Origin of the sequence: Aeromonas veronii bv. veronii, assembly GCF_000820225.1 — a bacterium.
GTDB classification, from domain to species: Bacteria; Pseudomonadota; Gammaproteobacteria; order Enterobacterales; family Aeromonadaceae; genus Aeromonas; species Aeromonas veronii.
The window spans coordinates 1-57,426 of record NZ_CDDK01000043.1 but is presented as its reverse complement, the minus strand read 5'-3'; the positions used below and the strand labels follow the sequence as shown (position 1 = coordinate 57,426).

The 57,426-nt window shown below is 60.5% G+C and carries 46 protein-coding genes, 4 tRNA genes and 1 pseudogene (1 of these 51 only partly in view); 26 read left to right on the top strand and 25 right to left on the bottom strand.

Annotation, left to right across the window (positions count from 1 at the left end; all coding sequences use genetic code 11):
- The 3 genes from aceF to BN1139_RS18475 form a co-directional block, all read left to right on the top strand.
- A protein-coding gene (gene aceF, locus BN1139_RS18485; RefSeq protein ID WP_005355085.1) for a pyruvate dehydrogenase complex dihydrolipoyllysine-residue acetyltransferase crosses the window boundary here: on the top strand, positions 1 to 910 show its 3' portion. It extends 980 nt beyond the left edge of the window; the window shows 910 of its 1,890 coding nt (coding positions 981-1,890); its start codon lies beyond the left edge, outside the window; it ends in the stop codon at positions 908 to 910.
- Positions 911 to 1,058: 148 nt separating this feature from the next.
- Positions 1,059 to 2,486 carry a dihydrolipoyl dehydrogenase gene (gene lpdA / locus BN1139_RS18480; protein WP_005355084.1) on the top strand — a complete coding sequence of 476 codons (1,428 nt, stop codon included), beginning with the start codon at positions 1,059 to 1,061 and terminating at the stop codon, positions 2,484 to 2,486.
- 124 nt (positions 2,487 to 2,610) lie between these two features.
- A complete protein-coding gene (locus BN1139_RS18475; RefSeq protein ID WP_005355083.1) occupies positions 2,611 to 3,573 on the top strand; it encodes a sensor domain-containing diguanylate cyclase in 963 nt (320 codons plus the stop codon).
- Positions 3,574 to 3,657: 84 nt separating this feature from the next.
- On the opposite strand, the gene BN1139_RS18470 is transcribed toward BN1139_RS18475, so the two are convergent.
- Positions 3,658 to 5,568 carry a methyl-accepting chemotaxis protein gene (locus BN1139_RS18470; protein ID WP_005355082.1) on the bottom strand — a complete coding sequence of 637 codons (1,911 nt, stop codon included), beginning with the start codon at positions 5,566 to 5,568 and terminating at the stop codon, positions 3,658 to 3,660.
- Between the two features lie 234 nt (positions 5,569 to 5,802).
- Between BN1139_RS18470 and BN1139_RS18465 the strand changes: the two genes are divergently transcribed.
- From BN1139_RS18465 to BN1139_RS18445, 5 genes are all read left to right on the top strand, one after another.
- Entirely contained in the window at positions 5,803 to 8,064 is a 2,262-nt protein-coding gene (locus tag BN1139_RS18465; RefSeq protein WP_005355081.1) for a patatin-like phospholipase family protein, read from the top strand.
- Positions 8,065 to 8,293: 229 nt separating this feature from the next.
- Positions 8,294 to 10,891 carry a bifunctional aconitate hydratase 2/2-methylisocitrate dehydratase gene (gene acnB, locus BN1139_RS18460; protein WP_005355080.1) on the top strand — a complete coding sequence of 866 codons (2,598 nt, stop codon included), beginning with the start codon at positions 8,294 to 8,296 and terminating at the stop codon, positions 10,889 to 10,891.
- A gap of 280 nt (positions 10,892 to 11,171) precedes the next feature.
- The gene (locus BN1139_RS18455; protein ID WP_005355079.1) at positions 11,172 to 12,758 is read left to right on the top strand and encodes an EAL domain-containing protein; all 1,587 of its coding nucleotides are present in this window, start codon (positions 11,172 to 11,174) and stop codon (positions 12,756 to 12,758) included.
- Between the two features lie 162 nt (positions 12,759 to 12,920).
- The gene (locus BN1139_RS18450) at positions 12,921 to 14,315 is read left to right on the top strand and encodes a D-arabinono-1,4-lactone oxidase (protein WP_005355078.1); all 1,395 of its coding nucleotides are present in this window, start codon (positions 12,921 to 12,923) and stop codon (positions 14,313 to 14,315) included.
- A 9-nt stretch (positions 14,316 to 14,324) separates the two neighbouring features.
- The gene (locus BN1139_RS18445; protein ID WP_005355076.1) at positions 14,325 to 15,452 is read left to right on the top strand and encodes a CobW family GTP-binding protein; all 1,128 of its coding nucleotides are present in this window, start codon (positions 14,325 to 14,327) and stop codon (positions 15,450 to 15,452) included.
- Here the strand turns inward: BN1139_RS18445 and BN1139_RS18440 are convergent.
- Positions 15,437 to 18,544, bottom strand: a complete 3,108-nt coding sequence (locus tag BN1139_RS18440; RefSeq protein WP_005355074.1) for an efflux RND transporter permease subunit — start codon at positions 18,542 to 18,544, stop codon at positions 15,437 to 15,439. The genes BN1139_RS18445 and BN1139_RS18440 overlap by 16 nt on opposite strands.
- A complete protein-coding gene (locus BN1139_RS18435; RefSeq protein WP_005355072.1) occupies positions 18,541 to 19,641 on the bottom strand; it encodes an efflux RND transporter periplasmic adaptor subunit in 1,101 nt (366 codons plus the stop codon). Before BN1139_RS18435 ends, BN1139_RS18440 begins: the two co-directional genes overlap by 4 nt.
- A gap of 90 nt (positions 19,642 to 19,731) precedes the next feature.
- On the opposite strand from BN1139_RS18435, the gene BN1139_RS18430 reads away from it, so the two are divergent.
- Both BN1139_RS18430 and mdtD read left to right on the top strand, forming a co-directional pair.
- Positions 19,732 to 20,340, top strand: coding sequence for a TetR/AcrR family transcriptional regulator (locus BN1139_RS18430; RefSeq protein WP_005355070.1), 609 nt, complete (start codon positions 19,732 to 19,734; stop codon positions 20,338 to 20,340).
- An 11-nt stretch (positions 20,341 to 20,351) separates the two neighbouring features.
- Positions 20,352 to 21,767: a multidrug transporter subunit MdtD gene (gene mdtD, locus BN1139_RS18425; protein ID WP_005355068.1), complete on the top strand. Its 1,416-nt coding sequence runs from the start codon at positions 20,352 to 20,354 to the stop codon at positions 21,765 to 21,767.
- On the opposite strand, the gene BN1139_RS18420 is transcribed toward mdtD, so the two are convergent.
- From BN1139_RS18420 to folB, 3 genes are all read right to left on the bottom strand, one after another.
- Positions 21,739 to 22,227: a YbaK/EbsC family protein gene (locus BN1139_RS18420; protein ID WP_005355066.1), complete on the bottom strand. Its 489-nt coding sequence runs from the start codon at positions 22,225 to 22,227 to the stop codon at positions 21,739 to 21,741. The two genes, mdtD and BN1139_RS18420, sit on opposite strands and share 29 nt — an antisense overlap.
- Before the next feature lie 126 nt (positions 22,228 to 22,353).
- Entirely contained in the window at positions 22,354 to 22,863 is a 510-nt protein-coding gene (gene folK, locus BN1139_RS18415; protein ID WP_005336107.1) for a 2-amino-4-hydroxy-6-hydroxymethyldihydropteridine diphosphokinase, read from the bottom strand.
- The gene (gene folB, locus BN1139_RS18410) at positions 22,863 to 23,234 is read right to left on the bottom strand and encodes a dihydroneopterin aldolase (RefSeq protein ID WP_005355064.1); all 372 of its coding nucleotides are present in this window, start codon (positions 23,232 to 23,234) and stop codon (positions 22,863 to 22,865) included. Before folB ends, folK begins: the two co-directional genes overlap by 1 nt.
- Before the next feature lie 157 nt (positions 23,235 to 23,391).
- Between folB and plsY the strand changes: the two genes are divergently transcribed.
- From plsY to BN1139_RS18380, 6 genes are all read left to right on the top strand, one after another.
- Positions 23,392 to 24,054 carry a glycerol-3-phosphate 1-O-acyltransferase PlsY gene (gene plsY, locus BN1139_RS18405; RefSeq protein WP_041202815.1) on the top strand — a complete coding sequence of 221 codons (663 nt, stop codon included), beginning with the start codon at positions 23,392 to 23,394 and terminating at the stop codon, positions 24,052 to 24,054.
- A gap of 47 nt (positions 24,055 to 24,101) precedes the next feature.
- Positions 24,102 to 24,177 (top strand) — tRNA-Phe (locus tag BN1139_RS18400).
- 52 nt (positions 24,178 to 24,229) lie between these two features.
- Positions 24,230 to 24,305: transfer RNA gene (locus tag BN1139_RS18395), tRNA-Thr, on the top strand.
- A 3-nt stretch (positions 24,306 to 24,308) separates the two neighbouring features.
- Positions 24,309 to 24,384: transfer RNA gene (locus BN1139_RS18390), tRNA-Phe, on the top strand.
- A gap of 8 nt (positions 24,385 to 24,392) precedes the next feature.
- A tRNA-Asn gene (locus BN1139_RS18385) sits at positions 24,393 to 24,468 on the top strand.
- Between the two features lie 105 nt (positions 24,469 to 24,573).
- Complete coding sequence (locus tag BN1139_RS18380; RefSeq protein WP_005355060.1) at positions 24,574 to 25,746, top strand: CD0519/CD1768 family membrane protein; 1,173 nt, start codon at positions 24,574 to 24,576, stop codon at positions 25,744 to 25,746.
- Between the two features lie 86 nt (positions 25,747 to 25,832).
- Here BN1139_RS18380 and BN1139_RS21825 read toward each other — a convergent pair.
- Positions 25,833 to 26,164: pseudogene (locus tag BN1139_RS21825) on the bottom strand (hypothetical protein).
- 134 nt (positions 26,165 to 26,298) lie between these two features.
- On the opposite strand from BN1139_RS21825, the gene BN1139_RS18375 reads away from it, so the two are divergent.
- Complete coding sequence (locus BN1139_RS18375; RefSeq protein WP_005355058.1) at positions 26,299 to 26,814, top strand: ClbS/DfsB family four-helix bundle protein; 516 nt, start codon at positions 26,299 to 26,301, stop codon at positions 26,812 to 26,814.
- Positions 26,815 to 27,048: 234 nt separating this feature from the next.
- Positions 27,049 to 27,504 (top strand): hypothetical protein, encoded by a 456-nt coding sequence (locus tag BN1139_RS18370; RefSeq protein WP_005355056.1) that lies wholly within the window; start codon positions 27,049 to 27,051, stop codon positions 27,502 to 27,504.
- Positions 27,505 to 27,579: 75 nt separating this feature from the next.
- Here the strand turns inward: BN1139_RS18370 and argH are convergent, their stop codons facing one another.
- The 5 genes from argH to argC form a co-directional block, all read right to left on the bottom strand.
- On the bottom strand, positions 27,580 to 28,965 hold the full coding sequence (argH, locus tag BN1139_RS18365) for an argininosuccinate lyase (RefSeq protein WP_005355054.1): 1,386 nt from the start codon (positions 28,963 to 28,965) through the stop codon (positions 27,580 to 27,582).
- A 211-nt stretch (positions 28,966 to 29,176) separates the two neighbouring features.
- Complete coding sequence (locus tag BN1139_RS18360; RefSeq protein ID WP_005355052.1) at positions 29,177 to 30,412, bottom strand: argininosuccinate synthase; 1,236 nt, start codon at positions 30,410 to 30,412, stop codon at positions 29,177 to 29,179.
- A gap of 55 nt (positions 30,413 to 30,467) precedes the next feature.
- A complete protein-coding gene (locus BN1139_RS18355) occupies positions 30,468 to 31,379 on the bottom strand; it encodes an ornithine carbamoyltransferase (protein ID WP_005355051.1) in 912 nt (303 codons plus the stop codon).
- Positions 31,380 to 31,404: 25 nt separating this feature from the next.
- Entirely contained in the window at positions 31,405 to 32,184 is a 780-nt protein-coding gene (gene argB / locus BN1139_RS18350; RefSeq protein WP_005336097.1) for an acetylglutamate kinase, read from the bottom strand.
- A 22-nt stretch (positions 32,185 to 32,206) separates the two neighbouring features.
- On the bottom strand, positions 32,207 to 33,214 hold the full coding sequence (argC, locus tag BN1139_RS18345) for an N-acetyl-gamma-glutamyl-phosphate reductase (RefSeq protein WP_005355049.1): 1,008 nt from the start codon (positions 33,212 to 33,214) through the stop codon (positions 32,207 to 32,209).
- A 271-nt stretch (positions 33,215 to 33,485) separates the two neighbouring features.
- On the opposite strand from argC, the gene argE reads away from it, so the two are divergent.
- Positions 33,486 to 34,631, top strand: coding sequence for an acetylornithine deacetylase (gene argE, locus BN1139_RS18340; RefSeq protein WP_005355047.1), 1,146 nt, complete (start codon positions 33,486 to 33,488; stop codon positions 34,629 to 34,631).
- A gap of 231 nt (positions 34,632 to 34,862) precedes the next feature.
- Positions 34,863 to 37,496, top strand: coding sequence for a phosphoenolpyruvate carboxylase (ppc, locus tag BN1139_RS18335; protein ID WP_005355044.1), 2,634 nt, complete (start codon positions 34,863 to 34,865; stop codon positions 37,494 to 37,496).
- Between the two features lie 371 nt (positions 37,497 to 37,867).
- Here ppc and BN1139_RS21155 read toward each other — a convergent pair whose 3' ends face one another.
- Positions 37,868 to 38,443, bottom strand: coding sequence for a hypothetical protein (locus BN1139_RS21155; protein ID WP_005355043.1), 576 nt, complete (start codon positions 38,441 to 38,443; stop codon positions 37,868 to 37,870).
- A 224-nt stretch (positions 38,444 to 38,667) separates the two neighbouring features.
- Positions 38,668 to 38,985 carry a DUF6968 family protein gene (locus tag BN1139_RS18330; RefSeq protein WP_005355042.1) on the bottom strand — a complete coding sequence of 106 codons (318 nt, stop codon included), beginning with the start codon at positions 38,983 to 38,985 and terminating at the stop codon, positions 38,668 to 38,670.
- 348 nt (positions 38,986 to 39,333) lie between these two features.
- Here BN1139_RS18330 and BN1139_RS18325 point away from each other — a divergent pair, with 348 nt between their 5' ends.
- Positions 39,334 to 40,224, top strand: coding sequence for a sensor domain-containing diguanylate cyclase (locus BN1139_RS18325; protein ID WP_005355041.1), 891 nt, complete (start codon positions 39,334 to 39,336; stop codon positions 40,222 to 40,224).
- 471 nt (positions 40,225 to 40,695) lie between these two features.
- Entirely contained in the window at positions 40,696 to 41,970 is a 1,275-nt protein-coding gene (locus BN1139_RS18320) for an amino acid permease (RefSeq protein ID WP_005355040.1), read from the top strand.
- Between the two features lie 66 nt (positions 41,971 to 42,036).
- Here BN1139_RS18320 and BN1139_RS18315 read toward each other — a convergent pair whose 3' ends face one another.
- The gene (locus BN1139_RS18315) at positions 42,037 to 42,675 is read right to left on the bottom strand and encodes an exopolysaccharide biosynthesis protein (RefSeq protein ID WP_005355039.1); all 639 of its coding nucleotides are present in this window, start codon (positions 42,673 to 42,675) and stop codon (positions 42,037 to 42,039) included.
- 251 nt (positions 42,676 to 42,926) lie between these two features.
- Between BN1139_RS18315 and BN1139_RS18310 the strand changes: the two genes are divergently transcribed.
- The gene (locus tag BN1139_RS18310; RefSeq protein WP_041202824.1) at positions 42,927 to 43,550 is read left to right on the top strand and encodes an outer membrane beta-barrel protein; all 624 of its coding nucleotides are present in this window, start codon (positions 42,927 to 42,929) and stop codon (positions 43,548 to 43,550) included.
- 90 nt (positions 43,551 to 43,640) lie between these two features.
- Here BN1139_RS18310 and BN1139_RS18305 read toward each other — a convergent pair whose 3' ends face one another.
- Positions 43,641 to 44,564, bottom strand: a complete 924-nt coding sequence (locus BN1139_RS18305; RefSeq protein ID WP_005355037.1) for a GGDEF domain-containing protein — start codon at positions 44,562 to 44,564, stop codon at positions 43,641 to 43,643.
- Between the two features lie 505 nt (positions 44,565 to 45,069).
- Between BN1139_RS18305 and amt the strand changes: the two genes are divergently transcribed.
- Entirely contained in the window at positions 45,070 to 46,497 is a 1,428-nt protein-coding gene (amt, locus tag BN1139_RS18300) for an ammonium transporter (RefSeq protein ID WP_005355035.1), read from the top strand.
- Positions 46,498 to 46,579: 82 nt separating this feature from the next.
- On the opposite strand, the gene BN1139_RS18295 is transcribed toward amt, so the two are convergent.
- From BN1139_RS18295 to BN1139_RS18255, 9 genes are all read right to left on the bottom strand, one after another.
- Positions 46,580 to 47,047, bottom strand: a complete 468-nt coding sequence (locus BN1139_RS18295) for an outer membrane lipoprotein (RefSeq protein WP_005340126.1) — start codon at positions 47,045 to 47,047, stop codon at positions 46,580 to 46,582.
- 97 nt (positions 47,048 to 47,144) lie between these two features.
- Positions 47,145 to 47,642, bottom strand: a complete 498-nt coding sequence (locus BN1139_RS18290; protein WP_005355033.1) for a GNAT family N-acetyltransferase — start codon at positions 47,640 to 47,642, stop codon at positions 47,145 to 47,147.
- 111 nt (positions 47,643 to 47,753) lie between these two features.
- Positions 47,754 to 48,158 carry a nitrous oxide-stimulated promoter family protein gene (locus tag BN1139_RS18285; RefSeq protein WP_005355031.1) on the bottom strand — a complete coding sequence of 135 codons (405 nt, stop codon included), beginning with the start codon at positions 48,156 to 48,158 and terminating at the stop codon, positions 47,754 to 47,756.
- An 88-nt stretch (positions 48,159 to 48,246) separates the two neighbouring features.
- Positions 48,247 to 50,049, bottom strand: a complete 1,803-nt coding sequence (locus BN1139_RS18280) for an aminopeptidase P family protein (protein ID WP_005355029.1) — start codon at positions 50,047 to 50,049, stop codon at positions 48,247 to 48,249.
- Between the two features lie 33 nt (positions 50,050 to 50,082).
- A complete protein-coding gene (locus BN1139_RS18275; protein WP_005340138.1) occupies positions 50,083 to 50,748 on the bottom strand; it encodes a GntR family transcriptional regulator in 666 nt (221 codons plus the stop codon).
- Positions 50,749 to 50,941: 193 nt separating this feature from the next.
- The gene (gene pckA, locus BN1139_RS18270; RefSeq protein ID WP_005340139.1) at positions 50,942 to 52,567 is read right to left on the bottom strand and encodes a phosphoenolpyruvate carboxykinase (ATP); all 1,626 of its coding nucleotides are present in this window, start codon (positions 52,565 to 52,567) and stop codon (positions 50,942 to 50,944) included.
- Positions 52,568 to 52,716: 149 nt separating this feature from the next.
- Positions 52,717 to 53,601 carry an Hsp33 family molecular chaperone HslO gene (hslO, locus tag BN1139_RS18265; RefSeq protein WP_005340140.1) on the bottom strand — a complete coding sequence of 295 codons (885 nt, stop codon included), beginning with the start codon at positions 53,599 to 53,601 and terminating at the stop codon, positions 52,717 to 52,719.
- A gap of 77 nt (positions 53,602 to 53,678) precedes the next feature.
- Positions 53,679 to 54,077, bottom strand: coding sequence for a ribosome-associated heat shock protein Hsp15 (gene hslR / locus BN1139_RS18260; RefSeq protein WP_005340141.1), 399 nt, complete (start codon positions 54,075 to 54,077; stop codon positions 53,679 to 53,681).
- A gap of 256 nt (positions 54,078 to 54,333) precedes the next feature.
- The gene (locus BN1139_RS18255; RefSeq protein ID WP_005355026.1) at positions 54,334 to 54,714 is read right to left on the bottom strand and encodes a hypothetical protein; all 381 of its coding nucleotides are present in this window, start codon (positions 54,712 to 54,714) and stop codon (positions 54,334 to 54,336) included.
- A gap of 185 nt (positions 54,715 to 54,899) precedes the next feature.
- On the opposite strand from BN1139_RS18255, the gene BN1139_RS18250 reads away from it, so the two are divergent.
- Both BN1139_RS18250 and ydiK read left to right on the top strand, forming a co-directional pair.
- The gene (locus BN1139_RS18250; RefSeq protein WP_005355024.1) at positions 54,900 to 56,288 is read left to right on the top strand and encodes a bifunctional NUDIX hydrolase/phosphatase PAP2 family protein; all 1,389 of its coding nucleotides are present in this window, start codon (positions 54,900 to 54,902) and stop codon (positions 56,286 to 56,288) included.
- A complete protein-coding gene (ydiK, locus tag BN1139_RS18245) occupies positions 56,285 to 57,370 on the top strand; it encodes an AI-2E family transporter YdiK (RefSeq protein ID WP_005355022.1) in 1,086 nt (361 codons plus the stop codon). The genes BN1139_RS18250 and ydiK overlap by 4 nt, the downstream gene beginning before the upstream one ends.
- Positions 57,371 to 57,426 lie beyond the last annotated feature (56 nt).

Below are 57,426 nucleotides of genomic sequence, written 5' to 3'. Positions count from 1 at the left end.
GGCAGTACGCCGTCTGGCGCGCGAGTTCGGCGTCAACCTGGCCAAGGTGAAAGCCTCCGGTCGCAAGGGCCGCATCGTCAAAGAAGACGTGCAAGCCTACGTGAAGGATGCCATCAAGCGTGCCGAGTCCGCTCCTGCCTCTGCCGGCGTAGCCGGTGGCAACGGTCTGGGCGTACTGCCGTGGCCGAAAGTAGACTTCAGCAAGTTCGGTGATGTGGAAGAGGTCGAGCTGACCCGCATCCAGAAGATCTCCGGTCCGAACCTGCACCGCAACTGGGTCATGATCCCTCATGTCACCCAGTTCGACGAAGCCGATACCACCGAGCTGGAAGCATTCCGCAAAGAGCAGAATGCGATGCTCGAGAAGCAGAAGGCCGACGTGAAGATCACCCCGCTGGTGTTCATCCTGAAAGCCGCCGCCAAGGCGCTGGAAGCTCACCCGCGCTTCTGCAGCTCCCTGTCCGAAGATGGCAGCAAGCTGATCATGAAGAAGTACATCCACATCGGTGTGGCGGTTGATACCCCCAACGGTCTGGTTGTGCCCGTGGTGCGCGATGTTAACAAGAAGGGCATCATGGAGCTGTCTCGCGATCTGGCCGAGATCTCCAAGAAGGCCCGTGCCGGCAAGCTGACCGCTGCCGATATGCAGGGCGGTTGCTTCACCATCTCCAGCCTGGGTGGCATCGGCGGTACCAGCTTTACCCCGATCGTCAACGCGCCGGAAGTGGCCATCCTCGGTGTCTCCAAGTCCGAGATGAAGCCGAAGTGGAACGGCAAAGAGTTTGCGCCGCGCCTGATGCTGCCGCTGGCTCTGAGCTATGACCACCGTGTGATCGATGGTGCCGATGGGGCTCGCTTCATCACCACCATGAACGGCGTGCTGTCCGACATTCGTCGACTGGTCCTGTAAGTGAGAGGGCGGGCCCAGAGCCTGCCCTTTTTACTTCTCATTTCATTAACATGATCGTAAACTTGCCCCGTTTTTTTCACGGCTGCAGCCACCCGTTTCGGTATAAGACTGCGCTGTCCGGGGATATAAGAACGACAAAGAGGTCATGATGAGTAAAGAAATCAAAACCCAGGTCGTAGTACTGGGTGCTGGCCCTGCCGGTTATTCCGCTGCTTTCCGTGCAGCCGATCTGGGTCTGGATACTATTATCGTCGAGCGTTACTCCACCCTGGGTGGCGTCTGCCTGAACGTGGGCTGCATCCCCTCCAAGGCGCTGCTGCACGTTGCTAAAGTGATTGAAGAAGCCAAGGCACTGGCCGAGCACGGCATCGTCTTCGGTGCACCGCAGACCGACATCGACAAGATTCGTCTGTGGAAAGAGAAGGTTATCAACCAGCTGACCGGCGGTTTGGCTGGCATGGCCAAGATGCGTAAAGTTCAGGTTGTTAACGGCTTGGGTAAATTTACCGGCCCGAACACGCTCGAAGTGACCGGGGAAGACGGCAAGACTACCGTGACCTTCGACAACGCCATCATCGCGGCCGGTTCCCGTCCGGTGAAGCTGCCGTTCATCCCCCACGATGACCCGCGCGTATGGGACTCTACCGATGCGCTGGAGCTGAAAACCGTTCCCGGCAAACTGCTGGTTATCGGTGGCGGCATCATCGGTCTGGAGATGGGTACCGTTTACTCCTCTCTGGGTTCCGAGATCGACGTGGTGGAATTTGCCGACCAGCTGGTTCCGGCTGCCGACAAAGACATCGTCAAGATCTACACCAAGCGCGTCGCCAAGAAATTCAACGTCATGCTGGAGACCAAGGTCACCGCAGTTGAAGCTCGCGAAGACGGCCTGTACGTCTCCTATGAAGGCAAGCACGCTCCGGCCGAACCGGTTCGTTACGACAACGTGCTGGTTGCCGTAGGTCGTGTGCCGAACGGCAAGATGCTGGATGCCGAGAAGGCAGGCGTTGCGGTGACCGAGCGCGGTTTCATCGAGGTGGACAAGCAGCTGCGTACCAACGTGGCGCACATCCACGCCATCGGTGACATCGTTGGCCAACCGATGCTGGCACACAAAGGTGTTCACGAAGGTCACGTTGCCGCCGAAGTTATCGCCGGCAAGAAGCACTACTTCGACCCGAAAGTGATCCCGTCCATCGCCTACACCGAGCCAGAGATGGCATGGGTTGGTCTGACCGAGAAGGAAGCCAAGCAACAAGGCCTGAACTTCGAAGTCGCCACCTTCCCGTGGGCTGCTTCCGGCCGCGCCATCGCGTCCGACTGCTCCGACGGCATGACCAAGCTGATCTTCGACAAGGAGAGCGGCCGCGTCATCGGTGGTGCCATCGTCGGTACCAACGGTGGTGAACTGCTGGGTGAAATCGGTCTGGCCATCGAGATGGGTGCTGACGCCGAAGATATCGCGCTGACCATCCACGCTCACCCGACTCTGCACGAGTCCGTGGGTCTGGCTGCCGAAGTGTTCGAAGGCTCCATCACCGATCTGCCGAACGCCAAGGCCAAGAAGAAAAAGTAATTTTCTTCTCCGCTTGTCTAAAAAGCCGCTCGAATGAGCGGCTTTTTGTTTTCTCCTTGCTGCCCCGACTTCGACAAAGCCCCATATGCTAAAGATAGGTTTTGGCACAGACGAGAGAGGCACAATGCTAGAAGCCCCCATTCCCCCCGATGAGGCATTGCGGTTGGAGACCCTGCGGCGGCTCTCTTTGCTGGATTCCGAGGCCGAGGAGCGGTTTGACCGGCTGACCCGCATGGCCAGACGGCTGTTCAATGTTCCCATCGCGCTGGTGAGTCTGGTGGATGAAGATCGCCAGTGGTTCAAATCCTGTATCGGGCTGGAGGTCAGTGAGACCGCACGTGACATTTCGTTCTGTGGCCACGCCATCATGGGCAATGAGACCTTCATCGTGCCGGATGCTTCGCAGGATCCCCGCTTTGCCGACAATCCGCTGGTGGTGGGTGGGCCCGGCATCCGCTTCTATGCCGGACAGCCACTGCGGATCGCCAACGGTTGCAAACTGGGGACGCTCTGCATCATCGATACGGTGCCGCGGGAATTGAGCGACGAGGATGTGGGGCTGCTCAAGGATCTGGCGGCGATGGTGGTGCGGGAGCTCGAAGCGGTGCAGCTGGCCACCATTGATGAGTTGACCCTGATCTCCAATCGGCGCGGGTTCGTGATGCTGGCGGAGAAGAGCCTCTCGCTGGCCGGTCGCTTGCAGATGCCGCTGGCGCTGCTCTATCTGGATCTCAATGGCTTCAAGGGGATCAACGATCGGTGGGGGCATGCAGAAGGGGATCGGGCCCTGATCGCCTTTGCCACTCTGCTCAAGCAGGCTTTTCGGGGCGCAGACGTGTTTGCCCGCATGGGCGGCGATGAGTTCGCCGTCCTGTTGCCCAATGTGCTAGAGGCGCAGGCACAACTAGCCTATGAGCGTTTCAATGCCATGTTGGCCGAGCACAATCAGCACAGTGGTTGCGGCTATGCGCTGACCTGCAGCACCGGGATTGTCTGCTATGACGGGCGCGGCTGTGTCTCCCTGGCCGAGCTGCTCACCAGCGCGGATGAGCTGATGTATCAGCGCAAACGGGATGGCAAGGGCTGACTGCTATGCCGGATTAGCCGCCACCAAAACAACAGAGAGCGCCACGGCGCTCTCTGTTGTTGAGGACTCAGGTCAAGGTCGGGGTCAGAGCCGGAAGTTGCCGACCAGCTTGTCCAGCTGACCGGAGAGCTGCTGCAGGCTGCGGCTCGATTCGGTCAGCTGGTGGGCGATATCGGCGGTTTCCATGGTGAGCTGGTTGATGTCTTCCACGTTGCGGTTGATCTCGCCGACCACACTCGACTGCTCCTCGGTGGCGGTGGCGACCTGGATGTTCATGTCGTTGATCTGGGTGATATGGGCGGTGATCTGGCCGAGGGCGGCGTTGGCCTCATCGGCCTGGCTCACCACCTCCAGACTCTGGTTGCGCCCCTGCGCCATGGCGCTGACAGCGCGGGCACTTTGCTCCTGCAAGCGGTTGATCATCCCCTGGATCTCGGCGGTCGAGGCGGCGGAGCGGTTGGCCAGATTGCGCACTTCATCTGCCACCACGGCGAAACCGCGACCCTGTTCACCGGCGCGAGCGGCCTCGATGGCGGCGTTCAGTGCCAGCAGGTTGGTCTGCTCCGAGATGCTGCGGATGGTTTCGAGGATGCTGCCGATGGAGTCGGTCTGGCTCGCCAGCGACTCGATAACCCCGGCCACCTGCTCAATCTCGCCTGAGAGGTCGACGATGCCGTGGCGCGCCTGCGCTACCACTACTGCCCCTGCATCGGCCTGATCGTTGGCCTGTCTGGCTACTTCGGCTGCCAGCGAAGCGTTACCGGCGATCTCGCTCACCGTGGCCCCCATTTCGTGGATGGCGGTGGCCACCTGCACGGTGCGGTCACGCTGGGCAGTACAGTTGTGCTGGGTCAGCTGCGCCTTGTTGGCCACCTCGTTGGCGGTGGCCGCGAGCTGGCGGGAGTTCTCCGCCACCTGCTCGATGGAGCCGTGGATCTTGGCGACGAAGTTGTTGAAGCCGGTGGCGACCTGACTCAGTTCGTCACGCCCCTCCACTTTCAGGCGCTGGGTAAGATCCCCATCGCCGCTGCCCAGCTCCTTGAACAGGCGGGCCAGCTCGTTGAGCGGGCGGCTAACCGAGCCTGCCAGCAGCATCCCCATCAGCCCCATGGCGAGCGCAATCACCAGCGAGATCATCAGGATCTCGTTGCGGGTCTGATCCAGCTCGGCATAGATCTCGGCTTCTGGCACCTGGGCCACCAGATACCAGTCGAGCAGCGGGATATAGCTGCTGGCCAGTACCATGGGCTCGCCATTGACTTCGGCGTTGATGACGGCAAAGGGGCGTTTGGCCAGCAGGCTGCCGGTATCACCACTGGCAATGTTGCCAAGTGTGTCACGCTCGATGCGGTTGGCCTCGGGGTGCAGCTTCACCTTGCCGCTGCCATCGACCATAAAGACGATGCCGCTCTCTTCCAGCCGGAAGTTGGAGACCATGGTCACCATGGTGTCGAGGGATTTTGCAAAGCCGGCCAGCCCGCGCCCGTAGAGCTGCTGGAAGTTGACGAACAGCTTCACCTCGCCGTTGCTCTCGCGGAAGATGCTGAGGGTCATCTCCTTCTGGCTCTTGGTGTAGTCATAGAACCAGGCATCTTGCGTGGGGGTCAGGTTGCGCAGAAAGCCATCCTGGTTGTAGTAGGCTGCGGTCTGGCGATCGGCGAAGGAGGCGGTCACCAGACCATACTGGTTGGCCACATCCTTGAGCTGGTTGATGAGGATTGGCTCCTGCTCTTTGGGCATGCCCCGATCCACCCAGTCGAGGATGAAGCGGTCGGTGGCCAGTTGGCGTGCGGCCTGGGCGATGCCGTGGAGATCCTGTTCAATCTCCTTGCTGATCCGCTGGGTCAGGTTGGGGAGCTCCTGCTCAAACATCCGGTTTTCGATCAGTTGCTGGGCCGAGCGTTGGCTGAAGTAGCCTACCAGCAGGCAGGAGACGACCACGGCCAGGGTGACCGTGGCCAGTATTTTCTGTTTAAGAGTGAGGGTTGCCAGCATAAAGGTGCTCAAAAGGTTGAGATTGACGACGCTCATATTAGCGGCAGCGCGGCGCTACCCATGAGGCTTGCAGCCCTTTATTTGCGGATTACGTTTGCGCTCACAGGGGCGGCGGTGTGCCCCTTCGCCATGCAGCACAGGCGGGATGCGGATTGACGGTTGCGCTAACTGCCGGGCCCCTTATAGTAGAGGCCATCCTTGGTGACTGACCCTCTGAATAATATGGAAAATATGATGCGCAGCTTAGGTGCGGGATGGACCCGTCTGCTTTTGGTGATGCTGGCGGCCTGCCCGCTGCTGGCTGTGGCGGCACAGGGGGATCGCCCGAAAATTGCGGTGGTGCTCAGCGGCGGCGGCGCCAAGGGATCGGCCCATATCGGCATCCTCAAGGTGCTGGAGCAGAAACGGATCCCGGTTGACATCATAGTCGGCACCAGCATGGGCTCTTATGTGGCGGGGATGTATGCCATGGGGCTCAGTGCCGAGGAGGTGGAACGCACCACTTTGGCCATCGACTGGAACAAGGGGTATCAGGACAAGGTTGGCCGCGACGAGCTGTCGTTGCGTAAAAAGCAGCAGAACGAACAGTATCAGCTGCGCACCGACATCGGGGTGAATGGCGATACCACCCAGTTGCCGGACGGTTTCTTCCAGGGCCAATCCATGGCCAGCCTGCTGCGGGGGGCCACCTCCAACCTGCCGGTGCAGGAGAGCTTCGATGATCTCCCCATTCCCTACCGCGCCATGGCGACCGACATGGAGACGGTCACCCCCTTTGTGCTGGATCACGGCAGCCTGGCCAAGGCGATGCAGGCCTCTATGTCCATTCCCGGCGCCCTCAAGCCGGTGGAGTGGGAGGGGCACATCCTGGCGGACGGCGGCAGCGTCAACAACATGCCGGTGGATGTCGCCAAGGCGATGGGGGCCGACGTGGTGATCGCGGTGGATATCGGTGCCAAGCTGCGTACCCGGGAGTCCCTCAAGTCAGGGTTGGCGATGATCGACCAGCTCACCACCTACATGACCCAGGTGGGCACCGACAAGCAGAAGGCGCTGATGGGACCGAAGGATATTCTGATCGCCCCCGAGTTTGGCGATATGGGGATCGCCGACTTTGCCCGGATGCCGGAGGGGATCAAGATCGGTGAGACGGCGGCTGACAAGGTGTCGCTGCAACTCGATAAGCTGTCGCTCACCAAGGCGCAGTACAACGCCTATCGCAACCAGAAGCTGAGCCGCCGTGCCGAGCGTAGCGGTCAGCCCGCCTACTTCATCGACAAGGTGGAGATCATCAACAAGTCGCGCCTCTCCGACGAGACGGTGCGCGCCATGCTGAAAGTGCGGCCGGACAAGGTGCAGACCAACGAGAGTCTGGAAGCGGGCATTCGCCGCCTCTATGCCCTTGAGTCGTTCGATCGCATCACCTACGAGGTGGAGGAGCGTGACGGGGAGAACGTGCTGCTGGTGGATGCCAGCGAGAAGAACTGGGGGCCGGGCTACCTCAACTTCCAGTTCGGTTTCACCGATGACTTCGAGAACACCTCCAACTACAACGTCGGCATGTCCTATACCCTCACCAACGTCAACGAGTGGGGGGCGGAGTGGCTGACCGAGGCGTCGCTGGGCACGGCCAAACATATCAAGACCGACTTCTATACCCCGCTCGAACCCTCCCAGACCTTCTATGGTGAGGCGAGTCTGGCCTATGACCAGACCCTGCGCCGCCTGTTTTTCCCCAATCCGGATCCCGAGGCGGTTTCGATAAGCTATCTCGACTCCGAATACTCCTTCTTCAGCGGCGATCTGGCGGTGGGCTGGAACCGCCAGCCCTGGAGCCGGTTGTCGATGGGGCTGGAGGGACAACTGGGTACGATTGATGTGAAGAACTTCAAGGGGCTGGAGATGGATGCCACGGCGTGGGGCCCCTATGTCCGCTTTGAACACGACAATCTGGATAGCCGCTATTTCCCCTATCAGGGGATGAAATGGGACATGAAACTGGGCCACTCACACGTCAGTGTGGATGGACTCGAGTCAGCAGATGGCCGCAGTGAAGGCTGGAATTATCAGCTCTCGATGATCAAGCCCTGGTCATGGGACAGGCACAGCCTCAACCTGATCCTCGAAGGGGGTGGCTCGGGCAGTGAAGAGGTGGTGCCGCTGCATATTCAGGATCTGGGCGGGCTGTTCCGCCTCTCCGGTTTCCAGCGCTACCAGCTGAGCGGTCGCTATAGCCTGTTTGGTGGCCTGCGCTACATCTATCGGGTGGCAGACAATGACTTTGGTGCCCTCAAGATGCCGCTCTATCTGGGTGGATCTCTGGAGCAGGGGGGGGTCTGGAACAAGGGTGAGGATATCAGTCTGGAGAGCTCGTTTACCGCCGGTTCGCTTTATGTCGGGGTGGAGAGTTTCCTCGGCCCTGTGTTCCTCGGCTACGGCATGGCGGAGGGGGGCAATGACGTCTTCTATCTGCAATTGGGCAGTACGTTCGAATAATGCCGAAATGATGCCAATTTGTTAACTCTGGTTGAGGGCGCTCAATTAATTTTCAAAAAACACCAGCCTGTTTAATTGGTTACGATTTTGTGGTGAATAAGTAAACAGGGTTTGGATTTTAATTAGTCGTTAAAACTTATATAGTGGGGAGCACCCTACGGGGTGTCCCGCAAGGACGATCGCCGCGAGCGTGGGCGAACCCCAAAAAAAGACCAAAGAGGAATTAGTCGTGCTTGAAACATACCGTAAACACGTCGCAGAACGTGCCGCCGAGGGCGTGGTTGCCAAACCTCTGGATGCAGAGCAGGTCGCCGCCCTGGTTGAGCTGCTCAAGAACCCGCCCGCTGGCGAAGAAGACTTTCTGAAAGAGCTGTTGTCCTCCCGTATTCCCCCCGGTGTTGATGAAGCGGCCTATGTCAAAGCCGGTTTCCTCACCGCCGTCGCCAAGGGCGAAGCCCACTCTCCCATCCTGACTGCCGCCGAAGCCGTTGAACTGCTGGGCACCATGCAGGGTGGTTACAACATTCAACCGCTGATCGACCTGCTGGATCACGCCACCCTGGCGCCGCTTGCCGCTAAGGGGCTCTCCCACACCCTGCTGATGTTTGACTCCTTCCACGACGTGGAAGAGAAGGCCAAGGCGGGCAATGTCCACGCCAAACAGGTGATGCAGTCCTGGGCTGATGCCGAGTGGTTCCTCTCCCGCCCCGAGCTGGCCGAGAAGATCACTGTCACCGTGTTCAAGGTGACCGGCGAAACCAACACCGACGACCTCTCTCCGGCACCGGACGCCTGGTCCCGCCCGGATATTCCGCTGCACGCCCTGGCGATGCTGAAAAACGCCCGTCCCGGCATTACCCCGGACAAGGATGGCGCCGTCGGCCCCATCAAGACCATCGATGCCCTGAAAGAGAAAGGTTTCCCGCTGGCCTACGTGGGTGACGTGGTCGGTACCGGCTCTTCCCGTAAATCCGCCACCAACTCGGTGCTCTGGTTTATGGGCGACGACATTCCGTTCGTGCCGAACAAGCGCGCTGGCGGTGTCTGTCTGGGTGGCAAGATTGCCCCGATCTTCTTCAACACCATGGAAGATGCCGGCGCCCTGCCCATCGAAGTGGACGTCTCCAAGCTGGAAATGGGCGATGTGATCGACATCTACCCCTATGCCGGCAAGATCTGCAAACACGGCACCGAACAGGTGCTGGCGCAGTTTGAACTGAAAACCGACGTGCTGATCGACGAAGTGCGCGCCGGTGGCCGTATTCCGCTGATCATCGGCCGCGGCCTGACCGACAAGGCCCGCGAAGCGCTGGGGCTGCCGTTCTCCACCGTATTCCGTCGTCCGCAGCCGGTGGCCGATACCGGCAAAGGCTTCACCCTGGCCCAGAAGATGGTCGGCAAGGCGTGTGGCGTGAAAGGCATTCGCCCAGGGACTTACTGCGAGCCCAAGATGACCACGGTCGGCTCCCAGGACACCACGGGCCCGATGACCCGCGACGAGCTCAAAGATCTGGCCTGCCTCGGCTTCTCCGCCGATCTGACCATGCAGTCCTTCTGCCACACCGCGGCCTATCCCAAGCCCATCGACGTACAGACCCACCACACCCTGCCGGACTTCATCATGAACCGCGGCGGTGTGAGCTTGCGTCCGGGTGACGGCGTCATCCACTCCTGGCTGAACCGCATGCTGCTGCCGGATACCGTGGGTACCGGTGGTGACTCCCACACCCGTTTCCCCATAGGTATCTCCTTCCCGGCGGGCTCCGGCCTGGTGGCCTTCGCCGCTGCTACCGGCGTGATGCCGCTGGACATGCCGGAGTCCGTGCTGGTGCGCTTCAAGGGCGAGCTGCAGCCGGGCATCACCCTGCGTGATCTGGTCCATGCTATCCCCTACGCCGCCATCCAGAAAGGGCTGCTGACCGTCGAGAAAGCGGGCAAGAAGAACATCTTCTCCGGCCGCATCCTCGAGATCGAAGGTCTGCCGACCCTGAAGGTAGAGCAAGCATTCGAGCTGGCGGACGCCAGCGCCGAGCGCTCCGCTGCCGGTTGCACCATCAAGCTGGATAAAGAGCCGATTATCGAGTATCTGAAGTCCAACATCGTGATGCTGAAATGGATGCTCTCCGAAGGCTACGGCGACGTACGCACCATCACCCGTCGCATCAAGGGGATGGAAGAGTGGCTGGCCAACCCGACCCTGATGGAAGCGGACAAGGATGCCGAGTACGCCGAAATCATCGAGATCGATCTGGCCACCATCAAGGAGCCGATCCTGTGTGCGCCGAACGATCCGGACGATGCCCGTCTGCTGAGCGACGTGGCTGGCGACAAGATCGACGAGGTGTTCATCGGTTCCTGTATGACCAACATCGGTCACTTCCGTGCCGCCGGCAAACTGCTCGAGAAGTATCAGGGCGAGCTGCCGACCCGTATGTGGATCGCACCGCCCACCAAGATGGACAAGGATCAGCTGACCGAAGAGGGCTACTACGGCATCTTTGGTCGCGTCGGTGCCCGCATCGAGATCCCGGGCTGCTCCCTGTGCATGGGCAACCAGGCGCGGGTAGCGGAAGGGGCCTCGGTGGTCTCCACCTCCACCCGTAACTTCCCGAACCGTCTGGGTAAAGGTGCCAACGTCTATCTGGCCTCTGCGGAGCTGGCCGCCGTTGCCGCCATCCTCGGCAAGATCCCGACCGTGGCGGAGTACCTGCAATACGCCAAGGCGCTCGATGCCACTGCGGCAGATACTTACCGCTACCTCAACTTCAACGAGATCGCCTCCTACACCAAGAAGGCCGATGCGGTGATCCTGCAACAAGCCGTTTAACGGAGTTCTTGCGCGATTTGCGCGATAAGAAGCCAATAATGCCGCGTATTTACGCGGCATTATTTATTTGTGTGTTATTCACCGTCTTTTTTGAAGATTGTTTGCACGATCCTTGCTAGAGAGATCCAACCACCTGTTTGGTGGTTCGTTTTATAAACGCTTTGGGTTATGTTGTTCGGTTATGTGCGGTAATGATGAGGCATCGTTATCGAGGGAAAGTGGATATCTGTTCACTGGGTGCTTGCGTTGGCAGGCCTGACGAATTGCGGCGTGGTTCTTTATGTTTCTGTTCAGGATCGATCTCTCCCGAACCGGGTTACGCTTCGGCGGTGCCTTGCTGGTCTTTACCCTGCCGCTGCTGGTGGGAGCTTGGCTCATCCACAGCAATTATGTGCAGGAGCTGAAAGCGGAATCCAGCGCCTCGGCCCACAAGGCCAGAACCCTGATGGAGTCGATGCTGGATCATGCGGAGCAGGCCAACCGCTCTGTGCTGCCTCTGGTGAATGCTCCCTGTCGCGACAACCTGCTGGTGCTGCGCAAGAAGGTCGCCATCGAGCCTTTCCTGCGTTCGGTCAATCTGGTGCGAAACGGCATCATCAATTGCACCTCGCTGTTTGGTGAGGCCAATGATGCCGATGACGGCTCCATTTACACCGGCCGCAAGCTGTTGCTGATGAGTGGCAACCGGGTGCGGCAAAATCACCCTCTGCTGGTGGTGCGCACCGAACAGGGCAAGGATGCCGCCTTGAGTGCCATCGACAGTACCCAGCTCAGCTTCATGCTCTCCATGAGCGGAAAATCCAGTGCGCTCTATCTGCAGGTGGGGTCGGCCTGGCTCAATGAGTCTGGCCGCTATCTGAGCGAGGCGCCCACCCTCCATCGCGGGATCAGCCAGGCCCTCACCTCATCCCATTATCCTTTCACCATCCATGCCGGTTATGCCATGCCGGTCTACTGGAAGTCGCTGTGGGCCGCGCGGCATGTGGCGCTGTCGTGGCTGGCTGTTTCCTCGCTTTTGCTGGCTTGGCTGGTGTGGTGGGTACTGGGGCGTCCCGGCTCGCCAACAGATGAATTGCGACGGGCCCTGCGAGCCAGGGAGTTTGTTCCCTACTTGCAGCCGCTGATTGCCAGCCACGACGGCAAGATGATGGGCGCCGAGGTGCTGATGCGCTGGGAGCATGTCAATGAAGGGGTGATCCGGCCCGATCTCTTTATCCCGCAAGCGGAGGAGTCGGGACTGATCGTCCCCATGACCACCCATATCATGAAGCAGGTGGCGACACGGTTGAACCGCTCTCAGGAGCAGTTGCCCGATGGGTTTCATATCAGCTTCAACATCAGCGCGGCTCATTGCCACGATTTTGCCCTGCTGGCCGAGTGCCGCGCCTTCCTCGGTCACTTCCTCCCCGGCAAGGTGGTACTGGTGCTGGAGCTGACCGAGCGGGAGCTGTTGATGTCAGATCCCCAGACCCTCTCCCTGTTCCGCCAGCTGGACGAGATGGGGGTCAAACTCGCCATCGACGACTTTGGTACCGGCCACTCCAGCCTGGCTTACCTGCAGCAGTTTCATGTGGATTACCTCAAGATCGACAAATCCTTTATCGCCCGCATCGGTACCGAGTCACTCTCGGAACATATCGTGGACAACGTGATCGATCTTGCGACCCGGCTCGGTCTGGCTCTGGTGGCGGAAGGGGTGGAGAGCGAGCGTCAGGCTGACTACCTCAGGGCCAAAGGGGTCGATTATTTACAGGGATACCTGTTTGCCCGCCCCATGCCGCTGCGCCAGTTCTGCGAGGAGCTGCTGCCGGAAGAGGCACAAACCCGCCAGCCAGATGGGGTGCGAGGCATCCCGAACGCCACCTGATCTATCGGTGACAGACGGGCGGCCACGCTCCCGTCTGGCAGGGTAGGGGAGTGCTCTCTCCCTATCCCCCCTCGACTGCAGGGGCTTGTTTTTCATGCCTTGCGGCTCGCTTTTCGGTAGAATCAGCGCTCATTTTGACGTCAGTAAAAGATGAGGCGCGGTATGACGGTTCAGTTCCAGGCATTTCACAGCATCAAGGCGATCGGTAATCGGGAGGTGCTGTTCAACTGGTCGAGAACCAATCCCCTCGGCGCGCTGGATCAGGTGTGGCGCCCGAAAAGCCGCGACGAGCTGCAAGCGCTGCTGCGGGAACACCCCGAGCGCAAACTGCGCCTTATCGGCTCCGGCCTCTCTTTTGAGCCCATCCACAGCGTCTATGCCGAGGGCAGTCAGGCGCTGCTGGTGGACTTGCACCACCTGCGCGGCCAGCTGGCCAAAACCGCCGATACCGTGACCTATCAGGCGGGGACGCCGCTCGATACCGTTTATGCCGAGCTGATCGCCATGGAGCGGATGCTGCCCGCATCCCCGGGCGTTATCGGCATCCAGACCCTGGGCGGCGCCCTCAGCACAGGTACCCACGGTCAGGGGCTGCACCAGTCTGCCCTCTGCGATGCGGTGGAGGCGATGACGGTGATGCTGGCCAATGGCGACATCATCCGGGTGGATCGCACCGATCCGCGCTTCGGTGCCTTCGTGATGGGGATGGGGATGCTTGGCATCTTGCTCGACGTCACCCTGCGCACCGTACCGAACCGCATCATGCGCTGCGCCAAGTTCACCACCGACTACCCCTTCCTGCTGGAGCACAACGAACGGCTCAACCGCGAGCACGGCTTCGTGAAGAGCTGGTGGTTTGCCTGGACCGGCGAGAGCCATATCTGGCTGGTGGATCCCGCCTCCGATGAGGAGGTGGCCCGTTACCGCGCCGGCGGCAGCGAGCCGCTGCTGCTGGATGGCGATATCGACGCCCGCATGAATGCCACCATTGATGCCACTTTGCAGAAGATGGCGAAAGACACCAAGGATGAGACGCTGGCTGGCGAGCACTTCGAGACGGTGCGCCGCTTCAAGGATGCCTCCGATCTGGTGGGCAACGTCTACCAAATTCTCTGCAAGGGGATCCCGGCCCCCCAGATCAACTGTGAGGTGGCGGTACCGCTGCATCGGATGAACGAGGCACTGGAGACCCTGCAGGCCTGGCAGGAGGCCAACCCGGGCGTGCTGCACTACCCCTTTATCCTGCGTTGCACCGGCCCTTCCGAGGCCTGGCTAAGTGCCGCTTATGGCCAGTCGGTCTGCTGGATCGGGTTTCTGGTCTATCTGGCGGCGGACGGCACCTTCGTCAACGGCTCCATGGAGCAGATGCGCGAGCTGCAACAACTGCTGGCGCCCCTTGGCGGCATTCCCCACTTCGGCAAGCATCTGGCGATGGATCTCTACGACTTCCCGGCCCTGCTGCCGCGCTGGAACGACTTCGTGGCGTTGAAAGCCGAGCTCGACCCCCACGGCCGCTTTGAAAACCGCTGGCTCAGCGACCTGTTTGCCAACCGGTAAGGATCTGACATGACCGATATGCAAGATACCCGTATCCCAGTGACCCTGCTGACCGGCTTTCTCGGCAGCGGCAAGACAACTCTGCTCAACCACTGGGTCAAGCAGCCCGAGCTTGGCGAGTGCGCAGTGCTGATCAACGAGTTCGGCTCGGTGGGGCTGGATCACCATCTGGTGCAACAGGTGGATGAGCAGGTGATGCTGCTCGACTCCGGCTGCATCTGCTGCTCGGTGCAGGGCTCTTTGGTGGAGGCGCTGCAGGGGCTCTTTATGAAGGCCATCCAGCGCAAAATCAAACCGTTCAAGCGGCTGATTATCGAGACCACCGGTCTGGCAGATCCGGCCCCCGTGCTGTTCACGTTGAGGGAAGAGGGCTTTATCGCCCAGCGCTACCGCTTCGATGGCACTGTTACCGTGGTGGATGCCGGCCATATCGAGCAGCAGTTGGCGGCCCAGTATGAGGCGGTGAAACAGGTGGCGCTGGCGGATCTGCTGGTGGTGAGCAAGGGGGATCTGGTGGACGGCGAGCAGCTGGCGCGGGTCGAAGCCCAATTGGCGGCCCTCAATCCAGCGGCCCCCATCCAGCAGGTGACCAATGGCGAACTGTCGCCAGCGGTGCTGGAGAAGCTCGGCGCCTACAACGAAGCGGCGGGGCGCGATGTGCGCCAGCTGCTGGCCTGGCTGCGCACCGAATCCCCCAAGCAGGGGCTGGCGTCACCGATGCAGCCGAAGATGCAACCGTTCGCCGCCAAGGTAGGCACAGCTGCGCCTACTCACTTCGAGCACGGCAACATCGAGAGTTTCTCTTTGCGTATTGGCGAGCCGCTCAAACCCTCCCGCCTGCTGGCCGCCATCGATGCTGTGCAGGCGCAGTATGGCGATGCCCTGCTGCGGCTCAAGGGGATCTTGCAGCTGGAAGGGGAGAGCCAGCCGGTGGTGATCCACGGCGTACACGGCCAGCTCTATCCGCTGCAGGCGCTGGGCGACTGGCCGGAGGGCAAGGCCCAGTCCCGACTGGTGTTTATCGTGAAAAGTCAGGACAAGGCCGGTATCGAGCAGCTCTTTATGGCGACCCTCAAGGCCCCCGAGCCCACTCTGGAAGAGCGGCTCAAAGCCATGCTGGGTCAGCCCGACAACTGATCTTGCGCGTTGCAGCTCTCCTGCACCGGGTCAGGACGGCGGCGGTTGAACAGCACGAACGCCACCGGCACAAAGTAGAACGAGAGCAGGGTTGCCAGCGCTGTGCCACCGGCGATGGCGATGGCAAAGGGTGGCCAGAAGCCGCCGCCCCCCAGCAATAGCGGGATGAAGCCGCCCACCGTGGTGATGGTGGTCGAGACGATGTGGCGGCTGCAACCGGCCACCAGATCACGGATCTGCGGCAGATTGCCCTGTTGTGCCAGCGGGTCTGCCTTCAGCTCGGCCAGAATGACGATGGCGGCGTTGATGGCCAGCCCCATCAGTCCCAGCAGGGCGATGATCACCGTAAACCCGAAGGGGTAGCCCAGTAGCCAGACCCACAGCAGCCCGAGCCCCGCCGACTGGATCGCCACCAGGGTGACGATGCCTGCCAGCCGGAACGAGTTGAAGCTGAGCACCAGCACGGCCACCAGCAGCACGGCGACCAGGCTGACATGGGCCATCAGATTGCCCACCGATTCATCCCGCTTGGCGGCTTCCCCGCCAAACTCCAGTCGATAGCCTGGCGGCAATGCCAGCGCCTTGGCGGCCAGCCTCTCTTTGACCTGCTCCAGCACAGTTTGCGGCAGTACGCCGACCGCCAGATAGGCCTCCAGCACATTGACCCGCTCACCATCCCGACGGCTGATCTCCCCCCAGCTTGGCAGCAGCTCGGGAGTGGCCAGCGCCCGCAAGGTGAGATTGGCTGCCCCTTGCTGGCCGGTGCCGGTGAGCGACAGCGGCACATTGAGCAGCGCATCCGGATCCTGACGCAAGGGCTCGGCCAGTCGCACCCGTACCGGGATTGACTCGGTGCCTTCCAGCACAGTGCCGCCCAACCTGCCATCCAGTGCGCCCGCCAGCCGGGAGGCCACATCAGTCAGGCTCATGCCTGCCAGTCGGGCGGCCTCCTCATCGACCTGCAACCAGAGTTTGGGGGCCCCTGCCTGCAAGGTGGCGCGGGTCTGCACCACTGCCGGGGTATTGGCGAGCAGACTGCGCAGCTCCTCTCCCAGACGGTGCAGCTGTTCGAGGTCGGGGCCAAACAGCCGCAGCTCGACCGGGGCATTGAAAGGCGGCCCCTGTTCCAGCTTGCGCACCAGGATCTGCGCTTCGGGAAATGTTGCATCGAGCCGCTGCTGCAGTTGTGGAATGAGCCGCTCGGCGGCATCGGCATCCTGCAGAGTGATCATCCCCTGGGCGTAATCGGCCCGCCCCTGTTTTCTGGGTACCAGGTTGTAGTAGAAGCTGGGGGCGTTGTCGCCCACCACCCAATCCTGGCGAACCAGCTCGGGGAGGTTGTCCAGCTCGGCGGAGATCCCCAGTGCCAGCTCGCGAGTGCGCGCCAGGCTCGCCTGTGGGGAGAGGCTGGCCTCGATGTGGATCATGTCCCGGTCGGCAGGGGGAAAGAACTGTTCGGTGAGGCGGCCCGCCACCCAGAAACCGAGCAGGGGCAGCAGACTGACCAGCAGCAGGGTACGCCAGGGGTGAGCCAGCGCCATGGCGATGCTCTGCTGGAAACGGGCGCTCACCCGGGGCAGGTGCAAGCCATCCTGATACCAGCGCCCCCCCTGGTCACTGCCAATCCAGCGGGCTGCGAGGCCAGCCACCAGGGTGTGGGCGATGAGGTAGGATCCCAGCAGCGAACAGATCACCGCCCAGGCGATGCCGCCGACAAACTCGCCTGCGGGGCCCGGCATCAGAATGATCGGCATAAAGGCGAGCATGGTGGTGAGGGTGGAACCCAGCAGTGGCAGCCAGAGGTGGCCGATGGCTTCCAGTGCGGCGGCACTCATGGCCATGCCGTGGCGGCGCTGATACTGCACCCGATCCGCCATGACGATGGCGTTGTCCACCATGATCCCGAGCGCCACCACCAGACCGGTGACCGACATCTGGTGAATGGGCAGATTGATCAGGTTCATGCAGGCGAATGAGAACGCCACGGTAAGCGGCAGCGACAGGGCCACGATAATGGCGGCCTTGACCCCCAAGGTCACCAGCAGCACGGCCACTATGATGAGGAAGCCCTGCACAATGTTGATGAGCAGGGTGTTGAGCCGCTGATCGGTATAACGCTGCTGATCGAAGCTGGTGACGAGGCCGATATTATCCGGCAAGTCCTGTTGCAGCTGGGCCAGCATGGTGTCGACCCGTGCCGACCAGAGGTCGATGCGGTGATCCTGTGCCATGCGTAGGCCGACCACCACGGCCCGTTCACCATTGGCAAAGGCCAGCTGACTCTCCGGCTGGTGCAGGGTACGTCTTACCTCGGCCAGCTCGCCAAGGCGCAGGGTCTGGCCCTGCTCGCCGGTACGCAGCGGGATCTGGCGGATCCGCTCCAGGGTATCGAGGGCGCCACGGATCTCCACCTGAAAGCGATTGTGGCTGCCCTGCAGCTCCCCGGCGGCCACTTTGGCATCGGCACCGCTCAGCGCCTGGGCAAGCTGTTCGCCACTCATGCCGCTGGCACTGAGGGCGAGGGGATCGAACCGCACCTCGATCTCCTCCTGCGGTGCCCCGACCCGCTCGACGTATTCGGTACCCGGCAGCTGGCGAGCCCGGCGCTCCAGCTCGGCACTGTAGCGGGCGAGGCGATCCAGCTGCGGCTGGCCCGGCCCGCGCCAGACTACATTGACCAGCCGGGTGAAGGGGTAGCCCTTCTCGTCATCCAGCCTGGGGGCACTGGCTCCGGCTGGCAGCCCGGCGGCAAGATCTGCCAGCCGATCACGGACTCTGGACCAGACGGGCTCGACATCGCTGACCTCATCCTTGAGCTCCAGATTGATGATGGAGAGACCGGGGCGAGAGCTCGACTCGATCAGCTTGATCTCGCTCTGGGCCCGCAGCCGGTTCTCGATGGGCTCGCTCACCAGCGCTTCCACCCGCTCGGCGCTGGCCCCGGGGAAGTGGGTAACCACGCTGGCAAAACGGCTGGTGAGCTGGGGATCTTCGGTTCTGGGCAGGGTCTGCAATGCCGCAAGGGCGGCCGTCAGCAGCAGCGCGACCGTCAACAGCAGCAGGCGGCCATTCTCGATAAACGGGCGGATCATGACTGTGGCTCCGGATGGCCTGCCTGATGATCCATGCTGGTTGTCAGGGTGACCTGCTGGCCCGGCACCAGTTTATGCAGGCCATCGGTCACCAGCTGTTCCTGTCCATTCAGGGCACCACTTATCCAGGCCCGCTCGCCATCTTGCTGCAGCAGAGTGACGTCCCGACTGACCACCCGGGGTGGCGTTTCGTCGTTGAGCAGATAAAGGGTCCAGCTGCCGCGCAATCCCTGGGTCAGCGCGGTGAGTGGTACCTCGTAGGCGCGGGTGGGCTCGCGGGTCTGATGCAACAGGGTGATCAGTTGCCCCTCTGCCAGTTGTTCGCCGCCCCGGGTCAGCTGGAAGCGGGCGGTGCGGGTGTGGGTCTGCCCGTCCACTTGTACCCCCAGATTAAGCAGGCGCCCCTCCAGTGATTGCTCCCCGCTTTGCAGGGGGTAGTGTTGGCCGACGATCAGGGACTCGGCCTGTTTCACCGGCACGCCGATATCGGCCTCCCACTGGCCGCTGCGGGTCAGGGAGAAGAGAGGCTGGCCTGCGGCCACCACGGCCCCCAATGCCTGCTCGCGGCTGACTACGATCCCGTTGAAAGGGGCGCGCAGCTGTGATTTCTCCTGTTTGACCCGGTTGGCTTCGAGGGCGGCTGCCAGCTGGTTGGCGCTTGCCTCCAGCATGCGGACTTTGCCTTGCTGTTCATCCAGCGCCTGACGGGAGCTGAACTGCTGCTGGCGCAGAGCTGTGAGCCGGTCGAGCGTCTGCCGGGCAAGGGTCAGCTCGGCCTCGTTCTGGGCAGCCCGGGCGGCCAGCTCTTTGGCTTCCACTGCCAGCAGCCGGGTGTCCAGTGTGGCGAGCAGCTCGCCGGCCGCGACCGGCTCTCCGCGTCCCTTGTGCAGGGTAGCAATCCGCCCTGCCAGCTCGAAGCCTACCTGGCTGTGCTCGGGGGCGATCACCCGGCCATTGAAGCGGTGCAGCACCGGGTAGTGATCGCTGGCTTGCAGCGGCTGGGCGATCACCCGGGTCAGGGCGGGTGTTTCTTCTGACTCTGTGACCGGGCTGCAGCCACTCAGTAACAGCGCCAGCAGGATTAAGCAAAGTGTCATGACATCATCCTCTGGTTGACATAACATCAAATCACACCGGTGAGTCTAGTTTTTCGAAACTAGACTGTCCAGTTTGATTGTGGAGGAAAAATGAACATTTCACCCCGTAGTCAGCAGAAGCGGGCTGCGATCCTCGATGCTGCCGGGCGGCTCTTCTGTCAGCACGGTCTGCATCTGGTCAGCATGGACATGGTGGCCAGTGAAGCGGGCGTCTCCAAGCAGACGGTCTACAGCCATTTTGCCAACAAGGAGTCGCTGTTTGCCGAAGCGGTGGGCAGCAAGTGCGTCAGCAGTGAGCTGATGCCGGAGGTGTTGCTGCGTGGCAACAATGTGCGGGAGAGCCTGATTGCCTTTGGTCGCAGCTTTCGCAAGTTGATCCTGAGCGATGATGCCATCAATATCTTTCGCACCTGCATCAGCTGCAACGATGCCCAGCTGGCCACCCTTTTTTTCGAGGCGGGCCCGCTCTATGTGACCGAGATGCTGTCCAACTGGCTGGAGCAGCAGAAGCAGCAAGGCCTGCTGTGCCATCAAGACAGCGAACAGGCCGCCTTGCAGCTGTTGCTGATGTGGCAGGGCAAGGAGCGAATGCTCCGTGAGCTGGGTCTGCCGTTGACCCAGAGCGCTGCCGAGCAGGATGCCTGGACCCTGAGTTGTGTCGATCTCTTCCTGACCGCCGCCGCTCCCCCGCAAAAATAATGGAGGTGGCTATGAGCCACACAGTGACAGATGCCCAGCGCAAGTGGCTGCCCCTGCTGGCGGCGGTCGGTTTCTTTATGCAGGCGCTGGATGGCACCATTCTCAACACCGCCCTGCCCAGCATGGCCGAGACGTTGGGGGAGAGCCCGCTGCAGATGCAGTCGGTGATCATCGCCTACATGCTGACGGTGGCGCTGCTGATCCCGGCCTCCGGCTGGTTGGCTGACAGATTCGGCACCCGTCGCATCTATCTGGCCGCCATCTCGCTGTTCACGTTGGGCTCGCTCGCCTGTGCCGCCTCCAATTCGCTCTCCATGCTGGTTGCCGCCCGTGTGCTTCAGGGGATTGGCGGTGCGCTGCTGATGCCGGTAGGACGGTTGGCGGTGCTGCGGGTTTATGACAAGCACGAGCTGCTGCGGGTGATGTCGTTTGTCACCATCCCGGGGTTGCTTGGCCCGTTGATGGGGCCGGCGCTCGGTGGCTGGCTGGTGGAAGTGGCGAGCTGGCACTGGGTATTTCTCATCAACCTGCCGGTGGGGCTGCTCGGCTTTATCGCCAGCTGGCACTTTATGCCGGAGCTGCGGCAGCAGACCGCCCGGTTCGACTGGCAGGGATTTGTGATGTTCAGCGTCGGCATGGTGCTGGTGTCGGTGGGCTTGCAGGGGCTGGGGGAGCACAGCATCTCCACCGGTTGGGCGCTGTTTGCGCTGATCTTCGGCTTGGCGGCGATGGCGAGCTACTGGCTCTATGCCGCCAATGCACAGCAGCCGCTCTTTAGCCTGAACCTGTTCAAGACCACCACCTTTGCCATCGGTATCTGGGGCAACCTGTTTGCCCGCCTCGGCAGCGGCGCCATGCCCTTCCTCACTCCGCTGTTTCTGCAACTGGGGCTCGGTTTCTCTCCGAGCAAGGCGGGGATGACCATGATCCCCACGGTGATTGGCGCCATGCTGACCAAGACGCTGGTGAACAAGCTTATTCCGAAGGTGGGCTATCGCCGCATTCTGATCGGCAACACCCTGTTGCTGGGGGCGATGATCGCCAGCTTCTACTTTATCGACAACCAGCTCCCCTACGGGGTCTTGCTGGGCTGGCTGGCGATCTTCGGCGCCATCAACTCGCTGCAGTTCTCCGCCATGAACACTCTCACGCTGCAAGATCTCAGCCCGACCCTGGCCAGCAGTGGCAACGGTCTGCTCTCGGTGGTGATGCAGCTCTCCATGAGTTTGGGGGTGGCGATTGCCGCCAGCCTGCTCGGGCTCTTCTCGGCGGGTACCTCAGCGGGCACCTTAGCGGCCGAGGGCCAGTGGCTGGCCGGGTTCCACCTTACCTACCTCTGTGTCGGGTTGCTCTCCATGCTGGCGGCGCTGATCTTCGCCCAGCTGGCGCGCGATGGTGCTACGCCGTCGGGGCGGGCAGATAGCTGACCTCGCAGGGGAGCTGCGCCAACACTTCGGCCAGATGCTCGGTCGCCAGCAGAAAGGTCTGCTCCGGGTGGCCCGGAGTCCAGGTGAAGGCGGAGTGGTTGAGCAGTTGCGGATCCACCAGTAGCGGAATATCGGCGCGTGGCAGGAAGGGGCAGACCGCCCCCGGCAGGCAGCCAATCTCCGCCTGCATCTCTTCGGCGGTGCAGATGGAGGGCTTGGCACCGAGCGCAGCCTTGACCGCCTTGTTGTCGAGCCGCCCGTCCCTGTGGGTCAGCAGCAGAGCGAAGCGGCCATCCTTGAACTTGAGAAACAGGGTCTTGCTGAACTCCGCCTGCCAGCCGAGGCGGGCCTTGACCTTTTCATCGGTGGCGTAGTCGAGAATGGGTTCATGCTTATAGCGCTGGTGGGGCAGTTCGGCCAGTAGCTGGCAGTTGAAGTGGTGAATGGTATCGAGTGGCATGGGGTTCTCCTGTAGTGGGCGCTATCCTGCCAGCCTCGCAGGGTCAGGCCCAATGACACTTTCTTATCCGTGATAAGCAACCCTGTCTGTGGAAACAACAAGGGCGCCGTGAGGCGCCCTTGCGGATCAGTGATGCTGCAATTCGCACGCTTCCCAGTGAAAGGGAATGGGGCACAGCTGCTGGGAGGCCTTGTCATAGGCTTGCCACAGCTCGCCCATGGTGCGGCCATCGACGGGGTGGCGCAGTTTGGGGGCCAGTTCGGCCAGCGGCCACAGCACGAAGGCGTTGGTGAGCACTTCACCGCGCGGCAGCACCAGCGGGGTGTCGCAGACCAGATCGCCATAGAGCAGCAGATCGAGATCCAGGGTGCGCGGGGCGAACTTCTTGGCATCCGGCTCGCGGCCGTGGGCGAACTCCATGGCCCGCAGTCGCTGGCAGACGGTGGTCAGCGGCAGATCGGTCTCGGCAGCCGCCACTAGGTTGTAGAAGGGGCGGCCGTTGAAGCCGACCGCCTCGCTCTCGAATACCCGGGAGACCCGCAGCTCGCCAAATTCGGCGTGCAGGGCATCGAGCCCGGCGCGAATATGGCGATCCCGCTCGATGTTGGAGCCCAGGCTGATATAGATGGTGGTCATCAGTTGCTGCTCGCGGCCGGCGTGCGATGGCGCAGGATCTCGACGCCGACCCCGGCGGCATTGGGCACGGCGCCCGGCTTGGTGAGGGTCACCTTGACCCACTGTACCCGCTCGTCGGCGAGCACCAGCATGGCAACCTGCTCGGCCATGGTCTCGACCAGCTCGACCACCTTGCCGCTGACATGCTCGCAAATCTTGTTGGAGAGGTCGGCATAATCCAGTGCCAGATTGATGTCGTCGGTTGCTGCCGCGGGGCGGTTGTCGAACCCCATCTCGAGGTCAAAACGGAGCTTTTGGCGAATGCCCTTCTCCCACTCATATACACCTATGGTGGTCAAAACTTCGAGTCCGCGAATAAACACCTTGTCCATGACTGTACTTCTTCTTTACTCTTGATGGGCTGTGATGACAGCGCAGGGATGCTGGCCGGGCAACAGGCTTGCCGAGGCGCTCTGGGTGGGCATGGGCCCATGCCAGCGTATGTGGCCCGCATCATACCCCATTCATATCGTGGTAAAAACGACCAAGATGACGGCCCTGACGATTTTGATGATTATTCTGGCCTACCTGGGTGGTTCACTATCCAGTGCTGTGCTGGTCTCCCGTTGCTCCGGTCTGCCCGACCCGCGGGATCATGGCTCCCACAATCCGGGGGCAACCAATGTGCTGCGCCTCGGTGGCCGGATGGCGGCGCTGGTGGTGCTGCTGCTTGATGTGCTTAAGGGCACTGTGCCTGTCTATCTCGCCTGGTATCTGCAGATCAAACCCGTCTACCTCGGCTTTATCGGGGTCGCCGCCTGCCTCGGCCATATGTACCCCATCTTCTTTCATTTTCGTGGTGGCAAAGGGGTGGCGACGGCGCTGGGCACCATGATGCCCATCGGTTTCACCATGGGGGGCGCCGTGATTGGCACCTGGCTGCTGGTGTTGCTGGTGAGCGGCTACTCCTCGCTGGCCTCCATCATTACCGTGCTGCTGACGCCGCTCTTTACCTACCTGCTCAAACCCGAATACACCCTCCCTGTCTCGCTGCTCTCCTGCCTTATCCTGATCCGCCATCACGAGAACATCTCCCGCCTGCTCAAGGGGGAGGAACCCAGAGTCTGGGGGCGAAAACGCGCGGCCTGTGCCGAAGAAGTGGCAGAAATGGACGATGTTGCGCAAAAAAGAGACGAACGAGACAAAAAGTGAAATTTCCCGTTGACCATCCGCCTTAAAATCCGTTTAATAGCGCCCACGCCCAGATAGCTCAGTCGGTAGAGCAGGGGATTGAAAATCCCCGTGTCGGCGGTTCGATTCCGTCTCTGGGCACCAATTTTGGTGCCATGAAATAAAAAATTTGTTCATGCACAATGGTTTAAAGTGTGCCGGCTTAGCTCAGTAGGTAGAGCAACTGACTTGTAATCAGTAGGTCACCAGTTCGATTCCGGTAGCCGGCACCATTTGCCCAGATAGCTCAGTCGGTAGAGCAGGGGATTGAAAATCCCCGTGTCGGCGGTTCGATTCCGTCTCTGGGCACCAATTACAATTCCTCCTTAGTTCAGTCGGTAGAACGGCGGACTGTTAATCCGTATGTCACTGGTTCAAGTCCAGTAGGAGGAGCCAATTCAAAAAGCCCTTGTCGCAAGACAAGGGCTTTTTTCTATTTGGCGCAGCCATTTTTTAACCATAAAAACAACCACACACGCACAGATGAACCGCAGGATAGATATGGAAAATCATGTAGTTATAGAGTCAAAGGGGCGACTTGCCGCCATTCGGAACTGGATGGAACCCGTGCTGGTACTGCTTATTCTCGGCAGCCTGTTCGGTTACCTCGGCAGCCAGATGGGCCTCTCTGCCATGGTCAACACCCTGTTCAATACCGCCCACCAGCTGCTGCTCAATACCGTGCTCTTTATCATGGGGATCACGGTGCTCTCCGGTGCCCTGAGCCAGCTCTTGAGCGAGTTCGGGGTGATCCGCCTGCTGGAGGTGCTGCTGGCCCCGCTGATGAAGCCGGTGTTTCGTCTGCCCGGTCGCACCGCATTGGCGGCGCTGATGACCTTCTTCTCCGACAACCCGGCGGTGATCAGCCTCGCCAAGGACAGCCGCTTTCGCAAAGGCTTCACTCCGTGGCAGCTGGTGTCGCTCACCAACTTCGGCACCGCCTTCGGCATGGGGCTGATCGTGGTCACCTTTATGGCCACCCTGCAACTACCGAGCGGTGAATCCACCGCCAGCGCGGCGCTGATCGGGTTGCTGGGTGCTCTGGTAGGTTCGGTGGTCTCCACCCGACTGATGCAGCGGATGATCCGCCCCTTGGTGGGGGAAGTGCTGAACGATGACGCTGTATCGTCCGACGGCCGCAAGGTAGGGGTGACCAAAGAGGCGGCTCCCGGCTGGCTGCGGATCCTCAACTCTCTGCTCGATGGTGGCAAATCCGGTGTGGAGCTGGGGATGGCGGTGATCCCGGGTGTGCTGATCATCAGCACCTTCGTGATGTTGCTCACCTTTGGCCCGGGCGACAAGGGCTATACCGGCGAAGCGTTTCAGGGGGTAGCCCTGCTGCCGGTGCTGGCCGCCAAGGTTAGCTGGCTGTTTGACCTGCTGTTCGGCTTCCAGCAGCCGGAGCTGGTTGCCTTCCCGGCTACCTCCCTCGGTGCGGTTGGTGCCGCCATGTCACTGGTGCCGCCTTTTATTGCCAAAGGGTGGATCACCGGCAACGAGGTCGCGGTGTTTACCGCCATGGGGATGTGCTGGAGTGGCTTCCTGAGCACCCACACTGCCATGCTGGATGCCCTCGGCTATCGCCACCTCACCTCCCGCGCCATCGTTGCCCACACCATCGGCGGCCTGTGCGCCGGTGTGGCCGCTCACCAGCTCTATCTGCTGCTGGGCTGAGTCAGGTTCAGGCACGGAAACAAAAAGAGGCTCTTTGGAGCCTCTTTTTGTTTCCCCCTGCCGCGCCCTGCTCACGGGCGCACCAATCAACCTTGCGGTGTGATGCCCTGTACCTTCAACCAGAATTGCTCCTGGCAGTGGTTGTGAAACAGCTTGCTGGCTGGAGTGATGGGGATAGGGCTGGCGATGACCCGATAGCTGATCCAGCACTCGGCGCAAAGCTGTGGCGATGGCGCTTCGTCCTGCTCGGTTTGCTGGCGGATGACGCCCCATTGGCAAACCAGCTTGTCGTTATCTGGTGCCGGATCACAGTGTCGCTCTCATCATGCTCGTTATAGTGTTCACTCTCTTGGCGAATGAGGGTGACGGGGCTCGCTTGTCGATGAATGGCCCTGATATAGCTGATTAGTTGATCCATTGCCGATTTTGCCGTGATGGTTGGCCTGCACTGGATGAGCTGCACAGGATGGGAGAGGGCTAGCTTAGCGCGCTGCCTTGGCTGCGGCAATCGCCTCGGATACGCCGCAAGCAAACCTGAACGGGGGGGAAGCAATGGGAATTCCGCAAAACAAGGCTGAGCTGCTGCTCGCCATCGAGACCAATTTCGGCAAGCTGCTCAAGGCGTTGCAGGCCGTACCTGAGAGCCGGGTGCGGGAGCCGACCCTGGCAGGGCACAGCAAGGGAACCTCCATGAGCGTCGCCAATCTGCTGGCCTACCTTATTGGCTGGAACGAACTGCTGATCAAGTGGATCGAGCGGGATGCGGTGGGTCTGGCGGTGGATTTTCCCGAGACCGGCTTTAAGTGGAACGAGCTGGGCAGGCTGGCTCACACCTTCTATCGGGACTACGAAGGGCTCAGCTATCAGGCGTTGTTGCAGCGGTTGGCGGCCGCCAGAGGGCGCATCATCGAACTGGTTGAGGCGCGCAGCGACCAGCAGTTGTACGGCTGCTTCTGGTATGAGAAGTGGACGCTGGGACGGATGATCCAGTTCAATAGCGCCTCCCCCTATCTCAACGCCAACGGGCGGCTGCGCAAGTGGCTTAAAGAGCTGGCGATTCGGGTGTGAAAGGCGGGGGTCGCGGTTTGGGGTGGGCGGTAAATCTCTTTGCCACTACATTGCCACAGCCGCTTGCGGCGGCAGCCACTGGCCGCCTGACTCCCCTTTGCGCTCGGTCTGGTTGAATAAATAGATCTGCTATTCAAGGGATTAGCCGGTGCGGTGCGTTTTATCATCGTGCTGGCCCCGCTTATGCAAACCTTCTCACATCACCACCAAGGGCTGCCGTCGCGGAGAGATATCATGATCAGCAGCCTGCTTCCCCTTGCCTCAATCGCCCTCAAGTTGGGCAGTCAGCTGCTCGGCAGCAGTGCCAAACCCCAGCCTGTGCCGCAAACCGTGCAGGAGGATCGCCTGCCGCCGACCGTCCAGAGTTTGTTCCAGCGACTCGGCATCAAGGATGCCGACAGCGAGCAGAACCGCGCTGCCATCAACCACTTTATGGGGGATCTGATGCAGACTCTGGGGCAGGAAAATAGCGGTCAGTCACTTCCTGCCGCCATCAATAGCGCCCGCAACCAGCTGGCGAGTGGCACCCAGAGCACCCGCCTCGACGCGCTGCAAAGCGAGCTCGATACCCTCAAGGGCACCCTTGGTGCCAGCGATCTCAATCTCGATCAGCTGCTCGGTGCCTTTAAACAGACCTTGCCCAATGGCAAGGGGGAGGGAGTGGGCAAGCTGCTAAATGCCAGCGCCTGAACCGCGGTGAGCAATAAAAAACGGCAACCTGAGGTTGCCGTTTTGCTTTCTATTTCGGGTGACGACTTCCGCGAATTAACCCACCCGTTTTGCCAGCCAGGTTTCGGCGGCGGTGAGTGCCGCTTCTACTTGCTCGCGGGCGACGCCGCCTTTGGCGACCCGCTTGGCCAGGGTTGCTTCCAGTTCCAGATTGGGGTAGACGTCGAACTCGATCACCGGGCTGAAGCGCTGGAACTCGCCGATGGAGAGCTCCTCCAGCGGTTTGCCCACGCTGATGGCGAATACCACGGTTTCGCCAACGATATGGTGCGCTTCACGGAACGGAATCCCCTTGGCCACCAGATAGTCCGCCAGTTCGGTGGCGTTGGCATAGCCGCCTTGCGCCGCCGCCATGGTGCGCTCGCCATTGACCTTCAGATCGATCAGCACCAGCGCAGCCATATCGAGGCAGTCGTGCCAGGTGTCGAGGGCATCGAACAGCCCCTCCTTGTCTTCCTGCATGTCCTTGTTATAGGCCAGCGGCAGCGCCTTGAGGCTCATCAGCATGCCCATCTGGGCGCCGACCACCCGACCGGTCTTGCCGCGGATCAGCTCCAGCGCATCCGGGTTCTTCTTCTGCGGCATCAGCGACGACCCTGAGGTCACCGCATCGGAGAGCTCGACAAAGCCCGCTTCGCCGGTGTTGTAGAAGATCAGATCTTCGGCAAAGCGCGACAGGTGAGTCATGGAGAGGGAGGCCACGTGCATCAGCTCCACCACGTGGTCCCGATCGGAGACCGAATCCAGACTGTTGCGGGTGGCGCCGGCAAAGCCCATGTCGAGCGCCAGTGCTTCACGGTCGATGGCGTAGGCAGTGCCCGCCAGCGCGCCGCAGCCGAGCGGGCTGGTGTCGAGGCGCTTCAGCGCATCCTGCAGCCGGGAGTAGTCCCGCTCCAGCATCTCCACATAGGCCAGCGCCCAGTGGGCGTAGGTGACCGGCTGGGCCCGTTGAAGGTGGGTGTAACCGGGCAGCACTGCGGCCTGATTGGCGCGGGCAGAGGCGATCAGCCCCTGCTGCAGGGCGGTGATGGAGCCGAGCAGCAGCTCGCCCTGCGCCTTGCACCAGAGTTTCAGGTCGGTGGCGACCTGATCGTTGCGGGAGCGGCCGGTGTGCAGTTTCTTGCCAAGATCGCCGACGGCGGCAATCAGTTGGCTTTCGACCCAGGAGTGGATATCTTCGGCATCCGAGCTGAGGATCTGCTGGGGATCCTGCTGCACCGAGGCGAGCAGCACCTCCATCGCCTGTTGCAGTTTGCCCTGCTCATCGGCGGTCAATACGCCCACTTTCACCAGCGCTTTGGCCCAGGCCATGGAGCCCTGAATATCCTGCTCCGCCAAGCGGTAATCGAACCGCAGCGAATCGTTGAACTGCTTGAACCGGCTATCGGCTCCTTGACTGAAGCGTCCACCCCAAAGTGCCATACTGCTCTCCTTGAATGCGTTGTCGGCGGCGCTTTGCACCGTCGAGCTTGAAATCATGCCCTGTTTTTCTGCGAGCCTGTTATCTCACAGAAGCGGCCGGGGCGCTGCCGCTCTTGTCACACCCGTCGATGATGGATCAGGGGCTATGCCCTCTGCCTGTAGAAGAGGGGGCCATGCCCCCTCAACGGAATCAACGGGTTATCGCGCTTGCTTAGCCGTGGGTGTGATCGCCACCGATGGCTTGATGCTGCTCCTTCATGGCGCGGATCCGGCTGGCCAGGGTGTAGAGACGGATAAAGCCTTCGGCATGGCTCTGGTCATACACTTCATCGGCGCCGAAAGTGGCGAAGTCTTCGGAGTAGAGGCTGTTCGGCGACTTTTTCTGCACCGCAGTGACCTGACCCTTGTACATCTTCAGCACCACTTCACCATCCAGATCTTCGGCGATGGCGTTGGCAGAGGCGAGGATCGCCTTGCACAGCGGAGTGAACCAGCGACCGTCATAGACCAGATGGGAGAACTCGGCACCCAGCTTCTCCCGCCAGGCGCGGGTCGGGCGATCCAGTACCAGCTCTTCCACCGCGCGCAGCGCGGCGACCATCACGGTACCGCCCGGAGTTTCGTAGCAGCCGCGGGACTTCATCCCCACCATCCGGTTTTCGGTGATGTCGATGCGGCCCACGCCGTGCTTGCCGGCACGCTCGTTCAGGGTCATCAGGATCTGGTGCGGGCTGAGCGGCTGGTCATCCACGGCCACCACTTCACCCTGCGCCACGGTCAGCTTGACGTACTCCGGCTGATCCGGTGCCTGTTCGGCCGGTACGGTCCACTGCCAGACCGCTTCGGACGGCTCGTTCCAGGTGCTCTCCAGCTCGCCACCCTCGGTGGAGATGTGCCAGGCGTTGGCGTCGCGGCTGTAGATCTTCTTCAGGGTCGCCTTGCAGGGGATGTTGCGGGTCTCCAGATAGGCCAGCAGATCTTCCCGGGAGCGCATGTCCCAGATCCGCCACGGGGCGATCACTTTCAGCTGGGGCGCCAGCGCGGCGACCGCACCTTCGAAACGCACCTGATCGTTACCCTTGCCGGTGCAACCGTGGGAGATGGCATCGGCCCCTTCCGCCAGTGCCGCTTCGACCATCGCCTTGGCGATCACCGGACGGGCCATGGAGGTGCCCAGCAGATAGGTGCCCTCATAGACGGCGCCGGTCTTCAGGGTCGGGTAGACGTACTCTTTGACGAACTCTTCCCGCAGATCCTTGATGATGCACTTGGTGGCGCCGGAGGCGATCGCCTTCTGCTCGATCCCTTCCAGATCGTCGCGCTCCTGACCCACGTCGGCCACGAAGGCGATGATTTCGGCGTCATAGTGCTCTTTCAGCCAGGGAATGATGGCCGAGGTATCCAGTCCACCCGAGTAAGCCAGTACGATCTTGTTGATTCCGCTCATTTACTTCTCTCCGTGATGATTCGATAAAGGGTCGTGATTCAGGTTGAGTGCCGCGTTACTTGCCGCCGAGAAGGGTCAGCAACACGGCGTTCTGGATATGCATCCGGTTTTCGGCCTCGTCCATGATGAGGGAGGCTGGGCCATCCATCACCTGCGAGGTGATCTCCAGCTCGCGGTGCGCCGGTTGGCAGTGCAGCACGTGCTGGATGCCGGTGCGGTCGAGCAGGGCCTGGTTGATCTGGTAAGGCATAAAGAGGTCTTTGACCTGCTCCATCGGGGTGTTGTCACCCATGGAGACCCAGGTATCTGTGTAGGCCACGTCGAACCCTTCGATATCTGCCACGTCATCGCTGATGTGGATGGTCGCCCCCGACTTGGCCGCCAGAGCCTGCGCCTGCAGGAAGATCTGGGTATCCGGGCCGTGGCCTTTCGGGCATATCAGGGTCACGTCGGTGCCGAGGGTCGCCCCCAGCAGCAGCAGAGAGTGGCTGACGTTGTTGCCATCACCGAGGTAGGCAAGCTTCACCTTCGACAGATCGTCGTAGTGCTCGGCAATGGTCATAAAGTCGGCCAGCCCCTGACAGGGGTGATAGAGGTTGCACAGGCTGTTCACCACCGGCACTGTGCCGTGCTCTGCCAGCTCGACCAGGGTCTGGTGATCGAACACCCGGGCGACGATGGCATCACACCAGCGCGACAGGTTGGCGGCGAAATCCTTCACCGACTCCCGCTTGCCCAGCGCGCCGTTCTGCTGATCCAGATAGACGCTGTGGCCGCCCAGTTTGGCGATGCCGATGTCGAAGGTGACCCGGGTGCGCAGGGAGGGCTTCTCGAACAGGGTGACCACGCTCTTGCCGGCCAGCGCCTGGTTGTACTTCTTCGGGTCGGCCTTTACTGCTTTGCCCAGCGCAATCAGCGCTTCAATCTGGGCTTTGTTCAGATCACTGTCTTTCAGAAGATGTTGCATCGGATGTTCCTTGTTCCGGTGGAGATCAAATAGCCACTTGGGTGCCGACCGCGCCGCCAGCCAGCAGCTTGAGCAGCTGATCCGGGTAACGCCAGCTGGCGACACAGACCGGTTTGCCGAGGGTCTCGGCGGCGTGCAGAGCCGCTTCTACCTTGACCGCCATGCCGTCGCGGATCACCCCTTTCTCCATCAGATCCAGCGCGGTCAGCTTGTCGAGCTGGGGCACCAGCTTGCCCTTGCCATCGAGGATGCCGCTCACGTCGGAGAGCATCACCAGATCGGCACCGAGGGCTTCGGCAATGGCGGTGGCTGCCTGATCCGCGTTGACGTTCATCAGCTGCCCCTCGGCGGTGATGCCGATGGAGCTCACTACCGGCAGGAAGCCCTGACCGAGGATGCCTGCTACCAGCGCCGGGTTGCCCGGTTTGCACTCGCCAACGGCACCGAGATCCGGGTCGAGCTGGGTCACCTGACACAGGCCGCCATCCGCCAGACAGAGCCCCACCGCCGGAATGCCGGTGGCGATCGCCTTGGCCATCATCTGCTTGTTGGCGGTCCCTGCCAGCGCCCCGGCAATGAAGGGGATCTGCTCGAACGGGGTCACCCGCAGGCCATTCTTCTTGGTGGAGGTGAGACCCAGCCCCTTGAGCAGGTCATCCACCAGACAGCCACCGCCGTGCACCAGCACCAGCGGACGGTGCTGATCGTCGAGAAAGGTTTTGAGGGTGGCGAACAGGGCGGTCAGCGCCTCGTCGTTTTCTATCAGGGCGCCGCCCAGCTTGATTACCAACGTCTGTTTGTCCATGTTCGAGATCCTTCCTAAGTCCTTAAATCAGGCCGGTGGCCGGTTCAAATCCAAATTTGATATTTATGCACTGCATGGCTTGCGAGGCGGCACCCTTGAGCAGGTTGTCGATGGCCGAGACCACCACCAACATGTTGCCCTGCTGTTGCCAGGCGATGTCGCAATAAGGGGTGCCAGCTACGCCGCGAATGGAGGGCATCTGGCCGGTGAGGCGCACCAGCGGTTTGCCTTCGTAAGCCTTGAGGAAGGCCTGATCCACCTGGGTGGGGGTCACGCCGTCCGCCAGCTGCACATAGATGGTGGCCAGAATGCCGCGCACATAGTTGCCAAGGTGGGGCTGGAACAGCACCTCTTTGCCGAGGTGGTGGCTGATCTCCGGCTGGTGTCTGTGATTGAAGGTGCCGTAGGGATTGAGGCTCACTTCGCAGAAGCTGGTGTTGATGGCCGCTTTGCGTCCGGCGCCGGAGACCCCGGAGACGGCGTTGATGATGGGCTGCCACCCCTTGGCAATCAGGCCATCCTGCTGCAGCGGTTTGATAGCGCACAGCGATGCGGTCGGGTAGCAACCCGGCACCGCAATCAGCTGGGCGGTAGCGATGGCATCGGCATTCCACTCCGCCAGGCCATAGACGGCCTGATCCAGCCACTGCTCGCTGTCGTGAGTGAAGCCGTAGAAGCTGTCGTAAAAGCCCTGATCCTTGACCCGGAAGGCGCCGGAGAGATCGAACACCGGCAGCCCCTTGGCGAGAAACTTGGGCGCCAGCTCAGCGCTCACCTCGTGGGCGGTGGCCAGCAGCACCAGATCGGCCTGGGTCAGGATCCGGGTCATGCCGTCGTCGTCCAGCGGTAGCAGCGGTTGATCGAGGGCTCCGACCCACTGGGGATGCAGGGAAGAGAAGCGCTTGTGGGCATCCTGACTGCCGGCGGAGACATAGAGGCCGAACAGTTTGAGTTGTGGGTGGTTCTGTACCAGTGCGGCCAGTTCGGCTCCCGCGTAGCCACTGGCACCGACGATAACGGTGTTAAGCATGTTGAATATTCCAAGTCAGAGTTCGAGATTCACAGCATGACGCTGCAGTGCACAAGGGTGTTCGATCGCCCCTTTGCACAAGTGCGGAGGGGCAATTCAGGCGGGTGTGTGTCGTCGGTTATAGATCAGGTGACAGAACATTAACTTTCCCTTACAACTAGAAGCCTTTGTTGATGAGCCAGATATTCAGGTAAAATTACAGAATATTCATGCACTCACTTTGCATTTGTATTTTCTAACAGAAACATTCCGGGGACGCAAGGAGGAGCTGATGGCCAATCTGGATTTTTTTTCACTTTATAAGAATATTATTGCGATTCCCTCTATCAGCAGCACGGATCCCAAGTGGGATCAGAGCAACGAGGCGGTGATCCGGCTGCTGGCCGACTGGTTCGGTCAGCTCGGTTTTCAGTGCGAGGTGACGGCGCTCCCCGACCTGCCGGGCAAGTTCAATCTGGTAGCGACGATCGGTCAGGGGGAGGGCGGCTTGCTGCTGGCGGGTCACACCGATACGGTACCGTTCGATGAGGGGGGCTGGAGCAAGGATCCCTTCAAGGTGACCGAAGAGGGCAACCGCCTTTATGGCCTCGGCACCATCGATATGAAGGGCTTCTTCGCCTTTATCGTCGAGGCGCTCAAAGAGATTGACCTCACCAAGCTGACCAAGCCCTTGCGCATCCTCGCTACCGCCGACGAAGAGACCACCATGGCGGGGGCCCGCGCCATCGCCGCCGCAGCCGAGCTGAAACCCGACTACGCCGTGATTGGCGAACCGACCGGACTGGTGCCTGTGGTGGCCCACAAGGGGCATATGTCGGAGGCGATCCGCATTACCGGCAAGAGCGGCCACAGCTCGGATCCCGCCAACGGCGTCAACGCAATGGAGATCATGCACAAGGCGATGGGGCAGGTGCTGCGCTTGCAGCAAGATCTGAAAGAGCGCTTCGCCGACCACCGCTTTGCCGTGCCACAGCCGACCCTGAACCTGGGTTACATTCAGGGCGGCGACAGCCCGAACCGCATCTGCGGCTGTTGCGAGCTGCATATCGACCTGCGACCCACTCCGCAGGTGGGGCCGGATGAGCTGATGGGGATGCTCAAAGAGGCGCTGTCGCCCATCGAGATACACCAGCCGGGCTGCCTGCATCTGCAACATCTGCATGAACCCATTCCCGCCTACGCCTGCGCCGACGACTCTGTGCTGGTGCGCGAAGCTGAGAAGGCGAGCGGCCGCGCCGCCGAGTCGGTCAACTACTGCACCGAGGCGCCGTTTATCCAGCAGCTTGGCTGCCAGACCATAGTAATGGGCCCCGGCCATATCACCCAGGCGCACCAGCCTGACGAGTACCTTGACCTCTCCTTCGTCAAGCCGACCACCACGGTGTTGCAGCACCTGATCAGACGTTTTTGCCTGTAGTGGCGGCGATGAAAGGGGCGTAAAAACTGTAAGTAAGTTACATAACAAGCCGGTTGTGGAGTGGTGAGGGAAATACATGTTCTGAATCGGCCTGTTATTTGACCTTGCGCAGACAATCTGGGTAGATTGTCACCCTAAGATGACGGAGCATATGTTGTAATCGCACAACAATAAGTGAGGTCGTCTAGCACCCCGGATGGGTGTCAGGCACCAACAAGATAAGGATGTGGAATGAACGAAAAGTACGCCGCACTACGCGCCAACGTAGGTATGCTGGGTCAGCTGCTGGGTAAATCCATCAAGGATCATCAGGGTCAGGCCTTTCTCGACAAGATCGAAACCATTCGCCAATTGGCCAAGTCCTCCCGCAAGGGCAATGAATCAGACCGGGAACGTCTGCTCGATACCCTGCGCACCCTGAGCGATGACGAACTGCTGCCAGTGGCCCGTGCCTTCAGCCAGTTCCTCAATCTGGCCAACGTGGCGGAACAGTTCCACACCATCTCCCGTCGCTGCGAAGAGCAGGTCTGCACCCCGGACCCGCTGGAGCAGATGTTCGACAAGCTGAAAGCGTCCAACCTGTCGCAAGAGGCCATCATTCAGGCTGTGCGCGAGCTGGATATCGATCTGGTGCTGACCGCTCACCCCACCGAGGTGACCCGTCGCACCCTGATCCACAAGCACGTACAGCTCAACGACTGCCTCGAGGCGCTGGAGCTCTCCGACCTGCTGCCACGCGAGCGGGACAAGATCCTCAATCGCATCGAGCAGCTGATCAATCAGGCGTGGCATACCAACGAGATCCGCGAACAGCGCCCGACCCCGGTCGACGAGGCCAAGTGGGGCTTCGCCGTGGTGGAGAACAGCCTGTGGCCTGCCATCCCAGAATTCATGCGCAATCTGGACGAGCGTCTGCAACACCATCTGGGTGTGCGGCTGCCGCTGGATGCCGCGCCGGTCAAGTTCACCTCCTGGATGGGCGGTGACCGTGACGGCAACCCCTTCGTTACCGCCAAGGTGACTGCCGAAGTGCTGGAGCTGGGCCGCTGGATGGCGGTGAGCCTGTTCTACAAAGACATCAAGGAGCTCACTTCCGAGCTCTCCATGTCCGACTGTACCGACGCCGTGCGCGCTCGCGTTGGCGATCACCCCGAGCCCTACCGCGCGCTGGTGCGCGAGCTGCGTGAAGCGCTGCGCGAGACCAAGGAGCATCTCACTGCCAAGGTGCAGGGCCAGGCGAGCGAGAGCCAGGATCTGGTCAAGACCACCGCCCAGCTGCGCGAGCCGCTGGAGCTCTGCTACCACTCATTGCACGCTTGCGGCATGGGCAATATCGCCGATGGCATGTTGCTGGACGTGCTGCGCAAGGTCGCCTGCTTCGGCATCCATCTGGTCAAGCTGGATATCCGTCAGGATGGCGAGCGTCACGGGCTGGTCTTCTCCGAGCTGACCCGCTATCTGGGTCTGGGTGACTACGCCGAGTGGAGCGAAGATGACAAGCAGGCCTTCCTGCTCAACGAACTGAACTCCCGTCGCCCGCTCATTCCCCACGACTGGGAACCGAGCGCCGAGGTGCGCGAGACGCTGGATACCTGTCAGGTCATCGCCGAGCACGACCCCGATGCGTTCGGTATCTACATCATCTCCATGGCCGGTGCGCCGTCCGATGTGCTGTCGGTGCAACTGCTACTCAAGGAGGCGGGCTGCAAGTTCCGCATGCCGGTCGCCCCGCTGTTCGAGACCCAGGATGACCTGATGGCAGGCACCGCCGTGATGGAGCGCCTGCTCTCGGTGGACTGGTATCGCGGCTACATTCAGGGCCGTCAGTACGTGATGATCGGTTACTCCGACTCTGCCAAGGATGCGGGCATGATGGCCGCTGGCTGGGCCCAGTACGCCGCCATGGAATCCCTGGTGGGGCTGGCCGAAGCCAACAACATCCGACTCACCCTGTTCCATGGCCGTGGCGGTACCGTCGGTCGTGGTGGTGCGCCTGCCCATCAGGCCATCCTCTCCCAGCCGCCGGGATCCCTGCGCGGCGGTCTGCGTACCACCGAACAGGGGGAGATGATCCGCTTCAAGTTCGGTCTGCCGAAAGTGGCGATCAAGAGTCTGGAGCTCTACACCAGCGCCGTGCTGGAAGGGAACCTGCTGCCGCCGCCCAAGCCGAAAGAGTGCTGGCGCGAGGTGATGGAACAGCTGGCCGCCGACTCCTGCGATCACTACCGCAGTATCGTGCGCGGTCATCCGGACTTCGTCCCTTACTTCCGTGCCGCCACCCCGGAGATGGAGCTCGGTAAGCTGCCGCTCGGCTCCCGTCCCTCCAAGCGCAAGCCCAACGGCGGCGTCGAGAGCCTGCGCGCCATTCCGTGGATCTTCGCCTGGACCCAGAACCGCCTGATGCTGCCGGCCTGGCTCGGCGCCCACAAGGCGCTGCAACAGGCCATCGACGGCGGCAAGCTGGCGGTGCTGGAAGAGATGAGCGCCCAGTGGCCCTTCTTCCGCACTCGCCTCGAGATGCTGGAGATGGTGTTCCTCAAGGCGGACGTCTGGCTCGCTGAGTACTACGACACCCGTCTGGTGCCGCAGGAGCTGTGGGGCCTTGGCAAACAGCTGCGTCAGGAGCTCGCCGAATCCATCGAGGTGGTGCTGAAACTGAGCACGCGCGGGGATCTGCTGGAGGATCAGCCCTGGATCAAGGAGTCCATCAAGCTGCGCAACCCCTACACAGACCCGCTCAACGTGCTGCAGGCCGAGCTGCTCAACCGCTCCCGCAACCACCCGGAGACCCTGCACCCCGAGCTGGACAAGGCGCTGATGGTCACCATCGCCGGTATTGCCGCAGGGATGCGTAATACGGGTTGATAAATATTACCAAACAGGTCTTAAATAAAAAGAGCGCATAATATGCGCTCTTTTTATGGCTAGTTTATTTTGTCAGCTTCATTTAAATAGAGAGTTTTAAATCATCCTGAAAACTAATGGCTGGATGTAGAAAATTATATAGCAACCTAGTATTGCATCATCACAACGCACCAGAGTAGAACGATAGTTAGCCTTTAAAATAACTGTAAATACAATAAAGGTTAAACATATCCAGGCTGAGAAAGTACCCGAGAGATAATTAAATAGTATTGAACCGCTTGAAATTAGTAGCAGTGCAATTCGATGGGCAAGGTTGTTGCTTAAAAGAAAGGGTGTTACAACGGCCGCTATCAATGTGACGATCATCATCACTAGTGACATGAGGCACAGCCACCGCTTGCTGCCAGGCCAGCACTGCCTGAAGCCATCATGCCTGCGACACCACTTCCCATGATGGGGCTTAACCTACCGGTAACGGCACCACCAAATACACCTGCAGCAATCTCTCTCATGCTGGCATCAGGATTGTTGGCAATGACGCCCATCGCCCCCATAACGGCCCCGCCGCCTGCCCATACCAATGCGGGTGCCGCTCTCTTGTTACGCTTGCTTTCATTTATATCTCTTATAACGATAAAGCTATCGTGCTCTATGCTGATAACTACCTTGGTTGAATTTGCGATTGTTGATATGGTATCGACATCAACAAATTCACCAGGGTATATAACAGTTGGATTTGAATTTTTGTCTTCTATTTCAATGTATCGACTCGAAAGGTTTACCACCGTGATGTTTTCTTTGTTGAAATTGATGCAATACTTTCCATCGGCATTAATAGAGTAATTTTCACCAGCGTGTAGTGTGTTGCAGTTACTCAATGGGCAAGTATTGGCATTGGCACTTGAAATACTGCACAGCAATAATGCTGTGGTTAAACAGAGCTTCATCCACTATCTCCAGAGTGGTTCATTTGGAAATTAATCATTGATTAAATGAGAATTATTGTCAATTGTTTTTGGATGTATGCTATTGATTTAATTGTCAAATTTTCTGACAGTACCCTTGGCATTGCGGGTTGTGGGGCAGCACTTGCCTATGATGAGCTCGTTGTCGATGAAAGGGATATTGTGGGAGCTGGGCTGCACCCCATGCTCCCTGAGTTGACCTTGGGCTAGAGCGCCGGGAAGTAGCAGGCGCTCATGTCGATGGGGTGATCGGGGCAATTGGGCAGATAGAACTGCCAGCCCGCATCGGAGAAAGCGCGCAGTTCGGTTTCGACAAACTTGATGGCGAGGCTCAGGGCCTGCAGGCTGTCGATGCCGTAGATAAAGGTCTTGTCGCTCAGCCCTGCCAGCTTCACCTTGCAGCGCCAGTCACCGCTGGCGGACTTGGGATCCGGCTCGGGGGCCTTGATGGCGATCTTGAGGGTGAGCTGTTCCCCTTCGGTACTGATAGCGTCGAAGCGGGCGGTAACGATGGCGTTTTTCATCTGGCGATTCCTTTTCCGTGGTACAGCCCCTGCGGTTGCGGGTGGCTGGCTCCCTGATGGCTGATGAGGTGAAAACTGGACTCAGGACGGCCAGCGTAAATGAACTTGTGAGTTGAAACAATGGGATATGCGCGACCGGGTGAGGGGGCTTTCGCCGCCGTGAGCGAGCGTAGTGGCGGGAGTAGCAACGCGCTGGCCACCTGTGGTGGCCGAGAGGCTGGCGGGCTGCTAGATGTAAAGGATTGTTGGCTGTGGCCGCAGATTTTTCTGCGCTGCCGATGAGGGCGAGTGAGTCCTCTTGAGGCAGAATATCTCCCCCCTGTTTGACGTTGAAGTACAGGAGTCTCCGTGGCGCTTTCGGTAACCCAGCTTTATGAAGTGATGGCCCAGCTGCCAGATCCCGTCTTTATCCTCAGTGAAGATGGCTATTACGTGGAATATATCGGCGGTATGGAGCAGCAATCCTATCACGACGGTAATCCGCTGGCGGGCAAGCAGCTGGCCGATGTGCTGCCACCCGAGATGGCCATGTGGGTCAAGGCGCAGGTGGCCGAGTCGCTGGCAAACGGTCAGGTGCGGGTGGTGGAGTATGAGCTCTCCGCCGTCGAAGTGGGGGGGATCAATGCTGCCGTCGGGCCGCAAGGGATACAGCGTTTCGAGGGCAAGATTGCGCCGCTGCCCTCCCTCTATGACGGCAAGCGGGCGGTGGCCTGGGTGACCCGCAATATCACCCGCCAGTACGAGTTGCAGCAGCGACTGCTGCGCCAGAGTGAAACCGACCAGCTGACCGGCCTCTACAACCGCCGGTTCTTCTTTGAGCACTGCCAGCCGTTGCGGGCAGGGGAAGCGCCCTGCGGTCTTATCATGCTCGACATCGATCACTTCAAGCAGCTCAACGATCGTTACGGCCATCAGCAGGGAGATCGGGCCTTGCAGCGCTTCAGTAGTTGTATCGATGCCCTGTTGCGGGCGGACGACCTCTTTGTACGCAGCGGTGGCGAGGAGTTTCTGATCCTGCTGCCGCGGATCGATGAAGCCGGTTTGCTGCAGATGGCGGAGCAGATCCGTGCCGCTGTCGAAGCGCTGCCTGCCGATCCGGTTGCCATCACGGTCAGTCTGGGCACAACCCTGGTGCAGCCGGAGGAGGAGATCAATCAGGCGCTGGCCCGGGCCGACGAGTGGCTCTATCGGGCCAAGCGGGCAGGCCGCAACCGGGTGGCGCACTGCTCGGCAGGTTGAGAGTGCTGCCCCGGTCGCTGTCGGAAATAGCCTGCGCTTTTACTCTGAATAAATTGGCTGACATCACTGTCAATTAGTAGAAAAGTTGGCCGTATTATTTAACTCATATTCCACAGCTTAAGGTGTTAATATTATCGGCCTGATCGCTGGTCTTATTTGTGTTGTTGGGCAACAGCATGAGGTTTTATCGGTATGTTATCAAACAGGCGTGAATCTGGTTTTGGGTGACGAATTTGATACATCCTGTTGTCTTTTGAAACATTCCGATTCAAACAGTCATGAATTATTAACCTTGACCCGGATAGCGATTTCAACGATGGTAGCGTGGCAGCTCCGTTTCTCTCCGGTGGCCCTGTTGGCCGCTGGCGGCGTTGTTTTTTAATGTGCAGGGCGATATGCAACGACATATCTCCAGCCTGTTATTCGGGCCAATAAAAATAATGATGACAGATTAATAAGGTATATATTGCAATGAGTGTTTCTATTGCTGAAAAGAGTAACCCTGTTTCAAAATTGAAATGGGAGAAAAGCGATTCGGTATGGACCATGGGCCTATATGCCACTGCTGTCGGTGCCGGTACGTTATTTCTCCCTATTACGGTTGGCAGTAATTCCCCGGTTATTTTGCTATTTATTTTATTGCTGGCTTTTCCGCTCTCTTATTATTCCCACCGGGCATTGAGCCGCTTTGTGCTCTCCAGCTCCCATCGGGAAGGGGATATCACCCATGTGGTGGAGGAGCACTTCGGCGCCAAGGCGGGCAAGCTGCTGATGCTGGTTTATCTGATGGCCTTCTACCCCATCATTCTGGTCTACAGCATCTCCATCACCAACGCGATCCAGAGCTTCGTGGTTCACCAGCTGGGGGATGCCGAGCTTCCGCGCGGCTTGCTGGTGCTGGGGGTGATGCTGGGCCTGCATCTGGTGCTGCTGGCCGGCAAACAGATCGTGGTATCGGCCATCAGCGTGCTGGCACTGCCGATGGTCGCCTTTCTGATTGGCCTCTCCATCTATCTGCTGCCCCAGTGGAGCCTCTCCTATTTCAGCGAGAGTCAGTCTGTGGACTGGCGTGATCCGGCGTTCTGGAAATCCCTCTGGCTGATCGTGCCGGTGATGGTGTTCTCTTTCAGCCATGCGCCCATTATTTCTTCCTTCAGCGCGGCGCAGAAAAAGCGTTGTCAGGAGAATGCCGACCTGCGCGCCAAGCGGATCATCAAGTGCAGCAGTATGCTGATTTGCGGCAGCGTGCTCTTTTTCGTGGTGAGCTGCGTGATGAGTCTGAGTCAGGCCGAGATGGCGCTGGCCCGCACCGACAATATCTCCGTGCTGTCGGCGCTGGCGAACAAGTTCTCCAACCCGCTGATCGCCTATGTGGGGCCACTCATCGCCATTCTGGCCATGTCCAAATCTTTCCTCGGCACCTCCATGGGGGTGAGCGAGGGGACGGTGAGCATGGTGAGCGGTGCCTGTCAGGGGCTGGGGCTCTCCCTCAAGGAGTCAACCATCGCCCGGGTGTCATCGGTGATCCTGTTTATGGTGACCGCCGTCATCACCTATCTGAACCCCAATGTGCTCGACATCATCGAGCGCGTCAGTGGCCCGCTGATCGCGGTGATCCTGTTTCTGCTGCCAGCCTGCTCCATCTATCGCTTGCCCGCACTCAAGCGTTATCGCGGGCCGAGTACCCTTTTTGTGTTGGTGATGGGGCTGCTTGCCATCTCGGCCCTTATCTACGATCTGCTTTGACCGGGCGGTATCCCGCACAAATCAAAAAGGGCGACCATCTGGTCGCCCTTTTTCTGTGCATCGGGGTTAGCCGAGCAGGCCGCTGGCGCTCTGGCCCGCCATCAGCAAGCCGATGGCCAGCACGCTGAACCAGACCAGGGTTGCGCTTACCAGCAGATAGCCGCTGGCAATGAACAGACCGTCCCGCTGCAACATGCCGGTGGCCAGCAGCAGGATGGCCCAGGCAGGCATGGCGTTGGTGAACGGGATGGCGCCCAGGGGCAGCATCAGCAGCAGGGCGGCCAGCATGATCAGCAGGCCGTTGCAGCGGTTGACCGTGTTGCTGCCGGTCAGCACCAGCAGGCGTGGGCGGATAACGCGATCGACCCGGGCCAGCAGCTCCGCCCCCTTGTGAAGGGTCGGCTTGAGCTGATCGGCAGCGAAGCGGCGCTCCATCAGCATGGAGGGCAGCCAGGGCACCCGATTGAGGGTGATGCCGATGCCGATAAAGAGGATCAGCAGGCCAAACGGGGTGCTGACCCCGGGAATGGAGACCGGTAGCAGGAAGGGGACGGTGAGCAGCACGCAAAACAGCAGCATCCCCTGCTCGCCCACCAGCGCGAGCATCTGGCGCAGGCTGATGTGGCTCTCGTCGATGGCATGCGCGGTGGCCCGCAGGGTATCCGCGAGGGTAGTTTTGGGGTCGTTGAGTTGCGCGGCAACCATTCCCTGATGTCCTTTTGAGTGGTGATAACGGGCCCCGATGACCCGATTTGGCGCCAGCATACGTGGCAGAGGTTAACCGTCGATGAATGGTGGCAGGGGCGCATAGCGGCGCCAGTGGGGCGGCTCGGCAGAGGTTCCGGCGAGAGGGAAATCCCGCGATGAAAGTGATCCGGTACAGCCGCCGTTTAGGATGGGCCTAGGACGCCTCTGGTATGCTTTCTGCACAATCACACAGGGAGCAGGGGATGATGATGAAGAGAGCCGGGATAGCGATGATGGGGCTGTTGCTGCCACTGGGGCAGGCCTGGAGTAGCGAGGCCGCGATCACATCCGGTTGGCAGGTGACGCCATTTTTCGGCTACAGCTCAGCCATCGACTTCGAGAAGAGTGACGAGGTGGTGCTGCCGGTGCCGGTCTCGGCTTCGCTCGATTCACTGCAAGGGCAGGGCTCCGGCAGCTGGGGCCTCTTTATCAGCAAGGAGGTGGATGATCCCGGCATGATTGAGCTGCTCTACAGCCATCAGTCCACCACCCTCTCTCCCGACCTGCCGGATCGCCTGACGGTGGACACCCTGCACTTTGCCGGTGCGCTTACTCTCTCTGACAACCTGATGGCGCCCTATATCGGCGCCGGGATCGGGGTGACCCGCTTTGCCGCTTACGACAGCGAGGTGACCCCTTCCATGTCGCTGGCGCTCGGGGTGCAACCGCGCCTCGCCGAGCATCTGGCCCTGCGGGCCGAGGTGCGCGGTTATGGTTCGCTGGTCAACGACAACAACCAGTTTCTCTGCAACCCGGAGCAGTGCGTGTTCAAGGTGCGCGGGGAGCTGGTAACCCAGTGGCAGGCCAATATCGGTCTTACCTTCCGCTTTTAGGCGAGGGGATTTTCCCTATGAAACAGGGGCCCTTGGGCCCCTGTTTCAGCAGCAATGTTTCGCCGTTATCGGCAATCAACCTGCAGATCTTCATACCTCCTTGTTAGTCGGCATCGCCCATACCGCGCAGTTTCTGCCCGCCTCCTTGGCGCCATAAAGCGCCTGATCCACCCGCTTGAACAGCGAGACTGCCGGCTCCTTGGGCTCGCGGATCCCCACTCCCAGACTGACCGTCATGGTATGGGTCGGGTCGGGAGCTATGGTGCGGGTCGCAGTGAGCAGGGTGTTGGCCAGTTGCTGTAGCTCGGCTTCGTGGGCGACGGGCAGCAGCAGGGCAAACTCTTCACCCCCGACACGGGCCGCCAGCGCACCGGGCGGGCAGTGCTGTTGCAACAGCTCGCCAAACTGCTGCAACACCCGATCCCCGATATCGTGGCCGTAGTTGTCATTGATCAGCTTGAAGTGATCCAGATCCAGCAGGATGAGGGTGTGGCAAATCCCCTGCTCCAGAAACAGCTGCTGATGAAAGTAGCGCCGGTTTGGCAGCCGGGTCAGATCGTCGAACAGTGCCTGTTGTCTGAGCTGGGTATTGATGTGGAAGAGGTGGTGCATGGTGCTCAGGATGCCGATGCTGCTGAGCAGGATGCCGCTGGAGCGCAGCAGATCCTCGGCATAGATGGCGAGCCAGAGTGGCTGCGCCACCAGCTCATCCATGATGTCGGCGGTTGCCCCCATGATCCACAACATCAGACCGCAGGAGAGCATGCGGTAGGTGTGGGTGGGCAGGTGGGCGCACTGTACCACCCAGAACAGGAACAGCATGGTGAGCCAGTTGATCACCTCGAAGCCAAAGCTGACGGCGTAAAAGCGCTCGTAAGGGAAGTGGGGCAACAGCAATAGATGAAGGGCCATGATGGCCAGCATCACTATCCCCAGCAGCGAGATGTGGACGCGATGCTCCCGGTCGAGATGACGGTAGTGGGAGAGGCTGATGTCGAGACGATCGAACTGCATGGTGTTCCTCGGATTGGGACTGCCATCACCTTGCAAACAAGGGGCTGCGTAATGGCATGCCGTGGTCGGATAACAGGAAACGGCTGGTCTGTCAGTGTAAACGAGCGGGCCCGCAGCGCGCGATATCGATGACGTCAGCTTGTGGGCTGGCTCCGGGTTTGCGCACTTCTGGTGCGCGACGTATCGCCTGCCCTGTGACAGGGCGACCCTGGGCAGGTTAGCGCAGCTCATGCGCCAAATTGGTGCGTTGATGATGCGCGACCTTTCTAATGCAATGATTTAAAAGGATTTAAATTTGTGGCCCGCTTTATGCTTTTTACATGTCAGACGGTCTCTTGCGGTCATCGGCGGCAGACGCAGTGATGAGGAAGTGGCAAGAGGCATCCCCGTGCAGGGCGCGGGTGTGATTCTGGCGGGTTGCAGCAACACCTTGCGATTCGCCACAGATTAAATCAGGGAAACGGAGCCGGTCTTGTACCGGTACGACAGGGAAGGAGAGTGCTCTATGGTCAAAAAATGGATGATGGCGGGTCTGACGATGTTGCCTGCCTTGCTGGTTACCCCAAGTTGGGCCGAAGAGGTCGCTCAGGTACAGGCGGCGGTGGCACCGGTTGCCGCCATGACAATCAACAAGGGTGACAACACCTGGATGCTGCTCTCGGCGGCGCTGGTGATCCTGATGTCGATCCCCGGTCTGGCCCTCTTCTACGGTGGTCTGGTGCGGGCCAAAAACATGCTGAGTGTGCTGATGCAAGTCTTTACCCTGTTCTGCCTCATCTGCGTGCTCTGGGTGATCTACGGTTATTCGCTGGCCTTTACCGAGGGGGGCAATTTCTACGGCTCCTTCAGCAAGGTGCTGCTCAAGGGGGTGACCCCTGACTCCATCGCTGCCACCTTCAGCAAGGGGGTCGGGATTAGCGAGCTGATCTATGTGGTGTTCCAGGGGGCATTTGCCGCCATTACCTGCGGCCTTATCGTGGGGGCGTTTGCCGAGCGCATCAAGTTCGCCGCCGTGCTGCTCTTCTCGGTGATCTGGTTCACCTTCGCCTATATCCCACTGGCTCATATGGTGTGGTACTGGGCGGGTCCGGATGCTTATACCAGCGCCGAGGCTGCGGCCACAGCGACCGCCACTGCCGGTTATCTGTTCCAGCATGGTGCGCTGGACTTTGCAGGCGGCACCGTGGTGCACATCAACGCCGCTGTGGCGGGTTTGGTGGGTGCCTATCTGGTGGGCAAGCGTCTGGGCTACGGTCGTGATCCCATGACCCCCCACAGCCTGACCATGACCATGATCGGTGCCTCCCTGCTCTGGTTCGGCTGGTTCGGTTTCAACGCGGGCTCCGCGCTGGAAGCCAACGGTATCGCCGCACTCGCCTTTATCAACACCTGGGTGGCGCCGGCTGCAGCAGCTCTCTCATGGACGCTGGCCGAGTGGGTGATGAAGGGACGTCCCTCCCTGCTGGGTGCGGCATCCGGTGCGGTGTCCGGTCTGGTGGTGATCACCCCGGCAGCCGGTTTCGTCGGTGTGGGCGGTGGTCTGGTGATGGGCCTTATCAGTGGCGTGGCGGGTCTGTGGGGTGTCCACGGTCTCAAGCGCCTGCTGGGGGCCGATGACAGTCTGGACGTGTTTGGCGTACACGGGGTGTGCGGTATTCTCGGTGCTCTGCTGACCGGCGTCTTTGCCAGTCCGGATCTGGGCGGCACCGGGGTGTGGGACTATGTCACCAATCAGGTTGCCGAGGGCTACTCCATCCTGACTCAGGTGAAGATCCAGGCCATCGGGGTCGGTGTCACCCTGCTCTGGTCCGGTGCCGTGGCGGCGATTGCCTTCAAGGCGGTCGATATGCTGGTGGGTCTGCGGGTGAACGGCGATGCCGAGCGGGAAGGGCTGGATGTCACCTCCCACGGCGAGAAGGCTTACAGCATGTAATCCCGAATGCCAGACAACAAAAAACCGCCGGGATCGGCGGTTTTTTTATGGCTCGAGCGTGACGAAACCTGAATTCACACGCTTAATTCACGACGGCCACGTTGATGCTGCCATTGCCCTGGGTCATGCGCACGCGAGCACCCGGGGTGAAGGTGGGGCTGGCTTTCTGCACCACCACGATGGCTTCGCCGTTCTCTTTCTTGATCTCCAGCTCGACGCCGTCGACCTGATTCATCTTGTTGCCGATGGCGTTACCTGCCGCTGCACCGGCGATAGCGCCGCCTGCGGCTGCGATGTCGCGTCCGGTGCCGCCACCGACTGTGCTGCCCAGCAGGCCACCGACTACGGCGCCGCCAATGGTGCCAATCAGGGAGTTCTCATCGGCCTGGATCTTCACTGGGCGGGTGGAGATGATGGTGCCGTAGCTGACGGTCTGCACCTGTTTGGCGCGGTCTTTGGTGTAGACATCGCCAGAGTAAACGTCACTGTTGGCGCATCCGGTGATGGTGGTCGCTGCCAGCAGGGCAATAAGGGTCATACGCTTCAACATGGTGGGCCTCCTGGGCTGCACGTAATTTGAACAATCCGGTTGATGAGTGAACTTTACTCCAACCCCGTCACACATGAAATCGGCAAAATGTAACCAATTATGCGTTCTGTAACCGGTTTTGTCCTTGAATCGCAGCTGTACTGGAGAGGGTTTTAACCAGCAGCAGACGGTCTTCTCCGGGGCCGAAATAGTCGGCTATTTCCGCCTGCAATGTGTAACCGAGCCGGTAGTAGAGGCGCTGGGCCGGATTGGCCGGATCGACTGTGAGCCGCAGTTCGCTGATCTGCAGCGCCTGCTGGTTGGCCTCCATCTGGCGCATCATTCGCTCGGCCAGACCAAAACCGCGTGCCTCGGGCAGCACCGCCAGCGAGAGTACCCAGCCTTGCGACCGCTCCTGACCGAATCCCCCCAGCACATAACCCACCAGCTGCCCCTCGTATTCAGCCACCAGCAACAACTCGGGCCACAAATCCATCGCCTGACGGAAGAAGAAGGCGGGATAGACATCTTCGCCAAACACCTTGGCATCGATCTGCCAGATGGCGTGCATGTCATGGTGGGTGGCGGGGCGTAGCAGGGGCGGGTTGTGGTGCATCAGGACTCCATTGGCAGCAAAGGTTCGGCAACGCCGCTGACCTTGGGGTCAACGGCAAAAAAGGAGTCATAGGGTAGTGGTCATCCCCTGCCGGATGCAAGGGATTGGCGGTTATGGCGGCAGGGGGCGGCTCTGGGGCAGTTTGGGAGCTTTGCGCAAGCCGTCGAGCAGGTGGCGGAGGGTGAGCCAGGGGTGGCGCAGCAACATGCGCGGGCCGCTCCACTTCATCACCTGCTGGATCTGTTTGCGCATCGCCGGTGCGTAACAGTGGATATTGCAGTTGGCGCAGGTGGGTTTGTGGTCGTGGCCATAACGGCAGCGACGCAGGCGCTGATGGGCGAAATCCCGCAACTGGCGACAGTGGCGGCAATGGGGATCCTGATGATGGTGCTGGCAGTAGAGGCGGATCATGGCGCTGACCGTCTGCTGCTCGCGCATGAGTCTGGGATGGTCACTCGCCTTTTTGCTGGCTGCGGCGTGTGAGCCCCGGGCTGGGCTGGCATGATGACTTTTCATGGTCGCCATTCTCCTGACCTGCTCGCTTTGGGTGTTGATACAGGTCAAAAGGGGGGATAAAAAAACAGGGCCCGCAGGCCCTGTGTCATCAGATGAGGCTGGTTGCCTGCTCCAGCCAGGCGAGATCCTCGCCTTCGAGCAGTGGGCTCAGGCGGCGGAACACCTCGACATGGTATTCGTTGATCCAGCGGAATTCGGCCGGGCTCAGCAGGCTGCGGTCGATCAGGCGGGTATCGAACGGCACGTAGGTCAGCCGCTCGAAGCCCAGCATCGGCAGCTCGCCAACCTGTTCCAGCTCGGTCACGACTACCAGGTTCTCGCAGCGGATGCCGAAGCCATCTTCACGGTAGTAGCCCGGCTCGTTGGAGAGCACCATGCCCGGCTGCAGTGCAACCATGCTCCCTTTCGGCGCGATGCGCTGGGGCCCTTCGTGGACACTCAGGAAGTGGCCGACGCCGTGACCGGTGCCATGGTCATAGTTGTAACCGGCCTGCCACAGCGGCATGCGGGCCAGCACGTCGAGCTGGATACCGGCGGTGCCGCGGGGGAAGCGGGCCTGATCCAGCGCGATATGACCCTGCAGTACCCGGGTAAACATCGCTTTCTGCTCGTCGCTCACCTCACCCACCTTGATGGTGCGGGTGATGTCGGTGGTGCCATCCATATACTGGGCGCCGGAGTCCAGAAGATAGAGGCTGTCCTGGCCAAACGCGCGCGGGGTGCCATTGGTATGGTGGTAGTGGCACATGGCGGCGTTGGGGCCGAGCGCGGAGATGGTATCGAAGCTCGGCTCGACGTAGTGTTCCTGCTCGCGGCGGAACGCTTCCACCTGATCGGCCAGAGTGCCTTCATCCACCCCTTCGAACTCGCCGGAGGCGACCAGCCGATCCAGCCAGGCAAGGAAGCGGGTCATGGCCACGCCATCACGCAGGTGAGCGGCACGCATACCCGTTAGCTCGATCTCGTTCTTGCACGCTTTCGGCAGCATGGTGGGGTCTTGCCCTGCCACCAGAATGGCGCCCGCCTCTTCCATGACGAGCTGGGTCCAGGCGTTGGCGCTGTCCGGATCGGCCAGCACCTTCTGCTGATCTTCACCGATGCGCTGCAGCACGTCGCCCAGCTTGTCGATGGGGTAGACGGAGACATCCTGCCCAACGTGTTGGGTAAAGGCGAAGCAGTCAATTTTGTCGGTATCGACGAAGAAATCCATGCTGGTGTTGGCGTAGAGCACAGCAAAGCCCAGCACCACCGGCAGCCGGTCGATATCGCGGCCGCGCAGGTTGAGCAGCCAGTTGATGGGCTCGGCCTGGGTCAGCAGCACCGCATCCAGCCCGCGCTTGCGCAGGTCGGCCGCCAGCTGTTCACGTTTGGACTGGCTGGACTGGCCCGCCAACTCCTCGCTGTAGAGGATGACCGGGCTCTTGGTCGGCTCCGGGCGATCGCTCCAGTTCAGATCGATGGGGTTCTGCTCGACGCGGATCAGCTCGATACCGCGATCAGCCAGCACGGCCTTGGCATTCTTGTACCAGGTCAGGCTGTGCAGGCGGGCATCGAAGCCGACCCGGGAGCCTGACGGCAGCTGTTCGGCCAGCCACTGCACATGAGGATTTTCAATGAGGTGGAGGAATTCGAACAGTTCGGCGGGCGTTTGCATCCGCGCCTGCACCGTATAGCGACCATCGACAAAGAGGGCTGCCCGCTGGGCCATGATGATGGCGACCCCGGCAGAGCCGTTGAAACCGGTGATCCAGTCAAGCCGCTCGGCATAGGCGGGGATGTACTCGCCGAGGTGCTCATCATCGTGGGGGACGATAAATGCGTCCAACTCCTGCATGGCCAGCTCGGCCCTGACTTGGGCGACGCGGGTTTCAATTATCTCGAAATTATTCATGTCGTTAGTGCCAGATGGTTGCTATATGAGTGTTCAGTTTTTATGGCCGCTGGCCAGGATCCGCTTGATCGACTGACCTGCTGCTTCGATATGCTGCCTGAGCAGTACCACCGCCTCGTGCTTGCGCCGGGCGCGGCACAGTTCCAGCAATTGGGCGTGTTCACGCTCCGCCTTGTCCACCCCGTCGCTGGCAAACAGCAGCTCGAAGCGGACATAGCGGTCACAGCTCAGATTGATCTGGGCGATCAGTTCAAGTGCCTGGGGGCGACCGGCTGCCTGATAGAGGGTGGCGTGAAAGCTGTGGTTCAACTCGGCCCAATGTTCGATCTGGGTGCCTGACTCCAGGGCGTGATCAAACTGGGCGAGGATCGCCTCCGCTTGCGCGAAGGTGGCTTCCGTCATCTTGTCGACGGCGTGAAACAGGGTATCGGCTTCCAGCAGCGCTCGCAAATAAAAGAGCTCTTCAATGGCCGAGGCGTCCAGCATGGTGACCACGGCGCCGCGATGGGCTTCGAACTTCACCAGCCCCTGCGCTTCCAACTGCATCAGGGCTTCGCGCACCGGGATGCGGCTCACGGCCAGCTCTTTGGCGATGGCATCCTGACGCAAGGGTGCGCCAGCGGGGAACTCCCCACGGAGGATCCGGCCACGGAGGTTTTCCATCACCATCTGGGTTCGGGTCTTGTAGGGTGGGGTCATGGTCGGGTCACGATTGGGCGTTACAGAATTGTATATTGTATAAAGTTTGGCTGAATCTAACCTGTCACAACAGGCAAAGGCAAGGTTTTGGCCCCTTTAACGGGGGCGATGGCAGCGTTCGGGGCTCCACAAAAACAAAAATGCCGGTCAGTGTGGCTGACCGGCATGATGTCACTGATACGAAGCGAGCCTGTTACAGCTGCGGGCCTGCCGCAACCAGACGTTTGCCTTCGTCGTTATCGGTGAAGCGCTCGAAGTTCTTGATGAAGCGCCCTGCCAGATCGACGGCCTTGGCATCCCACTCGGCCTTGTCGGCGTAAGTGTCGCGCGGGTCGAGGATCGCCGGGTTCACATCGTGCAGTGCGGTCGGGATCTCCAGATTGAAGATCGGCAGCACCTTGGTCTCTGCCTTCTCGATGGAGCCATCCAGGATGGCATCGATGATGGCGCGGGTATCCTTGATGGAGATGCGCTTGCCGGTGCCGTTCCAGCCGGTGTTGACCAGATAGGCCTCTGCCCCTGCCGCTTCCATCCGTTTCACCAGCTCCTGACCGTACTTGGTCGGGTGCAGGGAGAGGAAGGCTGCGCCGAAGCAGGAGGAGAAGGTCGGGGTCGGCTCGGTGATGCCGCGCTCGGTACCGGCCAGTTTGGCGGTGAAGCCAGACAGGAAGTGGTACTTGGTCTGCTCCTTGGTCAGTTTGGAGACCGGGGGCAGCACGCCGAAGGCGTCGGCAGTCAGGAAGATCACCTTGGTGGCGTGACCTGCCTTGGAGACCGGCTTGACGATGTTGTCGATGTGATAGATGGGGTAGGAGACGCGGGTGTTCTCGGTCTTGGAGCCATCATCGAAGTCGATGGTGCCATCGGCAGCAACGGTCACGTTCTCCAGCAGCGCATCGCGACGGATGGCGTGGTAGATGTCCGGCTCGGCCTCTTCGGAGAGCTTGATGGTCTTGGCGTAGCAGCCCCCTTCGAAGTTGAACACGCCGTGGTCATCCCAGCCGTGCTCGTCATCGCCGATCAGCTGACGCTTGGGATCGGTGGAGAGGGTGGTCTTGCCGGTGCCGGAGAGGCCGAAGAAGATGGCGACGTCGCCGTCCTGACCCACGTTGGCGGAGCAGTGCATGGAGGCAATGCCGCGCAGGGGCAGGAAGTAGTTCATCATGGAGAACATGCCCTTCTTCATCTCGCCACCGTACCAGGTGCCACCGATGAGCTGCATCTTCTCGGTCATGTTGAAGGCAACAAAGTTCTCGGAGTTGAGACCCTGTTCTTTCCAGTTCGGGTTGGTGCACTTGGCACCGTTCATCACCACGAAGTCAGGCTTGAAGGTTTTCAGCTCTTCATCGCTCGGACGGATGAACATGTTTTTCACGAAGTGTGCCTGCCAGGCCACCTCGGTGATGATGCGCACGGCCAGGCGGGTATCCGGGTTGGCACCGCAGAAACCGTCGACTACAAACAGGCGCTTGCCGGAGAGCTGTTTGGTGACCAGCCCTTTCAGATGTGACCACACCTCCGGGGTAATAGCTTTGTTATCGTTTTTACCCTGGTCAGACCACCACACAGTATCCTGGGTAGTGGCATCTTTGACGATATATTTATCTTTCGGGGAGCGACCGGTGAAGATACCGGTGTTTACGTTGACGGCGCCCAGCTCGGTCACCACACCGCGCTCGAACCCTTCCAGGTCAGGGCGTGTCTCTTCGGCGAAAAGCTGCTCGTAAGAGGGGTTGCGAACGATTTCTTGGCTGTTTTTGATGCCGTACTGGTCCAGTCCTAATTGTTGGGCCAGGGTGGGTTCTGCCACGATTGTCATTGTATTCTCCTGGGTTCAGAGGTTGGTAGGGTTCTATCTGACGGTCATCCTATCACTTAGGTGGTAGAGTTTAGCGATCGCCATCAAACTTTATAAAATAGGGTATTTTTTTGTTATTAAAGTTAAAGGCGGGTTTTGCCCGCCTTTAATTAGTGTAACTGGTTTGCATCATTGCCGGGAGCCCTGCTGAACAGGGTTTCGACATCGATCCCATTAAATTGGTACTGGGCGCCGCAATAATCACAGTGCATGTCGATCTTGCCGAGCTCCTGCACCATCTCCATGACCTCTTCCTTTTCTATCTGCAACAGGGCTCCTTCGCAGCGCTCGCGGGAGCAGGTGCAACGGAACTCGACCGCCTGCGGATCGAACACCCGCACCTTGTCCTGATGGTAGAGACGGTAGAGGATCTCTTCTGCCTGCAGGCCGAACAGCTCTTCATCCTTGATGGTGCTGGTGAGCTGGGTCAGGTGATCGAAATCGTTGCTGTGATCCTCGCTCTGGGCGGGCAGCTCCTGCAGCATGATGCCGGCAGCGCGCGGCGCACCTTCGTGATAGCCGGTGCGGATCCACAGCTTGGTGGCCAGCTGTTCGGAGCGGGCGAAGTAGTGCTCCAGGCAGCCCGCCAGGGTATCGGCGTCCAGCGCGATGATGCCCTGATAGCGCTCACCCTGCTCCGGGGTGATGGTGATGATCAGCTGGCCGTTGCCAATCAGGCTCTGCAGCTTGCCATCGCTCGGCAGCTCGCCTTCATAGCGGGCCACGCCGCGCAGCTGCTGGTTGTTGTCACCGTTGATCACGGCCAGACGCACCGGGCCATCGCCCTGCAGTTGCACCGTGATGGAGCCTTCAAACTTGAGGGTGGCGGTCAGCAGGCTGGTGGCGACCAGCAGCTCGCCCAGCAGTTTTTGCACCTGCACCGGGTAGTTCTGGGCTTCCACTACGTGGCGGTAGGTGTGATCCAGCTGGACCAGCTCGCCACGCACTTCGTACTCTTCAAACAGATAGCGATACAGCAGATCTTGGTTGCTCATCATGTATTCCTGGCTTTTCGGTGAGGTAAATCGGGCGGGCTGGGGTTGATGCCAGCCCGGTATCAAATCGGGGTCGGTCAGTACTGTTTGACCTTGAGCAACTGGCGTCGCTCCTGCTTGTCGGGGCGGCGCTCGGGGCTGGGGGCAAACTGGCTGTTGAAGCGGCGCGCCTCGCTATTCTCGGCCCGTTTTTTCAGGCTCTCGGCGGTCTCTTCATAGAGCTGCTGGGCCAGCGGGGCTGATTTACGCTGCTCGCTCAAGGCCAGCACCCGCACTTCGCGTTCATCCTGCCCCTGCCAGAAGCGGATCAGTGCACCCACTTCCACCTGTTTGCCCGGTTTGCTGCGCTGACCATTGTAGTGCACCTTGCCCCCGTCTATCTGATCCCGCGCAATGGAGCGGGTCTTGTAGAAACGGGCTGCCCACAACCACTTGTCGAGACGAACCTCGAGGGCACTTTCTGCATGATTGGGCATGAACAGGCTCCATAACGGGGAAAAGAGGTGGTCGATTATACCAGAGCACGGGGTCGGGATAGAAACCGGGCAGCCGCCGCGCGGGGCGCAAACCATGTCAAGGTGATGCAACATATGGGCAGTTTGCTGATTCACAAGGGAAAGCCGGTGCTTTATCGGGTATTCATGGGGGCTGGGAGGGGTCTTCATACCGCGCATATAACACTGCCGCCCCGGTTGGGGGCGGCAGCGTTCACATCCATCAACCATGTCAGAGTCAGAAGTGATCGTGCTGATCCGGCTTCTTCTGGTCGTGGGGGCCTTCGCTGTGGGCGATGGCGGTGCGGATGAGATCCACCCCGGCACGGATAATCAGCACCCCCATGTTGACCAGCTTGACGCAGACCCACATGAAAGTGATGAGCAGGATCAGCTTGAGCACGGTCTGGAACGCTTCCAGGAAGTTCTGCTCCAGCTGGGCGGTGAGGCCGTTGGCGCTGGTCATCAGCCAGGTGTAGACCTCGCGCACGAACGGGATGCTGCTTGGCATCTCCAGTACATCCAGTGCGGCAGGGAGCGCCTGGAAGATGACGATGCTGCCGAACAGGATCAGGATGACACCGATAGCGATGCCGAGGAAAAAGCCGAACTGTCTCATGGAGGGCTCCAGCGGTTGCTGCATGACATTGAAGATAGCCGCCAATAGTAGGGAGTGCCCTCGCTCATCGCAATCTTCCCGGTGTGGCCATCATGGCCGGATCAGCGCTGAACAGGCCGCCAGCATTGCCCAACTATCTGATTTCTGGGAGGCTTGTCGCCATTGTGCATAGGGAAAGCAAATTGATGTCGAGAACCCTCTTTTTACTCTTGCTGGCGCTGTTTGCCGCTCTGCCAGCTCTGAGCGCCGAACCGGCTGGCCCCACGGCAGCGGCCTGCGCCATCCGCCATCAGGGTCAACTGCTGCTGGTGCAGGATCGCATCTCCTCCCGCTACAGCCTGAGCGGTGGCTATATAGATGGCGGTGAGAGCCCGCAGCAGGCGGCACTGCGCGAACTCTATGAAGAGACCGGCTTGCGGGGGGAGGTGGTGCAGGAGCTGGGCCGCTGGCAGCGGGCGGTTATCTTCGCCTGTCGCACTCTGGAGCCGATTGTCGCGCAGCAAGATTCCGATTTTGTCTCGCTGCTGAAAGCTCCCAATCTGGGCGGGGAGATTCTTAACGCCCGGCTGATCGCCATCGACCAGCTGCCCCGCGAGCAGCGCCGCTTCCCGGATCAGCTCGACTGGCTGCAATCCCGACTGGATAAGGTGCCCGAGAGCGAGGTGCATTGGCAGGCCGATTTCGTGGCGCAGGGCAATGCGCTGCATCAGGCCGAGATCCCGCTGATGCTGCACCTGCAACAGTGGCTGGGGCCCGATGTCTGGTGGCTGTCGGTCAGCAATCTGTTTGGTTCAGGCGGCTTTCAGCTTGCCCTGATACCTTTGCTGCTCCCGCTGCTGGGGTGGCCGCGGCTGCGCCAGCTGCTGTTCGCCATGCTCTGGCTCGGCTTGCTGGTGCAGGCAAGCAAGGAGGGGATCGGCTGGCCGCGCCCCTTCCATCTGCAACCTGAACTGGCGACTCACAGTGCCCAGGGCTTTGGCATGCCGAGCGGCCATACAGCTTCGGCCTTGCTGTTCTGGGGGGCGCTGCTTGGCTGGCTCTGGCCTGCCCGGCGCGGGCTGGCCTATTCGCTGGCCTTGCTGCTGGCGCTGACCACAGGTCTGGCGCGGGTCTGGCTCGGGGTGCACTTTATCTCCGATGTGGCGGTTGGCCTGCTGATTGGCGCCTTGCTGCTGGCGGTTCGTCCCTACTGGCGGCTGGATCAGCGTTCATCCGCCTGGGGTTTGCTGATCGCTGCGGCACTGGTTTGCGCTGGCCTGAGCCAGTCGGCCCATCTGGCCGGGATCGGGCTGGCGGCGCTGGGCCTCTGGCTCGGGGGAAGGGCTACGCTGGTGCGCGACGGTTATTCCCCGTGGCTGACCGGTGCCGTGGTGCTGGCGGGCATGCTGCTGATGGTGGTGGGCGCGTGGGCATTGCCACTGTTGACCAGTAGTTCGCTCACTATCCTGCTTGGTCAGTTTGTGCTCTTTTTCGGGCTGGGGCTCTGGTTGAGCGCTGGCCTCTGGTGGATACTCTCTTTCTTGAAATGCGACACACGACCCAAGGGCAACGGCTCTGACAAGGGAACTCTATGAATGTGAAAAAAGTGGATTTGGCCAAGATAACCCTGGGGGTGCTGTTTCTCAGCATCCTGATTATCTCCTGTTTCCTGGTGTTGCAGCCCTTCCTGCCTGCGCTGGTGTGGGCCACCATGATCACCATCGCCACCTGGCCGTTGATGCTGATGGTGCAGCGCCTGTTGTGGGGCAAGCGCACCCTGGCGGCACTGTTTATGACGCTGGTGCTGCTGCTGATGTTTGTCATCCCGCTCTTTATGACGCTGGCCAATGTGGCGGAGAAGGCGCCCATGCTGATCGAGCTGGGTACCCATATCAGCCAGTCACCGCCGCCGGAGCTGCTCTGGCTGCAACAGATCCCGCTGGTGGGCGACAAGCTCTATGACTTCTGGCAGCAAATTCTGGCGAGCGGTGGTCAGGTGCTGTTTGCCAAACTGGCCCCCTATTTTGGCCAGACCGCCCGCTGGTTGGCCTCTCAGGCCGGTAATCTGGGGCTGCTGTTTGTCCACTTCCTGCTGACGGTCGGTATCTGTGGTGTGCTCTATCACTCCGGTGAAGTGGTGGCGACCGGCATTCGCCGCTTCGCCCACCGGCTGGCGGGTCAGCGTGGTGACAACGCTACCGTGCTGGCTTCACAGGCGATCCGCGCCGTGGCGATGGGGGTGGTGGTGACCGCGCTGGTGCAATCCTCGGTGGCCGGTGTCGGCCTGCTGATTGCCGGTATCCCTTACGCCATGGTGCTGGTGGTAGTGATGTTCCTGCTGATCGTTGCCCAGATCGGCCCCTTCCCGGTGCTGCTGGCCTGTATCGGCTACCTCTACTGGAGCGGCGACACCACCTGGGGCACCTTCCTGCTGGTGTGGTCATTGATTGCGGGCACCATGGACAACTTCCTGCGCCCCTTCCTGATCAAGCGGGGCGCCGACCTGCCGCTGATCCTCATTCTGGTGGGGGTAATCGGTGGCTTGCTGACCATGGGGATCATCGGTCTCTTTATCGGCCCGGTCGTGTTGGCGGTGGGCTACACCCTGCTGGATGCCTGGATCAAGGAAGATGACCAACCTGCGGCCGCTGCGGTTGAAGCGCCCAAAGCCGAGTGACGATTCAGTAAAAAGACGATTCAGCCATCCATCGCTATGTCTAGTCCTGAAATAGG

Bases quoted from the DNA above. Each gene is read 5' to 3' on its own strand.
- BN1139_RS18375 (WP_005355058.1), top strand. From the start codon at position 26,299: ATGGGAATTCCGCAAAACAAGGCTGAGCTGCTGCTCGCCATCGAGACC.
- ppc (WP_005355044.1), top strand. From the start codon at position 34,863: ATGAACGAAAAGTACGCCGCACTACGCGCCAACGTAGGTATGCTGGGT.
- argH (WP_005355054.1), bottom strand. From the start codon at position 28,965: ATGGCACTTTGGGGTGGACGCTTCAGTCAAGGAGCCGATAGCCGGTTC.
- BN1139_RS18290 (WP_005355033.1), bottom strand. From the start codon at position 47,642: ATGCACCACAACCCGCCCCTGCTACGCCCCGCCACCCACCATGACATG.
- pckA (WP_005340139.1), bottom strand. From the start codon at position 52,567: ATGACAATCGTGGCAGAACCCACCCTGGCCCAACAATTAGGACTGGAC.
- ydiK (WP_005355022.1), top strand. From the start codon at position 56,285: ATGAATGTGAAAAAAGTGGATTTGGCCAAGATAACCCTGGGGGTGCTG.
- BN1139_RS18455 (WP_005355079.1), top strand. From the start codon at position 11,172: ATGTTTCTGTTCAGGATCGATCTCTCCCGAACCGGGTTACGCTTCGGC.
- BN1139_RS18465 (WP_005355081.1), top strand. From the start codon at position 5,803: ATGCGCAGCTTAGGTGCGGGATGGACCCGTCTGCTTTTGGTGATGCTG.
- BN1139_RS18355 (WP_005355051.1), bottom strand. From the start codon at position 31,379: ATGCAACATCTTCTGAAAGACAGTGATCTGAACAAAGCCCAGATTGAA.
- BN1139_RS18330 (WP_005355042.1), bottom strand. From the start codon at position 38,985: ATGAAAAACGCCATCGTTACCGCCCGCTTCGACGCTATCAGTACCGAA.
- lpdA (WP_005355084.1), top strand. From the start codon at position 1,059: ATGAGTAAAGAAATCAAAACCCAGGTCGTAGTACTGGGTGCTGGCCCT.
- BN1139_RS18295 (WP_005340126.1), bottom strand. From the start codon at position 47,047: ATGTTGAAGCGTATGACCCTTATTGCCCTGCTGGCAGCGACCACCATC.
- hslO (WP_005340140.1), bottom strand. From the start codon at position 53,601: ATGAGCAACCAAGATCTGCTGTATCGCTATCTGTTTGAAGAGTACGAA.
- BN1139_RS18430 (WP_005355070.1), top strand. From the start codon at position 19,732: ATGAACATTTCACCCCGTAGTCAGCAGAAGCGGGCTGCGATCCTCGAT.
- BN1139_RS18470 (WP_005355082.1), bottom strand. From the start codon at position 5,568: ATGCTGGCAACCCTCACTCTTAAACAGAAAATACTGGCCACGGTCACC.
- BN1139_RS18320 (WP_005355040.1), top strand. From the start codon at position 40,696: ATGAGTGTTTCTATTGCTGAAAAGAGTAACCCTGTTTCAAAATTGAAA.
- folK (WP_005336107.1), bottom strand. From the start codon at position 22,863: ATGACCACCATCTATATCAGCCTGGGCTCCAACATCGAGCGGGATCGC.
- argB (WP_005336097.1), bottom strand. From the start codon at position 32,184: ATGGACAAACAGACGTTGGTAATCAAGCTGGGCGGCGCCCTGATAGAA.
- argE (WP_005355047.1), top strand. From the start codon at position 33,486: ATGGCCAATCTGGATTTTTTTTCACTTTATAAGAATATTATTGCGATT.
- BN1139_RS18370 (WP_005355056.1), top strand. From the start codon at position 27,049: ATGATCAGCAGCCTGCTTCCCCTTGCCTCAATCGCCCTCAAGTTGGGC.
- BN1139_RS18450 (WP_005355078.1), top strand. From the start codon at position 12,921: ATGACGGTTCAGTTCCAGGCATTTCACAGCATCAAGGCGATCGGTAAT.
- BN1139_RS18440 (WP_005355074.1), bottom strand. From the start codon at position 18,544: ATGATCCGCCCGTTTATCGAGAATGGCCGCCTGCTGCTGTTGACGGTC.
- BN1139_RS18255 (WP_005355026.1), bottom strand. From the start codon at position 54,714: ATGAGACAGTTCGGCTTTTTCCTCGGCATCGCTATCGGTGTCATCCTG.
- hslR (WP_005340141.1), bottom strand. From the start codon at position 54,077: ATGCCCAATCATGCAGAAAGTGCCCTCGAGGTTCGTCTCGACAAGTGG.
- BN1139_RS18285 (WP_005355031.1), bottom strand. From the start codon at position 48,158: ATGAAAAGTCATCATGCCAGCCCAGCCCGGGGCTCACACGCCGCAGCC.
- BN1139_RS18310 (WP_041202824.1), top strand. From the start codon at position 42,927: ATGAAGAGAGCCGGGATAGCGATGATGGGGCTGTTGCTGCCACTGGGG.
- BN1139_RS18380 (WP_005355060.1), top strand. From the start codon at position 24,574: ATGGAAAATCATGTAGTTATAGAGTCAAAGGGGCGACTTGCCGCCATT.
- mdtD (WP_005355068.1), top strand. From the start codon at position 20,352: ATGAGCCACACAGTGACAGATGCCCAGCGCAAGTGGCTGCCCCTGCTG.
- BN1139_RS18435 (WP_005355072.1), bottom strand. From the start codon at position 19,641: ATGACACTTTGCTTAATCCTGCTGGCGCTGTTACTGAGTGGCTGCAGC.
- BN1139_RS18360 (WP_005355052.1), bottom strand. From the start codon at position 30,412: ATGAGCGGAATCAACAAGATCGTACTGGCTTACTCGGGTGGACTGGAT.
- BN1139_RS18445 (WP_005355076.1), top strand. From the start codon at position 14,325: ATGACCGATATGCAAGATACCCGTATCCCAGTGACCCTGCTGACCGGC.
- BN1139_RS18305 (WP_005355037.1), bottom strand. From the start codon at position 44,564: ATGCAGTTCGATCGTCTCGACATCAGCCTCTCCCACTACCGTCATCTC.
- argC (WP_005355049.1), bottom strand. From the start codon at position 33,214: ATGCTTAACACCGTTATCGTCGGTGCCAGTGGCTACGCGGGAGCCGAA.
- BN1139_RS18250 (WP_005355024.1), top strand. From the start codon at position 54,900: ATGTCGAGAACCCTCTTTTTACTCTTGCTGGCGCTGTTTGCCGCTCTG.
- plsY (WP_041202815.1), top strand. From the start codon at position 23,392: ATGACGGCCCTGACGATTTTGATGATTATTCTGGCCTACCTGGGTGGT.
- amt (WP_005355035.1), top strand. From the start codon at position 45,070: ATGGTCAAAAAATGGATGATGGCGGGTCTGACGATGTTGCCTGCCTTG.
- BN1139_RS21155 (WP_005355043.1), bottom strand. From the start codon at position 38,443: ATGAAGCTCTGTTTAACCACAGCATTATTGCTGTGCAGTATTTCAAGT.
- BN1139_RS18315 (WP_005355039.1), bottom strand. From the start codon at position 42,675: ATGGTTGCCGCGCAACTCAACGACCCCAAAACTACCCTCGCGGATACC.
- BN1139_RS18420 (WP_005355066.1), bottom strand. From the start codon at position 22,227: ATGCCACTCGATACCATTCACCACTTCAACTGCCAGCTACTGGCCGAA.
- folB (WP_005355064.1), bottom strand. From the start codon at position 23,234: ATGGACAAGGTGTTTATTCGCGGACTCGAAGTTTTGACCACCATAGGT.
- BN1139_RS18475 (WP_005355083.1), top strand. From the start codon at position 2,611: ATGCTAGAAGCCCCCATTCCCCCCGATGAGGCATTGCGGTTGGAGACC.
- BN1139_RS18275 (WP_005340138.1), bottom strand. From the start codon at position 50,748: ATGACCCCACCCTACAAGACCCGAACCCAGATGGTGATGGAAAACCTC.
- BN1139_RS18280 (WP_005355029.1), bottom strand. From the start codon at position 50,049: ATGAATAATTTCGAGATAATTGAAACCCGCGTCGCCCAAGTCAGGGCC.